Here is a 56277-nt window from a genome sequence, read left to right on the forward strand (position 1 = left end):
ACGGTCTTCAATCAGCGGCACGGTGCGATCCAGGGTGGTGACCACCGAGTAGCGGTGCCCCAGCAGCATGGCCACGCTGGCGGCGGCCTCGGTAATGTCCACCACCGGTACATTGAGCAGCTCTTGCAGGCCTTCACGGCCATGCTCCCCGTAGCCGGCCTGGATCACCGCATCATAAGGCTGGTCATAGCTGAGCACCCGCTCCATGACGGCAATGGCTGCCAGGTAACTCTCGAAATTCCCTTCTACCGACTCGGCGCCAAAGCGTGGGGTCAGGCCGACAATCTCGGTGCCTGGCGAGGCCACGCTGCGTGCCTGGCGGGCAATGGCCTCAGTGATCGACACCGTGGTATTGACGTTGACTACCAGTATTCTCATAAGTCGTTTCCTTGTTCTACACGCTTAATGCTGGGCGCTGTCGACGGCAAAGTGCTCACCGGAACAGTCCATGTAATGTTGTTTGCGATCGGAAATCAGGTAGTACACGCCACCGGCAATTGCCGCACCGAACAGCCAGGAGAACGGCGTCAGATCGCTGAATGCCGGAACCAGGGCCAGCAACACCGCGGCAATCGCCGAGGGCACCAGGGACGCGATAGCCTTGTAGTTGATTCCGCGGGTGTAGTGGTAGGTGCCGGTTACCGCTTCACTGTAGAGATCCGGGACATGCACCTGGGCTTTGCGAATCAGCCAGTAGTCGACCATGATGATCCCGTACAGCGGGCCCAGCAGCGCACCCAGACCGGAAAGGAAGTACACGATCACCAGCGGGCTGTTGTAGAGGTTCCAGGGCAGGATCAGCACCGCCAAGGTGGCACTGATCAGACCGGCGCTGCGAAAGTTCAAACGGCTGGGTGCCAGGCTTGAAAGCACAAAGGCTGGGGCGACAAAGTTGGCCATGATGTTCACCGCCACGGTGACGATGAGAAACGCCAGGCAACCGAGCACCAGGAAAGTCTTGTCGGGAATGGCCGCAATGATCTGCGTGGGGCTGTCGATGACGGTGCCATCGATACTGAACTGCGCCCCGGACAACACGAAGCTGATGACCGCAAACACCAGAATGTTCACCGGCAGGCCCCAGAAGTTGCCCACGCGAATGGTTTTGCGGCATGGCGAGGAGCGTGCAAAGTCGCAGAAGTTGAGAATCAGCGTGCCATAGATGGCCAACCACAAGGCGCCGCCGGCAAAGATCTGCGTCCACATTTTCGCACCAGTCAGCGGCTCGCCCACCGACCAGGCCAAATTGCCATCCACGCGCAGGTACATCCACACTGCCAGCACCAGGACGGTCGAGAGAATTACCGGGCCGGCAAAGGACTCGTATTTGCGCACCATCTCCATGCCGAAGGTGAGGATCACCAACTGCACAAACCAGATCGCGACAAAACTGGCCCAGCCCAGGGTTGAAAGGCCAAGGATGGCGTTGTGATCGAAGCTTGCCAATTGCGGCCAGACCGCCACCAGCAACACCCTCAGAACCACTGAAGCCAGGTATGTCTGAATGCCGAACCAGGCGATGGCAATCACCGCACGGATGATCGCCGGCAATTGTGCGCCGTAAATCCCGAAGCTCATGCGGCTGATGACCGGAAACGGCACGCCGGTCTTCTGCCCCATATAGCCGGACAGGTTCATGAAGAAGTACACCAGCGCCGCACCTACCGCCAAGGCAGCGAGAATCTGCCAACCGGACAGACCGAGCGCGAACAGGCCCATGGCAAAGGAGTAGTTGGCGATGTTGTGCACATCGTTGGTCCACAAGGCGAAAATGCTGTAGCCACCCCAGCGTCGGCCGGCAGCCTTGGTTGGCGCAAGATCGGCGTTGTGCAGTTTCGGGCTCAGACTGCTGTGCCCCGAGACCTGCGCGGTTACAGCAGGGTCAGGTGACAGGTACGCGGTATCCAGAGGTTTGGAAGTATCCAATTGCATGTTCCCCGGGCTCCTGCTGCAGCGCCTATGGTGCTGCAGCAAATTATTGTTGGACTTGAGAGTTGGGACCGCTGTCAGCGCCTGGTCTGCGCTGCATACAAAGATTGCATACAATATTTGTATTACGATTTTCGAGGAACAATTTGTGTGCCAAATGAGTAGCATTCGGTGCTGAAGGTACGCTGCGTTTTTGGTCTAACCTGCTGTTTTATAACTGAGTTAATTTTTGATCGAACACCTCTACAAGATGATTTAGTTGACCGTTTGGTCAGCGTAGATCGTGGTGTTAATGGGGCTTTGGGTAACGGTAGCCGGTAACGTGTATCCAATTAGATGATACTTATGTGCACATTATCGCGTAGCCCGTCCGCTCCTACTGGGGTTGCATGGAGGGCTGGGTCGCGGATGAATTTTTATATCCAAACTTTTGGTCATCGCTCATTTGCGGCATGCTGGGGCCATTAAGGAATTTCGGAGCTGGTAATGACGGAAAAACTCCCCGCATCGACCGTAGAGCGTGTCTACCTGGGGGTCCACGAGGCAATCAGAAAGCGCACGCTGCGCCCTGGTATGAAACTGGGTGAGTCCTCGCTTGCCGAACTGTTCAAGGTCAGTCGCACGTCGGTACGCGCGGCGCTCAAGCAACTGGAAGGCGATGGGCTGGTGTCTACCGAGCTGAACAAGGGCGCCTGGGTGTCGCTGCCCAGCGACGAAGACATCCGCTCGGTGTTCGAAACCCGCCGGCTGATAGAGATCGGCATCGTCACCGAGCTTTGCCGACGTGCCGACAAGACCCTGCTGCAGCCATTACGCGTGCATGTGGCCGCAGAAGAAGCCGCTGCCGATGCTGGCGACCACGCTCGCTATGTCAACCTGCTGGGTGAGTTTCACTTGCGACTTGCCGAGGTGCTGGACAACCCGGTGCTGCTCGACTGGTTCCGCAAGCTGATCGAGCGCGGCTCACTGTATGCCTCCACCCTCGACGACGAGCGTCATGAAGCGTGTCGCGGCAATGAACACCTACGCCTGATCGAGTACCTGGAAGCTGGCGATCAGTCGGCGGCGATTGAACTGGTGTGCACCCACCTGAGTGGTATCGAGGAGGCCATTCTCAAGGCTACCCATAATCTCAAGGCCGACTACCACCCGCTTAAACATTTGATCGGTGGCTGAACAACGCATTCACGAATCCACTGCTATCGATCCCGATATTTAATTGGCCGATACCTCTGGCTTTTTATAGGGTACGCAGCCTCCTTCAAGAGGTCGTGAAATGATTGATCGTGTGTTCGTCAATGCCGTCGCCGCCGATGGCAGCCCCTTGTCCCTGGCTGTTGCCGATGGCCGTATCGCCCGCCTTGGCACCGACGTGGCTGGCATCGCAGGCGTTGAGTGCATCGACCTGGGTGGGCAACTGCTGCTGCCGGGCTTTGTTGACGGCCATATTCATCTGGACAAAAGCTTCGTCGGCGATCGCTGGCATCCGCACCAGGCAGTCGGCAGCCTGCGCGAGCGCCTGGCGGTGGAAAAGCGCGAATTGGCCCTCGCGCCCTCGATCGTGGCGCGAGCAGATGCGTTGATTGCCCAGGCCGTGTCGTTTGGCACCGTGGCGATGCGTAGTCATGTCGATGTCGATGCCACGACCGGTTTGACCAATCTGCATGCAGTGATGCAGGCGCGAGAAAAATGGCGAGGCATTGTCGACATCGAACTGGTGGCCTTTCCACAGGCTGGGGTGATGTCTTGCTCAGGCACCGCCGATGTGCTCGAAGCAGCCATCCGTGACGGTGCCGATGTGATCGGCGGAATCGACCCCACTACCCTGGATGGCGATGCCGAAGGTCAACTGGATGTGGTCTTTGGAATCGCCGAACGCCATGGCGTGAAGATTGATATTCACTTGCACGAGCCCGGCCTGCAAGGCGTCGAACAACTGCAGCGAATTGCCGCGCGCACCTGCGCTGGCGGCTTGCAGGGACGCGTCACTGTCAGCCATGCCTATGCCCTGGGCCAAGTGCCTGATGATGTCCTTGCGCGGATTGCCGCGACCCTGGCCCAGGCTCAGGTATCGATCCTGACCAATGCCCCCGGCGACCACGCCTTTCCACCGATCCTGCGCCTGCGCGCTGCCGGGGTGAACGTGTTTGCCGGTAACGACAACATTCGCGACGCTTGGTGGCCCTACGGCAATGCCGACATGCTCCAGCGCGCCATGCTGATCGGCTACCGCTCGGGCTTTTACAGCGACGAGGACTTGAACGTTGCCTTGGCCATGGCTACCACGGCAGGCGCCGCGGTGATGGAAAAAAGCGGCTATGGATTGGAGGTGGGCAATGAAGCGACCTTCCTCGTGCTCAAGGCCCCCAATGCCGCCGCCGCAGTCGCCGCCGTCCCTGGCGAGCGGCGCATGGTCCGGCGTGGCGAGCTGCAACCCTGAAGCTGCCAGCCCGCACAGTTTCAAGGCTCAGGTCCCGGACTTGAGCCGGCTGAAGGCACGCGTCAACTCTCGGTTGAACGCTTTGCTGTTGTCATTCTTGCTGTACAGCCGCGCCCGCACCGCCGTTGGTGGATAAGTACCGGCATCATTGCGAATTGCCGGGTCCACCAGCGCATCGGCTGCGGTAATGGCATTGGCGTACTGGATGCTGTTGGTGATCGGGGCGATCACTTCCGGGCGCATCAAGTAGTCCATCAACGCCAGCGCCGCCTCTGGATGCGGCGCATCCTTGGGTATTACCAGCGCATCCAGCCAGATCAACGTACCTTCACGCGGAATGCTGAAAGCAATATCGATGGCTTTGCCCGCCTGCTGCGCCTGATTGCGTGCGATGGCCACGTTGCCATTCCAGGACATCGCAAGACACGTCTCGCCATTGGCCAGGTCGTTGATGTTGCGGTCGTTGTCAAAGTAGCGAATGTACGGCCGCACCTTCTGCAACAACGCTTCAGCCTGGTGCAGGTCTTCGGTGCGCTGCTGGTTGATGTCCAGGCCAAGGTAACGCATGGCGGCAGCGAACACTTCGTTGGGATCGTTGAGCAGGCTCACGCCGCAGCTGGCAAACTTCGAAACTACCTCGGGGTCGAACAGCATCGCCCAGCTATCGACCGGCGCTGTGGGCAACCGGGCAGCAATCGCCTGCTGCTGATAACCGACACCCGTGGTACCCCAGGCATAGGTGCCGGCATAGCGATTGTCTGGATCGAATACCGCCATGTGCTGGCGGAATTCAGTGCCTATTCCGGCCAAATGCGGTAGCCGTACCTTGTCCAAAGGTTGCAGCGCGCCACTGCTGATTGCCCGTGACAGGTGCTGGCCGGCTGTAAGTACCAGATCGTAGCCACTGCGACCCGTCAACAACTTGGTCTCCGCGGTTTCCAGCGAGTCGAAATGATCGGCGACAACGCGGATACCGGTGAGCTTCTCAAAGTTGGCCAAGGTGTCTGGGGCCAGGTATTCACCCCAGATATACAGGTTTACCGTCGGCTGCTCAGCGTTGGCGGCCAGCGCCTGCGTCGTAGCGCACGCCAGCGCCAGGGCCAAGCCACAGGCGCGCAGGTTCATGAGATTTTTCCTCCCGCATATTGCGGCATGGTGATGCAGGCGACATTGCCCCCACCCAGCAAAATCTCGCGGGAATTGTCGATTCCGATAATGCGATGACCGGGGAACAGTTCTGCCAGGGTAGCCTGGGCAACGGTGTCGTTGCGATCACCAAACAGCGGCAGGACGATCACTGAGTTGCCCGCATAGTAGTTGATGTACGAGGCGCAGATTTTCGTCCCGGCCTGGCGCAGATGAGTGCCATCGACCTGATCAAGGCCGGCGGCTTCTTCGGCGGTCCACTCCAGCACAGCGGGCTGTGGCAGCTTGTGCACCGTGAGCTCGCGGCCGCGGCTGTCGCGTGTGCTGCGCAGGATGTCATAGGCTTCCTGGTAGATTTCCCATTGTGGGTCATCACGGTTGTCAGTCCATTGCAGCACCACTTCACCAGGGCGTACGAAACAGGCGAGATCATCGACGTGGCCATCGGTCTCGTCGAACTTGCAGCCCCGCGGCAACCAGATCACCTGCTCAGCACCCAGATATTCCTGCAGGCGCCGAGTCACTTCGTCCTTCCCCAAATGCGCGTTGCGGTTGCGATTGAGCAGGCATTGCTCGGTGGTCAGGATGCTGCCCTGGCCATCACTTTGAATACCACCAAGCTCGGCAATCAGCGGCGCACGGTAGCGGTCGAGGTTCTCGATTTCGAGGATCTTCTGCGCAATCTGGTCGTCCTTGTCCCAGGGGTAGTACAGGCCGCCATCGAGGCCACCATAGGCATTGAACTCAAAGTCGACACCGCGCACTTCGCCGCTGGCATCGTTCACCACAAAGCAGGCACCACTGTCCCTAAACCAGGTGTCGTTGCAGGTCATCTCCACCACCCGCACATGGGCGGGCAGCAGGCGGCGTGCGTTGGCGTACTGCGCGGCCGACGCACAAACCGTAACCGGCTCACTCGAGGCAATAGCGGTAACGATCTCGACCCAAACCTTCTGAGCAGGCTTAGCGCCGTTACGCCAGACATCCGGACGTTCCGGCCAGCCCAGCCAGCAACCGGCCTTTTTCTCGAATTCGCCGGGCAGGCGGAAACCATCAGCCTTGGGAGTGGTGGTAAGCGAACGAGCCATGGACAACCTCTGCGTTGGGTGGGGATAGCTGCACGCTACGCCGCCCGGTCCGAGGCTTCCAACGATGAAAACTCAGCGATTGATGAATTGAATTCAGGGTTCACTGATCTGAGTGGTGAACCATTCTATGAAGTCGGCCACCGCACCGCGCTCCAGACGCAAGCGCTCGCACACCAGGGCATATTGACCCATCGCCGCCACACTGGCGCCGAACGGACGTACCAGGCGACCACTGACCAGGTCGGCCTGGCACGTGAGGTTGTCGCCCATGGCCACGCCCTGCCCCAGCGCCGCCGCCTCCAGGGCCAGCGCTGCGTGAGGAAAATACAGTTGGCGGCCAGGTTGCGCGTCTTCGGCATGGGTGGCGAGCCAGGCGGTCCAGGTCTTGCCGTCCTGGTCGTCATGCAACAGGCACTGGCGCACCAGGTCACGCGGACGCTTGAGCCCACCGAGGTTGAATAACCCCGGGCTGCACACCGGAAAGAACTGCAACAGCGGCAAAGGCCGAACAAAGTGGGTGCTGGCATCCATCGGGCTGGTGCCATAGGTGATAGCGATGTCGATGTCGGCCGCCGGCGCGCCAGCATCAATGGGTTGTTCGTGCAGGTGCAGGGTGATGTGCGGATAGCGGCTGCTGAAGTCCGCCAAACGCGCCACCAGCCACTTCTGCGCCAACTCCGCAGTCACGGCCAAGCGCAGCACCGCTTGCGAAGCCGGGTCGCGCAGCTCATCGCAGGCCTTGCCGATCAACTCGAAGGCTTGCTGCAGATGTTGCAATAGCCGTCCCGCTTCACTGGTCAAGCGAACCTGACGGCCTTCGCGCACGAACAACGCGCAGCCCAGTTGCTCTTCCAACTGGCGGATCTGATGGCTCACCGCACTGTCGGTCACGCACAATTCAGCGGCGGCCCGGCCAAAATGGCCGTGGCGGGCAGCGCACTCGAATGTACGCAGGGCGGTCAGCGAAGGCAGTCGACGCATCGGCAACTCGTTGATTGAGGATCGGCAGGCAGCATAGCCCAAGCCGATGCTTGACGGCAGCGGCCTGCTGGCAAAGTACCACCTGCTCCGCTAGCATGCCGCTGAAAACCGGCATTGGCCGGTGGGCCGCAAGGCTGAATACGGAGAAACCAACCGGTGCTGCTGAGCATCCCGACCCTGTTGATGGTGGCCGTGTTTATTTTCGGCTTGATGGGTGTGCTGACCTTGCACGCCTGGTCCCGGGGCACGCGTGAGCAAACACTCGGCTACCTGGGAGGCATGCTGATATGCGCCGCGCTCGGCGCAACGCTGGTCAGCCTGCGCGGCCAGGCGCCCGAATTTGCTTCGCTGGTGCTGGGCAACAACATCCTGCTACTGGGCGCCGCGCTGAACTGGACCGCGATGCGGGTATTTGGCGGTAGACCGCCGCACTTGCCGGGTATTTTTGCCGGCGCCCTACTCTGGTCCTGTTGGGGGCTGATGCCGGACTTCTACCGCGACCTTGGTCTGCGCGTGGGTCTGTACTCGTCGATCACGGCGATCTATGGCGCACTGTCGGCATTCGAGCTGTGGCGCAATCGCAAGCGTCTGGAAGTGGCCTACCTGCCTGCGTTGCTGCTGACCCTGGCACACACAGGCTTCTACGCCTTACGCAGCTTCGCCGACCATGGGATTTCCATTGAGCACGCGCTCGCCAGTACAGGCCGTGGCACGCTCTTTTTCGCCATTCTGCTGTTCGAGTCGATGCTCTACGCCATTGCGATCGCTTATGTAACCTTGGCCATGGTGCGCGAGCGTGCCGAGCTGAAGTTCAAGGCGGCCGCCTACACCGACGCGTTGACCGGTATCGGCAATCGCCGCGCATTCATGTCGCGTGGTGAGCAGTTGCTGGCGGGGTGCGCGCGACGAGGCGAGTCGGTAGCCCTGTTACTGTGCGACCTGGATCACTTCAAACGACTCAACGATGCCTATGGTCATCAGTCCGGCGACCGCGCATTGATCGACTTCAGCCAGGTAGCCAATCAAAATATTCGCCAGGAAGACGTGTTCGCTCGCATCGGCGGAGAGGAATTCGCCTGCCTGCTCGGCAATGCCGACGAGGATCAAGCACTGCAAGTGGCCCAACGCATCTGCAGCAGCTTCCATGCCGTGCCGCTGCCGGCCCCTGGTCTGCTGAGTGTGAGCATCGGCATTGTTACCAGCAAGGCCGGCGAGCATGAGCTTTCACGCCTGCTCTCAATGGCCGACAATGCGCTGTATGCGGCCAAGGATGCAGGCCGTAATCGCGTGCGCGTGTACCGACGCCCTGTCAGTGCTCACGAGCCAGCCAGTCCAGCAACCATAACCCCGCCGGCCCCGGCGGAGTGAGGCGCGACCACGCCGCATCCACAGCGATCGGCCGTGGCCATCCGCCCAACATCAGCTCTACCAACTGGCCATGGCCGTACTGCTGCACCAACCCATGTGGCAGCTCGGCCCAGCCAAACCCCTGTTCGGTCATTTCCAGCAGCAACAGGTAATCCGGCGCCGACCAGACCCGGCCTTGGGGTTTGTTTTCGCTGTCGGTGTAGGTGTTGAGGTACAACTGGCGATGGCTAGCCAAGTGCGCCTGGGTCGGTTGCTGCACGGTCGCCAAGGGGTGTCCGCTGGCAACGAAAATGCCCATTTGTGCTTGTTTGGGCAACCTGCGGGTGCCGATGTCGGGCGGGTAGCTCCCTTGCGCCGCAAGCAAGCCCAAATGAGCCCGGCCACTCTGCAGCAGGCTCAGCACATCGCCTGCCTCGGCAATCATGCATTCAAGCTCGATATCCTGGTAACGCTGCTCGAAGTGATGCATCACCTGATTATCCGGCGTGAGCTGGTACATATCCGACAGAACAATGGTCAGTCGCGGCTCGACGTTGTCGGCCAAGCGAATACTCAGCTCATCGAGCCGTTCACTGGCGGCGAGAATTTCCTGGACATGCCCCAACACCTTGCGACCGGCCTCGGTCAGCACCGGATGACGTGCCTGGCGGTCGAACAGGCTGACGCCCAGGTCGGCCTCCAGATTGGCAATTGCCGCGCTGACGGTCGACTGGCTTTTGCGCAACTTGCGCGCCGCTGCCGAGAAGGAACCCAGCGCCACGGCTTCGACAAAGGCTTGCAATGCTTCGGGAGAGTAGCGCATAGGTGTATCGCTTTTATCGATGGAACCTATTTTTAACATAGGCAAAAAAGCGATGACAATCCTCCCATCGAATCCAATTGTTCAGGTGCTGTCATGCTTGCTTCCAATAAATCCATCGTCGAGCGTATCGTCCACGCCGTGGGCTTCGAGGTCATTGCTGTGCTGATCTGCGCCCCTGTCGGTGCCTGGCTGCTCAATCGTTCGATGCTTGAAGTCGGTACGTTGGCGGTTGTGCTGTCCACCGTCGCAATGCTCTGGAACATGCTCTACAACAGCGTGTTTGACCGCCTCTGGCCTGTCGAGCGGGTTACCCGCAGCATCAAGGTGCGAGCCCTGCACGCCAGCGGCTTCGAAATCGGCTTTGTCGTGATTGGGGTTCCCATCGCCGCGCTGATGCTCAACCTGTCGCTGGTTCAGGCCTTTATGCTGGAGATTGGCTTCTTCGCGTTCATGCTGCCCTACACCATGGCCTACAACTGGGTTTATGACCTGTTGCGCCAGCGCTGGATCAAAGCCAGGAGCGGCCGCCTGCAATTGCAATAGGCCCTGCATTCACCCGCGATAATTCAGCGGGGGCTTGGACTCGTGAAATTTATCTGGTAGTTTTTCATGAAAATATACCAATAAAAATTCACGAGACTCGCCATGTTCAAGCAATCCGCCCAGCATGTCGCCAGCTACTACGCCCAGACCTACCCTGGGGCCATTCCTTTGCGCCCTACCTTGCAAGAGGGACTGGATACCGAGGTACTGATCATTGGAGCAGGTTTCAGTGGCTTGCACACCGCCCTGCGCCTGGCCCTGGCCGGCAAGCGGGTGACGCTGCTGGAAGCTAGCCGGGTTGCCTGGGCCGCCTCTGGACGTAATGGTGGGCAAGCCCTGCTGGGTTGGTCGTGCGACATGCAACCGCTGGAAAAGACCTTGGGTGTAGAACACGCCCGCCGCCTTTGGCAAAGCATGTGCTGGGCGGCTAGCGAAATGCGTGATTTGCCGCAACGCCACGGCTTCGACGTCGATTACCGACCCGGCAGTCTGTGGACGGCCGTACTGCCACGGCGGGTCGAGATGCTCCGTGAAGCTCAACGCGAAGCTGCAGAAAAATGGGGCTACGACAAGCTGCAGGTAATCGAGCGCGAAGCCTTGCCCGAGTGGATCGACAGCCCCCGCTACCAGGCAGCACTCTACGATCCGCAAGGCGCCCACCTCAACCCACTGAAACTGGCCCAAGGCCTGGCTGGCGCTTTTGAAGCAGCAGGCGGACGCCTGTTTGAACAAACCCGCGTGCTTGACTACCGCGAAACTTCCAACGGCTTCGTCGCCCGCACCGAACACGGCGAAGTGCGCAGCGACGTGCTGGTGCTGGCCTGCAACGCCTACATCGACAAACTCGACCGCCAGTTATCACGACGCTTGTTGCCGGTAGGCTCTTATCAGGTGGCCACTGCACCTCTGGATCCTGCCTTGGCGCACTCATTGCTGCCACGCAACAGTTGTGTGATCGACAACCAATTCGTGCCTGATTACTTCCGCCTGACCCCGGATCACCGCCTGCTGTTTGGCGGTGGCTGTACGTACCTGGGCGGCATTCCCAAGGATGTTGCAGCTGCCACCCGACCGGTACTGGAAAGGGCCTTCCCGCAGTTGCGTGAGGTGGCCATCGACTACGCCTGGGGCGGACACCTGGATTGCAGCCTGCGCCGCACTCCGGACATTGGCCGAACCGGCCAACGTTATTGGTTGCAGGGCTTTTCCGGGCATGGCGTGCTGCCCACCCTGGCCGGTGCCCGCGCCGTCAGCGACGCCATTCTCGGCGACAACCAATTGCTTGCGCTGTACCAGGCCATCGACAACGGTCACTTCCCTGGCGGCGATAGGCTCGCCGCCCCGCTGGAAGCCGCGGCGAAGGCCTGGTACCGCCTGCGCGACAACCTTTAAGAGGACAGCTACATGGACATGCAGGACGAAATCGAAGGACTGGCGATCCTGATCCGTGATCTGCGCAAACACCGCAACCTGACCCTGGGCGAACTTGCCCAGCGCATTGATCGTTCGGTGGGTTTCCTGTCCCAGGTCGAGCGGGGCCTCTCGCGCCCCACCGTTGCCGATCTGACCGCTATCAGTGAAACCCTGGATGTGCCCACCACCTACTTCTACAACCTGAGCAAACCACGGGAAGTCGACTGGGTGACGCGTCCGGGAGAGCGGCGCACGCTCTACTACGCCGGCGGCATCACCGACGTGCTGGTCTCGCCCAAACTCACTGGCAGTTTCTCCATGCTCGAAAGCCATCTGGCACCGGGCGCCACCAGCGGTGAAGGCCACTTGAACGACAGTTCCGAACAAGGCGGCTTTGTACTCGAAGGGCAATTGAGCCTGTGGCTCGATGACAGCGAAGACCCCGTGACCCTGGGCCCCAACGACAGTTTTCAGCTACCGCCACACAGCCAGTTTCGCTACGCCAACCTCACCGAGCAGCCAACACGGGTGCTCTGGGTATTCCGTTGAACCACGCTGCAGGACCGCAATCGATGACAACAACAAAAAGCTTTCCCGATCTGCTCACTGAAGTTCGTGAGTTTCGCACTCGATTCCCGCAAGTGCGCTATGTCGATTTGATCAGCCTGGACATTCCCGGGCATTTCTATGGCAAACGCTACCCGATCGACATGCTTGAAAAAGTCGCCGCGGGCAGCCCTTTGAAACTGCCGCAGAACTGCGTGCTGCTGGGGACCCAGGGCGGCCTGTTTCCCATCGGCGATTATTGCTTCAACGATGGCGACCCCGACGCACCTCGGCGCCTGATCCCAGGCACGCTCAAGCCGGTACGCTGGGAGAACCAGCCATTGGGGCAAATGCTCATCAGCTCGGACGGCACCAACGCCCCCATCGAGTTCGAGCCACGGGAAGTGCTTGCCCAGGTATTGCAGCGACTGGAACGTCGCGGCATTCGTCCGGTGGTGGCCTTTGAGCTGGAGTTCTATCTGTTCGATCGCAATCTCAAGGAAGGCTTGCCACAATTTCCCCGCGATCCGTTCAGTGATGACCCGGACGACCAGCCGAACATGCACATCGAGCGTTTGTCACGCTACTCCGACGTATTGCGCGACATGGTTGAAGCGGCCAACGAGCAAGGCGTGGACGCCAACGTGATCACCGCCGAGCTTGGCCCCGGCCAGTTTGAAATCAACTTCGGCCACTGCGATGACGGCCTGCGCGCTGCTGACTGGGCGGCGCTGTTCTGCCGTAGCACGCGTGGGGTGGCGCTCAAGCATGGCATGCGCGCCAGCTTCATGAGCAAGCCTTACCTGGAAGCACCGGGCAGCGGCATGCACGTGCACGTCAGCTTGTATGACCGGGATGGCAACAACCTGCTCGCCGCTGATGAACAACGTCCGTTGCGCCATGCAGTGGCGGGCTGCCTGGAGCTGCTGCCAAACTGCATGCCGATCTTTGCCGCCAACCACAACGCCATGCGCCGCTACGGCGCCATGGTCAACGCTGCCAGCCGTGCTAGTTGGGGTTACGAGGATCGTGATGCGTGCATTCGCATTCCTGAGTCCGACCCGCGCAACTTGCGCATCGAACATCGCCTGGCCGGTGCCGACGCCAACCCTTACCTGGTGCTGGCGGCCATTCTCAGTGGCATGGAACATGGGTTGGATGCAGGCCAAGAGCCTATTGCGCCTCTCAACGACGATCGCGCCAGCGGTATCGAGTTTCCCAAGGACATGCTTACGGCTGTCAGCGCCATGCGCCAGCACCCTGTGGTCAACCAGAGCCTGGGCAGCGAATTTGTGATGGTCTACTGCGAAAACAAGCGCCAGGACCATCTGGCCTTCTTGCATGACATCAGCGCCCGGGAGTACCGCTGGTTCATGTGAGTGTGCACACCGCCTGTGGGACTCGCCCCGCGATCGGCTCGCGTTTTGCAGCAGATCGAGGGGCAAGCCCATGCCTAGCGGCGTTAGATGGCGTCTACTCAGGAGCTACTTGACGCCGAGATCCTGGGCGAAGCGCAGGAGGTAACCGTCGGGGTCAAGGACGAGAAAATTTCGTTGTCCTCGGTGTTGATCGTTCTGACGGTACCAGCGCTCTTCAACCGCTTGGCGCAGTTCATACCCCGCCTCCAGCAAGGCACCCGCCAATGCCGAGGCGTCTGGGCATTCGATAGACAGGTTCATGCCGCGACCAAAAGGCCGCTCCAGTGGTCCAACACGCCACGGCGATTCGCTGTGCCAATCCTGCTCAAGCATGATCTGGCTGGCACCAAAGGACAGGACGGCAAACCTGTCTTCTTCACGCTGGTATTCAATTTTGAAGCCCAGCACCTCGCAGTAAAAGCGTAGGCTGTGTGAGAGTTCGGAAACGATCATCTCCGGCACCAGCGCATTCATCTTGAACATGTGTGCTTTCCTTCCGTTATTTACGCGCCAATCTACCCACAACTTCTTGAGCTAACCAGGAATTTGACCCTATGAGCAAAGCCACCTACACCCCGCCCAAGGTCTGGAAACATGACGCACCGTCGGGAGGTGAGTTCGCCAATATCAACAGGCCAACCGCAGGGCCAACCCACGACAAGGTACTTCCGGTTGGCAAGCACCCCTTACAGTTGTATTCGTTGGCAACGCCTAATGGCATAAAGGTCACGATCCTGCTCGAAGAACTGCTGGCGCTTGGGGAAACCCGCGCCGAATACGACGCCTGGCTCATTCGCATCAACGACGGCGATCAGTTCTCCAGCGGATTTGTCGAGATCAATCCCAACTCGAAAATTCCGGCACTGCTGGATCGTAGCGTGGAGCCTGCCATTCGGGTATTCGAGTCCGGCTCGATCCTGCTGTACCTGGCGGAAAAGTTTGGCCACTTCCTGCCTACCGAACCAGGCGCACGCACAGAAACCTTGAATTGGCTGTTTTGGCAAATGGGTGCCGCGCCCTACCTGGGCGGTGGCTTCGGGCATTTCTATGCCTATGCGCCGGAGAAGTTCGAGTACCCGATCAACCGCTTCACCATGGAAGCAAAACGCCAACTCGACGTGCTTAACCGTCGCCTGGCTGAAAGCCGATATCTGGCGGGTGACAGCTACACCATCGCTGACATCGCGGTCTGGTCGTGGTACGGGCAACTGGCGCTGGGCAACCTGTATTCGGCGGCAGAATTCCTCAATGTCCAGGAATACACCCACGTGCAACGCTGGGCCGAGGACATCGCCGCACGCCCTGCGGTGCAACGTGGCCGACGAGTCAACCGAACTTGGGGCGATGAAGCGAGCCAAGTACCGGAACGCCATCAAGCAGCGGACCTGGACTGACAGGTTTGGCTACCGGGGGAGCTTTTCACTCATAACCAAATATGGGGAACTCCCCCCACTTTCCCCAACGGTTCCTCACTTCAGGCCCGCTCTACCCCCCCCTGCAAGCCTTTGAACCACAGTGCGTTTTTATTTAAACGTCCTCGTATACCCGACTTGGTGCGGTTTTTGCCCCATGCCATCACAAAGTGGCAATTTGATATTTATTTGGGCAACGCCGAAGAAACCGAACGGATAGGCACGAGGCAAACGCTATGTACAACACCACTACGCAGCGCCGATCAACGCTTCACCTTTTCAGATACTCAGGCATTGCGTCCGCGCTGCTGATCGCCATAGCCAATGCCGCGCCGATGGACGATACCAGTCCACCATCGCCTACCGACCCTTCGGCCTACACCTACCACCCCACCGACCCTCAGGCTGCGCTGCAGGCACTGGAAGGGTTGAAGTTGCTGCCAGAGGGCAACCATGGCTCGCTCGCTCTGCCCAATGGCGTCTACGGCGATAGAACGACACCGCGCAGCGAGAACGTGATGCCGCCGTTAAAGCAGACATCGTTCAATTACCCAACCAACGGCTTGGCCAGTCCTTTGTTTGGCGCGCAACCCTTCACCCAGCAGATGCTCTTGTACGAAGAGTTCGGCCCGGAAAAGCTCGACCCCACTGTCGAAGCCGGGAACATTCCCTTCCCCATCCCCACAACCGGGCCAGCGCCCGAGCAAGACCCCAACAGTGTCGCCCGCAGCGGCCCTGCAGGCGCCGCACTCGAAGCGTTTTTGCGTCAACCCGGACTCTCGCCGTTCCCGACCCAGTATTCCAATGTGCTGGACCGCAACCCTTGGAAAGCGCAAATCGAAGCGTTCCTCAACCGCCATCCGGTAGGCTCGCCGGCAGAAGGACGTCCACCAGGAAAAGGCTGGTCGCATCAGCGCTGGAACGAGTTCTACCCCCAGGCCGCGATCAAGACCGCGCAGGCCGGGGCGCGGGTCAACCAGGGCCTGCGCGATAACCGTCAGATGCACGGCTACGCCAAGGGCGAATTCGGTCCCGGTGGCCTTTATCACAATACCGCAGGTGTACCGGCCACCGACGGCACGGCCAAAGGCATCAGCATTCGCTTTCACCCAAACATGCCCATTCAGAACCACAATGCGCTGTGGACGTTCGATGGCACCTTGCCCCCCAAATTACTGATGGCCCGGTACGGGCAGCCGATTCTGATGCGTCATTACAACGCCTTGCCGATCGACCCGGCAGCCAATGGCGGCTTTGGCCTGCATACCCTCAGCACCCATGAACACAACGGCCATAACCCCGCTGAAAGCGACGGTTACACCAATGCGTTCTTCTTCCCAGGCCAGTACTACGACTACCGCTGGCCGGTGCAACTGGCAGGCTACGACACCATCAACACGACCGCCCAGGACCCCAGGGCCGCCTTCCCATGCGACCAGGGTGAAACGCTGTGGGTCAACGACCGCAACCCCGGCATCAAGACCTGTGAGAACGGCAGCATCAAGGTGCGCGGGGACTGGCGCGAGACCATGAGTACCCACTGGTTCCACGACCACATGCTCGATTTCACCGCCCACAACGTCTACAAAGGCAATGCGGCGATGATGAACTACTACAGCGCCCTCGACCGCGGCAACGAAGCCCTGGAGGATGGGGTCAACTTGCGCCTGCCCAGCGGCTCGGCGCTGGCTTGGGGTAACCGCGACTACGACGTCAACCTGACCTTCGCCGACAAGGCCTGGGATCAGAGCGGCCAGCTGTGGTTCAACCCGTTCAACATCGACGGGTTCATCGGCGACCAAATGATGGTCAACTGGCTGTACAAGCCCTACTTCGACGTACGTGCCCGCAGCTATCGCCTGCGCATCCTCAACGGCTCGGTGTCGCGCTACATGAAGATTGCCGTGGTGCGTGAGGTCCGTGGCAATGGCGGCGAGTTCCGTGGCCCGCAAGGCTCCGGGGTTTCCTACAACCGCGTGCCGTTCCACATGATCGCCAACGACGGCAACATCATGGAACACGCCATACCGTTCGACGGCAGCCTGGACCTGAACGGCAATGGCGACCTCAAGGACGACAACGGCATCATGCCAACCATGGCCATTGCCGAGCGCTACGACATCATCATTAACTTCGCCAAACATGGCATTCAACCTGGCGACAAGATTTTCTTCGTCAACCTCATGGAACATGACACCGGCAAAGGCCCAAGCAAGGATGCCGTGTCCCTGGCTGATGTGCTCTCGGAGAAATACAAGGCGGTCATCGATCAAACCAGCAAGGGTCCCAGGTGGCGCGACGGCGACCCTGTCGTCGGCAAATTCCTGCAGTTCAACGTAAAACCCTACAGCGGCGTAGACCAGAGCCTCGACCCGGTTGCCTACGAACCGGCCAAGCCTGGCAAGGCTGCGGGCAAGAAAATGATTCCGCTGACCATCGACCGCAACGATCAGAACATGCAAGCCAAGCTCAAGCAGGCACGCCATCGCAGCTTTGAATTTGGACGCTCCGACGGTACCGACACCGCCCCCTGGACGATCAAGACCGATGGCGGCTTTGGTTACTCCATGGACCCGCGGCGAATTACCGCCGCGCCTCAGTTGGCCAACGGGCCGACAGACGCAGGCTACGCAGGAGATGGCACCCTGGAAGTCTGGAAAATCAAGAATGGCGGCAATGGCTGGAGCCACCCGGTGCATGTGCACTTCGAGGAAGGTGTCATTCTCAATCGCGACGGCAAGGCTCCGCCTGAATGGGAAAAATGGGCCCGTAAGGACGTGTATCGGGTAGGTCCGGAGGTGGACAGCTCCGGCGAGCTGGAAATGGCGATTCGCTTCCGCGAGTTTGCTGGCACATTCATGGAGCATTGCCACAACACCCAGCACGAAGACAACTCCATGTTGCTGCGCTTCGACCTCGAGAACCCTGGTCAGCTCGAACTGATGCCCTCGCCCATGCCCACCTGGGACGGTGTGACCTACATCAGTTCTGCAGCCTTGCCCTCCTTCCGTGACGAGGAAGAACAGGGACCCGGTGGCGGCGATGACGAAGACAATCAACTACCGATCGCCCGGGATGACAGCGGCGCGACCAAAGCGGGAGTCGCGGTCACGCTCAATGTACTGAGCAACGACAGCGACCCAGATGGGGATATGCCGCTCACAGTGGTCAGCCTGGGGCAACCCGACTCCGGCCTGGGCATTGTCAGTACCGACGGCACACGGGTGACCTTCACGCCGCCTGAAACGGTAAGTGAAGCCTACACCGCGCTCTTCGAATACAAGATCAAGGATGCCCGCGGCGCGGTCTCGGAGTTGGCCGCCAACGTAAGGGTTTCGGTGACCCCGGCGGTTGTCGAAGTCGATCAGAACGTGAAGGTCACCAACGCCACTGTCACCGTGCGCAGCAACAACCGCTACGCCTGGGAACTGGCGGGAACCAGTGCGCTGAAAGTTGGCGATACCCTGGCAGTTACAGCATCGACCACCAGCGGCACGTTGAACCTAGGAACTGCCACGGTGCTGTCCGGTGGTATGTGGCGGCTGTCGGCGAACACCGTCGGCACGGTGCCTTCGCAGCCGCCAACGGTAACAATCAAGCCCGCCAATGGCAAAGCGGTTACCGCACCGTTGAGCATACGGTGACCCCTCCGGCCTCCCGTTCAGCGCAGTCTGATCGGGAGGCCGGCGTATACACGGCTATAGGCACAGACTTATCGGGAGGCAACAGTCATGGGCTGGAAAACCTGGTTAACCCTCGGCCATCTGCTGCTGTCAGCGTGCGCCGTGGCGCAAGCGGCCGTCAGCGAGAACACCTCCAGTCAGCAATGGGGGCAGGCCTATTTCCCCAACACCGCCCTGGTTACTCAGGATGGCCAGCCAGTGCGCTTTTTTGATGACCTGATCAAAGACAAGGTTGTAGCGATCAACTTCATTTTCACCACTTGCACCGACTCGTGCCCGTTGGAAACCGCACGCTTGCGCCAGGTGCAAAAGCTGCTGGGTGACCGGGTCGGCCGCGATGTGTTTTTTTATTCGATCAGTATCGATCCAGAAACCGATACCCCGGAAGTACTCAAACAGTACAGGGAGAAATTCAAGATCGGCCCCGGCTGGCAGTTTCTCACCGGCAACAAAGAAGAAATCACCTTGCTACGACAGAAGCTCGGCCTGTTCATCAAGGGTGTCGATGACGGCCAAACCAAAGATCACAACCTCAGCCTGATTATTGGCAATCAAAGTACCGGGCGCTGGATGAAGGCCTCGCCGATGGAGAACCCCTACGTACTCGCCGACCGTCTGGGAAAAAGCCTGCACAACTGGAAGCTGGCCAGTACGGATACCAACGAAGCTGCTGACGCACCCAGCGTGCGCCCGCCAAGCATTGGCGAACAGATCTACCGCACGCGCTGCTCTTCGTGCCACACCCTCGGCGACACCGAACACGCTGGTATGCGCAGCATCGGCCCGGATCTTCTCGGCGTAACCCAGCAACGTGACCCGGCCTGGCTCACTCGCTGGCTGAAAGAGCCAAATCTGATGTTGGCAGAAAAGGACCCGCTGGCGATGCAACTGTTCGAGCAGTACAACCGCCTGGCGATGCCAAACCTGCGTCTGGGCGATGTCGAAATCACCGCGGTGCTGACGTACCTGGATGAAGAGACCAAGCGTATGCAAGCGCGGACGCTCGTCAAAACTTCGCAAACAGCCAACTAAGCAAGGAGTTCTGCCATGGTCCCTCGTCTCTTGGTTTGTGCTGCCCTGCTTGCTTGCAGCACCTTGAGTGTCGCGCATGATTATCAGGTCGGCGAACTGCTGATCAAAAGCCCTTGGTCACGGGAATTACCGGTGAACCTGCCGGGCGGTTCGGCGTATTTCAGCATCGACAATCTGGGTGGTGAATCCGACCGCCTGATCAGCGTCAGCAGCCCACGCGCACAAAAGACCAGCTTACACGCACAAGCGGCCAGCGATGGCATGATGAACATGCAGCACATGACCGCCATGGAGATTCCCGCCCACTCAGAGACCACCTTCAAGCCCGGCGCCAACCACGTGATGTTGTCCGGGATGGAGCAGCCACTAAAAGCCGGTGAACAGTTCCCACTGACGCTGGAGTTCGAAAAGGCAGGCAAGGTGGAAGTACAAGTCGATGTCCGGCCGGCGGATGAACAAACCGGCCATGTTCACTGAGTGCCCTGAGCTCGCCTGCCTAGCCCTGGTATTCCCGGGCCTTGGCGAGCGCAGCCTGGATAGCGGCACGTGCCTGCGGGCTGTTCTTCCAGCATGTAGAACCGACAAGCGCCGAGGCCTGGGTAACGATAGTCAAGGCATCCGCCTGGGCCAGTTCCGATAACGTCTTGAACCCCAGTTGCTCAAGGCGTTTGACCACGGTCGGGCCTACGCCCTTGACACTCAACAACAGTTGCGTTTCTTGCGCTGAAAAAGCCATCTCAACTCCCTTTGATTGCCGCAAACATGCGGTTTAAAGCGATGGCGAAAAATGCTCGCCCGGTTTCTCGACAACACTGGCGTAATGCGCTGTCGCCTCGAGAATCAATGCGTTTCTTTCTTCAGCACTTATTACACCCTGGCGCTGAAGTTTGTCCGCCATCTTCATCAATTCTTCGTACTGTTCAACGCAATTCATGTCGATCCCCGGCACTTCAAGCAGGCGATACCACGAGGCCAGGTTACTGTGGCTGTTACTGTCCATCACGCGTTCCTCCACCGATCATACTGGTGTAGAGGTAACGAGCGAGGCAGAGGTTCATAGATTTACATAGCGACCACGACACTAGCGCAACGGTAAGGTAACGCGAAAGCGTGTGCCCTGCCCAAGCGTTGACTCGACCTCAATATTTCCGCCGTGGCTTTTGACAATCTCGGCGGCAATGAACAGGCCCAGACCCAGGCCTGCAGATGCGCCCTCTTCACTGGCCGCAAACCGTGAAAAACGCCCCTGCGGGTTGAAAAGAAACGGGAGCGCACTCAGCGGGATAGGCTCACCGAAATTCAGCACACTAAGGCAGGCATGCTCGGCATTTTTCCCCAATGTGACCAGAATTTCTCGTCCACTCTCTCCATGCTGCACAGCGTTGTTGACCAGGTTAGTGATAACTTGCCCCATGCGCAGCGGATCGAACGCTCCAGGAACCGAGCCTGAATCAGCGAATACAATCTTTGCCTGCGGATGACCGGCAGTGACTTCCTCCACCACCGACTTGCAGACAGCTTTCAAGTCAGTATTTTGAGGTTTGATCGGGATTCCCGAGCCCAGGTTGCAACGCGCCAGGTCGAGCAAGTCGTTAACGATCTGATTGGCACGGCGAACGCTGGCTGCAATCTGTACAGCGAGCTTTTGCGGACGACCGCTCAGGTCCTGATCCTGGCGCAACAAATCGGCGCCCATCATTACAGCGGCCAGGGGCGTTCGCAGGTCGTGCCCGAGGACGCCAAGGAACATCTTGCGAGTTGTATCTACTGCGTGTCCAAACGCTGCAATCGACTCACCGAGTGCCTGATCGATCGATTCATTGAAACGAATGATATCGCGCACGTGATGCTCGTCCCCTGCAAACTCTTTCGCCAGCCATAGTCTGAGTACGCTGGATCTCAACGCACGATACTCAGAGACCATCTGATCCAGCGAATAACCGTCAACCAAGCGCAACACTGCGTGGGTTTGGGCCGCCGTTTCCGCGTTGCTGACAGGTCCAAGGCCTTGGGACTTGTCGATGCCCTCCTGCTCGGACTGCGGCGTATTCATGTCTCTGGCCACAGCCCTGAGCACATACTCCGCATGATTTCTCAAACCCAGAGAGTCAAGAGCTTGCGCAGGTGCGTCGACGGTCCTGGCAAAGTTTTCCCACTCCTGCAGGATCGGCTCGAGATTGTTCAAAATAAAATGTGAAAGCCGCATAGCTAACCTCTGGTTCTCGACGCATCGAAAATATCGAGTGAGATCGGCACAGCCGAACCTGAACCCTAAATAAAAAGCACAAGGATGCCGCACATTGGCAGCATCGAATGCGCCAAGCGGTAGCTTTGGCGGCCATCTTAAAAGGATGGCAGATAATCAGTCTAGGCTAAGCCAACTGCTTGCGCAGGTCCCGCGAAAACCTGACTGGAAATTGTTTCAGGGAAACGACAACAGCGTCTAGCAGCATGGCAAATTGAGACTATAGTAATCGGCGAGCCATCGGGTCAGGGACGTCGTTATGCCTTCGATTGATTTGTCGACACCGTTGAGCCTACGCAAGCGGGCCATATGGGCAAGCGTATTGAATGTCGGGGCGATGTTTGCGTCCCAGGTCATACGTTTGGGCGGCAACCTGGTTATCACCCGCCTGCTGGTGCCCGAAATGTTCGGCATCATGGCTATCGCAACCACCGTGACTGTCATCTTGCAATTGCTCTCTGACGCGGGCCTGCGGCAGAACATTATCCAGAGTCAACGCGGCGATGATCCGGTGTTTCTCAACACCGTATGGACAGTGCAGATCATCCGCGGTTTCGTGTTGTTCCTGATGATGCTTTTGCTGGCCTTTGGCGCGTATTACGCGCAGCAAGTCCAACTGTGGCCGGCACACTCTACCTACGCATCACCGGAGCTGCCGCTGGTTCTGGCCTTGAGTGGACTTTCCGCGGTTTTTTACGGCTTTCAGTCGACCAAGGTCGACGTCGCCATCCGCACGTTCCAGCAGAAGAAAGTGGTACTCGCCGAGCTGATCTCGCAAATCGTCAGCCTGGCCGTGATGTTGGTGGCAGGCTATCTAACCCGTTCCATCTGGTCGCTAGTGGCAGCTGGCTTGGTAGGCACGCTGGTGTTTACTGTGCTCAGCCACGTGATTTTCCAGGGCCCACGCAACCGTCCGCAGTGGGACCGCACTGCCCTGCGCGAAATGCTCGACTACGGCCGCTGGATTCTGTTGTCGTCGGCGGTGGGCGTTCTGGCCATGCAAGGCGACCGGATCTGGTTCGGCGGCAGCATGACAGTCAACGAGCTAGGCATTTACTCCATTGCCGTAACGCTTCTAGGGGCCATTCAACTGGTTCTGCAGCGCCTTGCCGGAGCGGTTGCGCTACCGGCCTTCAGTGAGGCGGCCAGGACCGGCGACAAAGAGCGGGTGCGCAATATTTATTATCGCTCAAAGCTGCTCTTCGACCTGGTCACCTTGTTCACGTGCGGCGCCTTGCTGACGGCCAGCCCGCTGCTCATTAGTTGGCTGTATGACGATCGCTATGCCGGCGCCGGGCAGATGATGGCCATTCTCTCGCTATCGTTCTTTACCCTGCGCTTCGCCCTGGCGCAGCAAGTTTGGATGGCCCTGGGGCTGACCAAATACATGGCGATAGACAACGTTATCCGGGTGGTATCGCTGTTCATCCTACTGCCTGTGCTTCTTTCCATCGGCGGGGTGCACTATGCGATCTGGGGTGTAGCGCTACATACCTATACAACGCTGTTCCTTATTTACTATGTGAACCGCCAGCTTGGCCTTTGGGATACCAAGCGCGAGCTGATCGTACTCCCTGCCATGGTGCTCGGTGCCCTGTGTGGAGAACTCGCCACGTGGCTGTTTGCCTAAGCCCGGCGATGGCGAACAACCAGCACCGCAATCGAGTACAGGTGGAGACAGCATGATCTACAGATCGGTAGCGAAAAGCGTCTGGGTGCTGCATCCCGGCTATTCCTTGCGGGCGATGCGCAACAAGTTGCGCCTGGCACTGCTGATTGCCCGCGGCTGGCCCGGCCTCAATGGGTATCTGCAGCGTTTGACCGACACCGTGGGCCGCGAAGGACTCCAGCGCATGGGAGTGGACTGCATCGGTGTCATCCAATGGCCTTACATCAGTAAATCGTGGAGCCCGACCACACGCTTCGACGTGCTTGCCTCGCACTACGAGGTAGTCAGCCAACGTTGCCAGCCCCTGATGCTGTTGGGGCGCGACGACTCGCTGCTGTTAGCCGACCTGGAGCAATACTCCCGCGGCTGTTCCCTGGTGCTTGACCGGGCATTCTGGTTCATGCGCGAAGGAGAGCTGGTGCTGAATTTGTTCCAGGACGAGCTGCGAGTGGCCTCGCTGGCCTTTACCCTGTCCCGCACCGACAACGGCACCTGCATGTTCATCGGCGCTGTACAGGGCATTCATAAGGGCGTGGACAGCGAACGGTCATTGGCCATTTACCGGGATCTGACCAAGGACTTTGAAGGGCTGCGCCCCAGAAGTCTATTGATCGAGGTGCTCAAACAGGTTGCTCGTGGCCTTGGCGTTACGCACATCTATGCCGTAGCTGACGGTTATCGCCACCATCGCCACGCGTACTTCGGGGTCGAAAAATCCCAGGAGCTACTCGCCAACTACGACGTCATATGGCAAGAGCACGGAGCAATACCGTGTGAGCGTGAAGACTTTTTCAGCATGCCCACTGAACCGTCAAGAACACCCCTAGAGGACATCCCGGCCAAGAAGCGCGCCATGTACCGCCGCCGCTACGAACTGTTGGACGCACTTTTTGCCAGGGTCGATAGCGTCTTGCATGACCGGGCATCGAGCACCAACGAACAAAGCGAGAATCAGCCCAGCCAGCCTGTTCTTGCCCCGCAGCAACCTTAAGCTGCTATCCCTCGAGGCGCTAACGCGATAGTCACGACTGCTTCAGTGCAGCGAATATTTGACGTCATTAAATAGGTCTAATTCTGCCTCTCGACTGTCCTTGACAATCGTTGGGAACGGACCTTTACTAACCATAAATATTCAATAACATTTAGTTACAAGTATTACCGCCACAACTAAAACTATATAAGAATCTAATTGAAATTTTTTGATTTTTTAGAAGTAACTACTGGAAACTTCAAAGGATATCAAAGAGAAATGAGAGAACAGCTGGCAGTCGTGTTGCGCAAGCTCGTAACTCCATCGGTGCGTTTCAAAATAAGAACCAATATGGCCTGGGCGCGAGATATTCTTGGACGTGCATGCCTGTGGAGTTGGGAGGTGGCCAGGTTTCGCCTGCCGACCAGTAGCGACTATGAGATTCTTTATGTGGGCAGGAAAACCCGCAGGGACATGGCCAAGCTGCTCATCGGCGGCAAGCCTCAGTTGGCAGCCGGCGCAGACGCCGGTGCCGAGCAACCCAGTGCCACGCCCCATGTCGTGGTCGTCAGCGAAATGCCCAGCGCGGGCGCGCTGTATGTGCCCCACTACCTGAGCGCCGTGATTCCCCTGGGCCGCCCCTTGGAAGATATCATCGCCAGATACGACGGCGAACTGCGGCGCAACATCCGCAAGTGCCGGCCACTGTACCGCATGCAGCAAGTGTCTACCGACGAAGAGATCGCCAAAGCCGATCGCGAGATGCTCCAGCCCTATGCCCAGGCGCGCCACGGCGAGCACGCCAAGCAGTTCGACTCAAACGATCTGGCCCGCATCGCCAAGACTGTCGGCCGCCTCGACCTGATCCTCAAAGGTGATGAGGTGGTCGCCTGCCACTTTGGCTGCGTGATAACCAGGGACGGCAAGCGCTACTGGAGCACCCTGCGCTTTGGCTACCCCGAGTCGGTTTTCAACGACCCCAAGCAACTGCGCGAGGTCAATTCCATTACCACGTTCATGGCCCTGGAGTGGGCCATTGAACAGGGCTTTGACTATTACGATATAGGCCAGTGCCTGGCGCGCCCGGATGACGGCCTGTTGAAATGGAAACGCCGCCGCGGTGGTGATGTAGATACATTGGGCAATCAGGCTTATATGTTCGTCCGTTTACCAAAGACCGGCATCGCCAAGTTCCTTTGGGAGTTTCCGCTATTTGCCGTCGAAGACAATAAACTCACACTTCATTTGGGTCTGCCTAATGGGCCGAGTGACGAGGAAGTTGTCAATCGCTATCGCGAAATGGTGTTTGGCGGTTTATTCAAGATATACCTCTACTGCGCAAAAAACCCTGGCGAAGTGTTGCTGGAAAACCTACGTGACCGTTACGCCCACTTCCAGTCTCCGCCTATTGTCGAAAAAATCCCGTCTAACTGAACGTAGAAGATAGACCTCCATTGCAGGCAGGCTGTTCATGGAAAGCGATCTCTCGGATGTACAAACGGCAGGGTCGGACCACAAGATCTGGAGCCTTGCCGCCTATCGGCAGCTGGTCAGGGAGCGACTGTGGCACAAGCCGTCGCAAAGCCTGAAACAGCTTGCGGTCAAGACCTGGGAGATAGCACCTGCCGAGGTTACCCCTGCACCTGCGGCCTTTTTCCTGCCCAACCAGTTGCAACGGGTAAGCGGATGGGAAGCAGCGCGCTTTTTTCCCTATGAACACCCACGCCGGACCATGGAGGGACTGGGCAGCGTGGAGCAACCGCCTACCCGCGGCTATCTGATCAAGGACGTGCTGCTGGTCGACGGCACGCTCTACAAGGGCAATGCCAGCCACCGACTGTCCGACCACTCCAGCCGGCTGCCAGGGGTCGTGGTGGAAAAAGAGATCGAGCGCGCCGCAGCCTATTGCTCGCCCTATGGCAACCGCTGGTTTGGCACCTGGCTGGCCGAGGACTGCCTCACCTACGCACTGGCCTGCAACGAAGGAACACCAATCACCACCGCGCCTTCTGCGCGCTTTCCGCTGTTCCTCCAGGCCCCACCTTATGAGGACCTGCTAGGCATGCGCCCGCTTCGCCTGCACAACGCGTTCATCCGCGAACTGGTGCTATTTGACGATGCGAGCCACAACAGCAATCAGTACCTGCGTCACCGAGCGCTTGGGGAAAAACTCCTGGCTCGGGTGGACTACAAACCACACCCGGGGATTTTCATCCTCCGTGGCGAAGCCGGTGATTTGCGCCTGTTGCGCAACGAGCTTGAGGTAGCCGAACACCTTAGGGTGAATCGGGGCTTTCGCATCATCGACCCGTTGAAAAACGACGTTTCGACAATAATCGCAGCCTGTGCCGGAGCACGGGTTATCGCTGGCGTCGAGGGCAGCCAATTGGTCCATGCCGTTCACATAATGGAGCCTGGGGCGACTATGCTGACGCTACAGCCGCCTGATCGTTTTGTCTGCTTCTACAAATACCTGACCGACCGCGACAAACAACATTTTGCCTTCGTGGTGGGCACACCTGATGGCAATGGCTTCAAAATCGACTTGAATGAACTTGAGCAAACCCTGGACCTGTTGCCGCCCCCCTAGTGCGCGGTGAACTGAATTCCACTGAGGACCTGATGGATGAACGTGATTGACTACTTTGATCAGACCAGAATCATCAATATTCCATCCAGACAGGACCGCCGCGTAGAAACGGTGGAAGAGTTCAGCCGTAACGGTTTTCACATCGATCACAACAAAGCCGGTTTTTTTGAGGCGGTGAAGCCCAACGAAGAAGATGGCTTCCCCAGCATTGGCGCCAGAGGCTGCTTTATGAGCCACCTGGGAATCATCGAAGATGCAATTCGCCTGAACCTGAACAACATCCTCATCCTCGAAGACGACATACAGTTCTCCAAGCATATTGGCCAATACGGGAAACAGGCCATCGCGTTACTGGAGGGCATGGAATGGGACATCGCCTACTTTGGCCACCCGTTTGAAGGAAACGCCAACCTGCCAGCCTGGAGCGTAGTCGACCGGCCGATCCACTTGTCGCACTTCTATGCGGTAAACGGGGCCTTCCTGCCACAGCTGCGCGACTTTCTCCTGCAGATTCTTGAGCGCCCACCCGGCCACCCAGACGGCGGCCCCATGCACTACGACGCGGCGCTCAACACCTTGATCCACCAGCGCAAGGATGTCCGGGCCTACTATTTCACCTGGAACCTGGGCTATCAAAGGCCCTCGCGTACCGACCTGCATGAACTGTCGGTGCTTGACCGCACGCAACTGCTGCGACCGATAATGTTCATGCTGCGCAAGCTGAAGTCGTCGATGCTGCGTTTTACGCGATAGTTCATCAAAAAACAGATGCTACTCACCTTGAACGAGATAATGGCACTTTGATATCTTTGGATTCTTTCAAGTTTTGGCTGGTACAAATTGAACTCGAGAGAACCCGGCGCAACCGAACACGCAAGCGCTGCAAATGACAATGACGTCACTGATTGCGATACGCACACTCGACGCAAACTGCCCAAAATCAAGCTGATCGACGAAGTCCGTGCGCCGATTAACCATAGGTCCCGTAACGCGTCCGAAAAGTCTGCCCATGCTGGTGACAAATACCGACCCGATGTAGCCGTCGGCACCGCGTTCGGAACAAACGAAACCAGTAATCTGTACTCCGACCAAGTTCGATTCAACGCCAGTGGCGGTCACGGCTTTGCCGCAGAACAAGGCAACCACCTCATCGATCGGATTAACCTGAAAAAAGCCAGAATCATCGGCGATGACAACGCTTTGAATGGTGCTGACCGAATCATTGACGGGGTAAAGATTCAATCCAAATACTGTGCGACCGGTGGGCGGTGTATCTCCAGTTGCTATGACAAATCTGGAAACTTTCGCTACATCCACGACGGCAAGGCTATGCAGATCGAAGTGCCGTCGGACAAATACGAGGATGCACTCAAATCTGTCAGGGCCCGGATCGAAGCAGGAAAAATTCCGGGATACACCGATCCGAATGACGCAGAAAAAGTTGTTCGCAAAGGAAATCTTACCTACAAGCAAGCCGTTAACATCGCCAAGTTTGGAACCGTCGAAAGCGTCACTTTTGATGCGCTCAATGGCGTCAAAGTCGGCGTTGCAGCTGGCTCACTTTCTGCCGCAGTGGCGTTCGCCCAAGGCATCTGGTCGGGACAACCTCCTGCTGTCGCCTTGAAAAACGCCGCTTGGGCAGGCCTGAAAGTAGGTGGCAACACATTGGCTATCAGCGTGATTTCCAGCCAATTGGGGCGAACGGCCTTCGAACAAGCGTTTCGCGAAGTGAGCAAGGCATTCGTTGAGAAGCTGAGCCCCAAATTGGTATCCGCTCTGGTCAAGTCCATGACGGGGAAAGTGCTAACCGGCGCCGCCGCGACTAACACGCTAGCCAAACTGCTGCGCGGCAACCTGGTCAGTTTGGTGGTATCGACTGTCGTGCTCTCGACCGGCGATATCATTCGAACGTGTCGAGGACGTATTTCCACGCTGCAGTTTGCCAAGAACCTTACCAGCACCGCCAGTAGCGTTGGAGGCGGATATGCAGGTTTCACCAGCGGCGCACTGGCCGGAACTGCATGCTTTCCGGGTCCAGGCACGCTGATTGGCGGTATCCTCGGGGCCATCGGTGGCAGCCTGGCCGCAGGCTACTTAACCAGTTCGGTGATGGACAACCTAATCATCGACGACGCAGTGGCCCTTCAAGCCTTGTTTGAAATGCAGTTAGTGAAAGTTGCCAAAGACTACCTGCTGCTAAGTGATGAAATCGAAGACATCGTCAGCCTGCTGGACGAAGATGGGTTGCCAGACTTCTTCATGCAGGCGCACGCCATGGGAGATGCAGGTCGAGTCGAGTTCATGAGCCAGCGGCTTGAAGGTTATGCTCAAGTAGCTTTGAAATTGCGCGCGGCGATTGGAGCGCCCCCAGAAGATGAGCTGATACAGCAGCAAGCCCGCATCATCGGTGAACTAAGCGCCGCAGAATACAACGGCGAATTGCCAATAAACCCGGACACCGCTGAATTGACGGCCACCTTCGCAGAGGCCTTAACAGACTTTTTGAAGGTAGAAGGCGTCAAGTCCGAGTCTGTGATCTGGGGCGAAGAACTCGTCAGCACGAAAGGCCTGAAAAAATTGGGCAATGCACTGAATTCGTTTGGTCGAATCGAAGATGGCGCACCGATAGATGCCGTCATCGCCGTTATTGATACCACTAAACTGGGCACCGCAACCGATGGAATTATTCTGACCAACGCGTCTATGTGGATCAAACCCCTATTCAGCGACGCCTATAAAATCGACTATCACGCATTACCGTCGAACACACGGGTTGGTGATGAAAACCTGGAGATCAATGACTGTGCACCCATTGGTTTGTCATCCAAAGAGCTTCGGATTGATATGCGCAGGATTTTGCGCCTGATCAAAGGACACTTCCGGCTCTAGTACAGGGACGAAGTCGGGTATGAGTTCGATAAGGCCCAGCACCAAGGTGGCATGAATACGCATCAATCTATTGTAACTGCCATCGAAGGCTTACCCTTGATCGCCTGGACAAACAGCGCCAACAACTCGGACTGACTGCCGATTCCCAACTTCTCATACAGGTTCTTTCGATGAACCTTGACCGTCGCCGGGCTGATCCGCAGCTTTTGCGCGATGGACTGGCTGGAATGCCCCTGCAACAGCAGCCTGACCACTTCGCACTCGCGCTCGGTGAGCAAGCCAAGGCCAAAGTTGGCAAAGGCTTCCTGGACCAGGTGGTCGTGATCATCCAAGGGCCTGACTGCAACTTGCCTGCTTGCCTCCCACGCGGCCCGCACCGCGGCACTAACAACCGGAACGGCGCTTTCCAGTTGACGGATCTCATCATCATAAAATCGGGTGCGCCCGCGTCGGCGCATCAGCGACAGTACGGCATGGGTGTCGGGCCCGAGGTTGATGAAGAAACCGACCTCCTCACACAACCCGAGGTGATGGTAATAGGTACGAAAGTACTCGCTGTTGTAGAACTGATCCGGTGCCAACTGACGCATGCTGTACACGCCTTCAGGCTGGGACGGTTGCGAGGCCAGGTAGAAAGGATCCAGTAGGTAGGGTCCCGTCTGGTACTCATCAATGAAGATGCACCGCTGCTCGTCGGTGAACGTGTCGAACAACGACAGCGGCCGATAACTTCCCTCATAGATGAACAGCACGAAATGATCCGCAATGCTCAATCGCCTCAACCAGGCTGCAACAGCCTGTAATTGCCGGCCACCGGCAGGTTGGCTCATTACCTCGACGACACTGCGCGTCCAATCAGTCAGGTGCATTTGCATGGTGTGATGCCTTTATGAGGTTCGGCCAACAAGACAGCAGGTGGCGCCCTGATGTTATCTTCAAAACCGCCACCGTTGCAGCGGGCATGCTCCCTACTTGAGGTACCAGCCCCACTTCTGTTCACTGTCGTAGCGAGTGATCTGTTTAACTTCCAGGTAGTTGTTCAAGCCCCATTCCCCCAGCTCGCGGCCGATACCACTCTGTTTGTAGCCACCCCACGGCGCTTCGGTGAAAGTTGGCTGTGAGCAGTTGATCCAGACAATACCGGCACGCAGCTTGCGGGCTACGCGCTCGGCACGCTCCAGGTCTGCAGACATCACTGCGGCGGCCAGGCCAAAGCGCGAATTGTTAGCGCACTGCAGCGCTTCGTTTTCATCATCGAATGCACGGATACATACCACCGGGCCGAAGATCTCTTCCTGCCAGATCCAACTGTCTTGCGCGACATCGGCGAAGATAGTCGGTTGCAAATAGAAGCCCTTGTCGAATCCGGCCGGTCGGCCGCCACCGTACACCCGTCGAGCGCCTTCCTCCTGACCCCGGGCGATCGCCGCCAGCACTTTGTCGTACTGACCTTTGCTCACTAGCGGCCCGAGCAGGACGCCCTCTTCCAGACCATTGCCGATACTGACTTTCTCCGCTTCCTGCTTTAGCCGCTCAAGCAACGGCGCATACAGATTGCGCTGGACAAGCACGCGGGACGTCGCGGAGCACACCTGGCCCTGGTTCCAGAAAATACCGAACATGATCCATTCGACCGCGGCTTCCAGATCACTGTCATCGAAGATGATGAAGGGTGACTTTCCGCCCAACTCCAAGCTGATGTTCTTGATGTCGCGTGCGGCCGCCTGCATGATCCGGCTGCCCGTGGGCACACTGCCAGTAAAGGCCAGTTTGTCGATGCCAGGATGCTGGGCTAGCGCCGCGCCGGCGTCCTGGCCCAGGCCTGGAAGCACGTTCAACACCCCTGCCGGCAGCCCGGCATTGTGGGCGATACGCGCCAGCTTCAGCGCGGTGAGCGGGGTCAGTTCGGACGGTTTGAGGACCATGCAGCATCCCGCTGCCAGGGCCGGCGCAACTTTCCAGGCGGCCATGAGCATGGGGAAGTTCCACGGGATAATCGCCCCCGCGACGCCGACCGGCTCCTTGCGCGCCAGCGAACTGAAGCGCTCGTCGGCCAGGGCGACCGTCTGTTCTCGCTCGCTGTCCAGACCTTCGGCAAGGTCCGCGTAATAATCGAAGCAGCCTGCGGTATCACCGATATCCCACAGCGCCTCGGGCAACGGCTTACCGTTATCCAGCACTTCCAGCACTGCCAGTTCCTGCTGTCGATCACGGATGCCCTGAGCAATGCGCCGCAGCACCTCGGCCCGTGCCGAACCGCTCATCTGCGGCCACGGCCCCTCGTCGAAGGCGTGACGGGCAGCCCGCACTGCCAGATCAACGTCAGCGGCGGTGGCCGCAGCAACACTGGCAATCAGCGTTTCACTACTGGGATCGATCGTATCGAACGCCCCACCCTCAACCGGGTCCACCCATTGGCCATTGATATACAGCTGAGTATCGGCATTCATGTTTGCGCTCCAAGCAAGCAACACAGTTGGCGCTCGCACGCCAACCGCATCAGGATCAGGATCAGGATCAGGATCAGGATCAGGATCAGGAAATTTTCAGCACCTTGCGACCGACTACCGTGCCTTTACGAATCTGGTCGAAAATCTCGCTGATCTCATCCAGGGTGGTCAAGCTGGCCTGGACTGCAACCAAGCCATTGGCTGCAAACTCGACAGCCTCGTGCAGGTCTTGCCGGGTACCGACGTTGGAGCCACGAATGGACAGTTCCCAGTTGACGATACGGTCGATGGAGCTGCGCACCTCGTCGGCGGCGCCACCCGGCTGGCCGATATAGATTGCTGTGCCGCCAGGGCGCAACAGCTTCACTGCAAGCTCGAATGCCTTGTTGGAGGTTGCCGTCACCAGCACACCGTGCACACCGCCCAGCTCTGCGTGAATGGCACTTTCCGGGTCGTTCATCACGTTGTAAACCCGCTCGGCACCCAAGCGATGGGCCAGCTCCAGCTTTTCATCACTGACGTCGACCGCAACCACCCTCAGGCCCATGGCCTTGGCATATTGCACCGCCACATGACCCAACCCACCAATGCCGATGACCGCCATCCATTGCCCCGGCCGTGCCCCCGATCGTTTCAGGCCGCGGTAGGTGGTAACCCCTGCGCAAAGGATGGGCGCCAGGCCATACAGATCAGCGCCAGCCGGTACTTTTGCGACAAATGCCGCCGGCGCGATCATGTACTCGGCGTAGCCGCCGGGCTTGCTGTAGCCGGTGGCCTCGCCTTGCTTGCAGATGGTCTCCATGCCGGCGCGGCAGTACTCGCAGGCGCCACAGGCGCTGTACATCCAAGGTACGCCAACGGTGTCGCCGAGCGCATAGCCGGTCACGCCTTCGCCCAGTTCGGCAATATGCCCGGTGACTTCGTGACCGGGAATCAGCGGCAGATTCGGCGGGCTTGGCCAGTCGCCGTCGCAGGCATGCACATCGCTGTGGCAGACACCGCAGGCCACCACCTTGATAAGAATTTCGCCAATGCCCGGCTTCGGAATCGGTACCTGTTCAAGTTTCAGTGGCCCGCCAAGCTCGCGGAGAACAGCGGCGGTCATGGTTTTATTGTTCGAGTCCAACATGGCTACATCCTCATGAAATAACGGTTTTTGGCTGGCACTTGCCCACGCGTCCCGGTTGTTATCGAGGTGCGAGTGAGTGATCCATCTCGACCATCAGCTGGCGAGTGCAACCGCACCCTTGGCTTGAAGAATCACTGAGATTTGCTGAATGAGCAGCACCGTGCTGTCCACTTCCGCAGCGGTGGGTTGGCGTGCGTACTTCACCGGTGGAATGAGCATCCAGACGAAGTCTCCATAGTTGGGTGTCAGCACCACTTCACAGGCCTTGTCCGCTGGGTGGTAATGAATACTCAAGCCGCCCAGCTCCATCGCAGCACACAAGGGAAGCACCACGTCACTGGCATTGAGCGGGTCCCGTAAGGCAGCGCTGATTGCGGGCCCAACAAACTTCGCGGTTCGGCTTGAAGGCTTCCAGCCTCGATAATCAAGACGGATAGTCATCGCCGTGGGCCCGAGGTCCGCAGCGACTTTCCAGCGCCAGCGGCAGGTGTAGATTCTGCCAATCACCTTGCTCGACAAGCGATGCTCAAGCACCAGGTCGTCCGCTGCCAGGCGATGATCGATTCCCGACACTGTCCGCGCCCCTATGGCGACGTCGTGCCCCATGTATTGGTCAAAACGAGACACCGTATCGCGCAGCGTTTGCTCGGCGCGCCGGTCGATGACTGAATAAAGACCCATGCTCACTCCGACCTACAGTTATTGACGTTTCAACTGGGCAAGCAATACCGCTTCGCTGCCAGTGCTGGGCTCATCGATAGATTCGGAACGATGGACAATGCGTCGCAACACGTCATCCAATGGCACGGGCTTGAACAGGTCCTGACCGGTCTTCTTCAGGTAGATAACGCCAAATGCCAGGATCAATGCCGAGCACACCACCGCGATACCCAGTACTTGGGCGTCTGCAACCAATGTGCCGATCATGTACAGGCATGCAGCGATACCAATCAATTGCGGCAATGGATAAAGCGGCGTCCGGAACGGACGGTTGGCGTTGGGATACTTGAAGCGCAGAATCACTACGTTCACCTGGGCAATCAGGTACGACATCAACCAGGTGGTGCAGGCCACGCTGATCATCATGGTGATCAGGGCAATATCGGCATGATTGGCCATGGCGTAGACCAGCACGATAAGGATCAACGCCACCACGAAGAAGATACTGAACCATGGCGTTCTGGCGGTGGGGTGCAGCCAGGAGAAAATCTTCGGCAGCATGCCTTCACGCGACAAGCCATAAAGCATGCGCGGCACCGCGATCAGGTAAGTGTCACAGGTGGTGACCGCAGCCAGAATCGAGATGCTGCCCATCAGAATCAGGCCCGGTTGCCCGAGCATGGCTGCGGCGCCATCGACATGTGGAATGGTCGAAGCGGCCAGTTCTTCCAGCGACAAGTAGCGCGTGATGCTCAAGCCGAAAAGCAGATCGACAAGCCAGATACTTGCGCAGCCAAAGATCATCGCCAGCGGAATGGTTTTACCCGGATTTTTGACCTCCTCGGCCAAGGGCGCAACGAACTCCATGCCGATGAACAGCCAGATCGCCAAACTCAGGTGGCTGAATTGATCCTGCCAGGAAATTACCGAAAACGGCGGCTGCTCAGCCAATTGCGGCGCGGTTTCGAAACCGGACAACCCCCAGACACCCACCAGCCCAAGCATCAGCATCATGGCAATCGCCAGGGTGGTTTGCACCCGCCCGAACAGATCGACGCCTTTGAGGTTGATACCCACCAGCACAGCCAGGATCCCGAGTGAGAACAGATACCAGGGAAAACCGGTCAAGCGCTCAAGCGACTGGCCGCCGATGATCATGTTGGTACCACCATCGGTGCCCACCAGCACGATGTAACCTGCCAGAACGGCGAACAGCGCAGGAAGTTTTCCCAGGGCGGGCAGCGTGTACTCCCCCACCATACCCGCCCCCGGCAGCATTGCTGCCAGCTCCGAGTAAGACATCGCAACGCACAGAATTACCAGCAGCGCCAACAGCGCAACGACACTGAAGGCCGGTCCGGAAACGCCGTAACCATTACCCAGCGCCACCATCGCGGTGCCCGAAACCACCAGCCCCACCGATGTGGAGTAGGCCGCCCAGAACCCCAGGCTTCGGCTCAACTTCAAACTACTCATAACGCACCTCTCCACTATTGTTGTTTTAATGAAAAGCGGTGTGACGTAAACAGAAAGTGGGAGCAACGCTATCAATGCGGTTGACGGGGTGTACATACACCGCGGGGGGTAGATGGATCGGGGGATAGTCAGGGGCTCGACATTGCGTGGCTCGGCAGGTCCTTACTCGCGAATGCTCGCCACACTCCTTTGGGTCTCAGCAGTCCTGGAGGCGAAAAAGGCACCGGGCCGAGAACCCGGGGGGCGATCCAAAAACCAGCCCCGAGCATGATGAATACTTCGGTCATATCAGGCAGTCTGCCCATCGGCTTATCCCATTCCCGCACCACGAAAAAGCCGCATGAGTGTTTTGTGCCGCGGGCAGTGCTAGGCTCCGGTCGAATTCACCATCCAGGGAAATGGACATGAGCTTTGACTGGCACGCAGGACCAATCACCCGGTCCACTCCCCTCGACAAGAACTACCGCAACACTCAGAAGGTCCGGCAGTTTCTGGTGAACGAGTGTGGCAAAGCCTTCAAGTTTGATCGAGCCCTCATGGCGTGGATCAAAAGCGGCGCCCCGTCCAACATGGGCGACGTCGCAGACGAATGGATGCGAACGCGTCGGTGATCAAGACGTTCTCCCTTCGCCCCTGCACCACCCCGCAGGTGCATAGCCGGTTGCCACAATCTTGCAGCCAGTACCCACCGCAGTACGCGCCGGCGATAGCTGAAACAACGGGTGAGCCGTAAGGCGCGTATCAGCGCATCCCTTATAAAAAAACAGAAGCGGATAAAGAGTACTGCCTCCTTAAATTTACCGAGAAAGTTTGGAAGTTTCCCTCAGCGTGCCAGCCATAAAAATAAAAAGTGAAACTTTCCCACATCACCAAATAAGAAATAAATTGTAACAAAGACCCCTTGAAATATTCTAAACATCAGAAAACCAATAGTTACCGAGCAAAAACGAGAAATCCAACTTTTTATAGCTGGATGGAAACCCAGTTCATTAAAACCGTACCCAGTGGTAACGTATGCTTTCGCAATGCTCAGCACTAGAAAAAACATGAGCAAACTTGTTGGTTGAATAAAGGATTAACAAATGACTATCGAGCGAGAGATTTTCTCGGCCCTTATCGCGCAAAATGCATTTCAAGGTGAAAAACCGAGCGTACAAAGCTACGCCCAGCTCGCCGTCGACAAGGGGTTTAGAGCGCTTTCCTCAAAGCAACAGGCAGTGGTAAGCCCGTTCCTGCAAAAAAAATGCGAGGGCGTGAAAAATCCAAATGAAAAACATAACAACTGCCAAAATACTATAGGCGGTCGTGATTTGGTTACAGCGCTTGAGAAAGCCGAAAATTATAAAGAGTGGCGCTGCGAAAGCTGCCGCAATGAAGCTGTACATCAATAAAACGACCGAGCTAGAGCAATAGTCTAAAACCCTATAGAAACAGCCAAAAAAAATAGTATTGCGCTCGCCACAATTTATCGTTATTGCAGCAGGCCACCCCAGGCCTGCTCGCAGCGTTTTCTTTTCTTTATGCCTGATGAGTTTAAAACTGAAGTGCCAAAAGATGAGCTGGATTGATTGCCGGCACCACACTACCCTGCCAGCGGCCTAGCTTGGCATTCTTTCCAGTTTACTTGTTGGCACCCAACCAGCCTCAGAACTTCCCTGCTTACGGCACCATGTCCACTCGTTCAGGTGGTTCTGGCCGAACAAGATATCTCCAGGATCTACGCTTAACTCGACAGAGGAGTAGTCTGCAACCGCTCTTGCGCTGCTTTCACCGATGCGTTCGAACACCTGCGCTGGAACCCATCCACTCTGCTGAGCTTCGGTGGAGCAAAAATACCAACCCGGCCAACCCTCTGGCCCACTGTACTCGTCACCGACAACCAGAAATGCTCCCTTCCTAAAGGAAATCGGCTCTGGGAGTTCAGGACTATGACATTCAATAACGAGAAGCTTCAACGGTCTGATCCTTCAGTGGGTAGTGGCTTATAGATAATATCAGCGCCGCCATGGCTCCAAAAATCATCCAAAGTGAGGAGTGTTCGAAGGCCTCAACGCTTCTGAACCGATGAGACGATGCAAGAGTCCTTGCCAAATCGGCTGCTTTAGAGGATGGCAGATAGTCTGCTCACAACCCGATCGCTCAGCTCAAAGCCCGTGTTATCCGCCCGAAGGTAGCTTCCGCAATCAAGGGCATCAAGGGCGCCAGTCTGCTCTTGGGTCACATCACAGGCGACATTGCAGGGCGTGTCCATCTGAGAGTGGGAGCCATCGCCAAGCCTTCGAAATAGGGAAAGGTTTGGAAGCGATTACAGAACAACTTGGAAGCGATGGGCTTCTGACGTGCCTCACCGTGTCCTAAAGGCCATATTTTTCGCCCCCCAAAAACGCAAAAAGCCCTGAATAATCAGGGCTTTGAATATGGCGGAAGCGTAGAGATTCGAACTCTAGGATAGTTGCCCATCGACGGTTTTCAAGACCGTGTCATAAACCCCCAATCCATGCTGCGTTGGCGACAAGATCGCTGACAATAAAACGACGAAACAGCACGGCTACAGGCCGCATCCTGCCTGGATCGCCACTTCAGTTTTGACAGCGGTTTTCACCCCCGCCTACGGCGTTCTGCCGACCGTGCCCCCCCCTACTCCCGCAGTTCCCGCACGTACGCCTGACAGGCCTTGAGGGCAATCAATCCCTCGTCACCGTCTCCGGCGATGGCGACAATTCGTTGAGCAGCCGCTGGGTCAAGTTCGCCTCGCGCGGCTCCATGAACCAAGCCGCTGGTGCGGGAGGCGGCTGGCATCCCACTGCAACCACCTGGGGCGGCGAGTAGGACTGACAGCCGGAGATCAGAAGTAGCGAGGCGATCGCGCAAGCGAGCCTGAGCTTGTTGGGCATCGTGCAGTTCCTTGAAGTGGGTTTTGTCTTTGGCCTGTAGCCGTTCCTCCAGCGCGCGACGGCGAACCTGCTCGGCAGACTGCCAATCGATTACTGCTACGGCGGCAGCCTCTCGCTCACGCTGAAATGCGTTAGCCTGCTCCGCGCTCTTAGCTCGCCACTCCGCATCCTTAGTCGAGCGACCATGCTGGTAGGTGCCCCAGAAGGCAGCGAGCACCAGTGCCAAGGCTGCCGCGGCGCCAATGGTTCGGGCGCTGATCACCCCGCCTCCAGAAACAGCACGCGCTCAGCTTCCCGGCGCCGGACGAGCCCTGGCAGCACCTTTCCACCCGCCTTGTTCCAGCGCGGAAACTGCTCGGCAGCTCCCTCATAGTCACCGGCGTTGAGCTTGCGCAGCAGCGTCGACGATTCGAGGTTGGCCGCGCCGAGGTTGTAGGTGAAGCTGACCAGGGCATCCCACTGATTCTTGTTGAGCGGCACCTTCACCAGTCGCTCGACTTCCGGTTCGAAGCGCTGCACGTCGTTGAGCAGCATCCGCTCGGCCTGCTCTTTGGTGATCGACATGCCAGCCTTCACTCCTCGAGTGGCGCCATAGCCGATGGTCCAAACGCCGACGGCATCCCGATACGCGAGCAGCCTCAGGCCTTCGAAGGATTTGATGAGGCTCAGGCCTCGTTGCGATGTACGCATTTACTTTTCTCCAGGCAAAAATAAACCCGCTCGATGGCGGGTGCTTTGGGCGCGGTATGGGTCAGGCGGGAGGCGCTGGCCAGTCGATGGTATCGGGATAGCCTGGCTGGTCCGGCACGCGAATCAACGCGATGCGGTATTTCTTCCAGGCCTTGAGCTCAGCTGCTTCAGCCTCGGTCGCTTCTTCGAGATCGACAGCATCCTGCAGGGGGCCAATGGCCCTATCAGCAATGGCGCGATTCCTGGCAGCCTCAGCGACAGCATCAGTACGCAATTGCTCAAGCTGGGCGGTCGCTTTCTGTTCGGCAGTGACCACCTGCGACCAGTCAATGACGCCAGCAGCCGACGGCTGCTGCTCCCCGATCTCAAGACCTGGCAACTGGATAGCGCCATCAGCAGGATCAACAATGTCAGCCGGGAAGCGCGCATGGTGAGGAGCATCTGCCGAGTGCGGGAGTCGCAGCGTTACAATCAGTTTGCCATCAACACGCTCTATTGTACCCAACACATGCGGGCTGCCCACTGCGCTTGCCGGTAACGTTGCGCCGTCAGGCAACTTGCTGAAATCCATGGCCACGTTGTTGATCGTGAGCATATCGACGAGTCGCGAAACAGTAAGCTGTGCATCGGATCTAACGGGTGAGAGTTTGATAATCATTAGTACCACCTTCCTATGGCGACCACGTCAAGGACACCGGCTGATGCGTCGGAGGAAACAAATTGCCCAACAGAAGCTATTGAGCAAAGCGCCGAAGTATTAGTGCGTGTATACGCATAACACCCAGTTGCCTGTTTCGTGAACGGAATTGAGCTACCGGACTGATTCACCAGAACCATTGGCGTAGCTGCAAAAGCAACCGGATACGTCCATCCGGTAAAAAGGTTGGATGGGTTGAAAAACTCGAGCGCTCTTCCCAAAGATGTGCAAATCATCGTCCCGTCAGCGAACTTCACATACTCTCCGTTCGCACTGTTTCCACGCTCAACAATGGCCCCTGTCGGCACACCACCACTCTGGCTGACAGCACCGACGATATCCGCTATCGCTGCAGACTTCAGGCCGAGCCCGCTGCGAGCCAATGCCGGATTCGTACCGCCGGTGCCACCCTTGGCCACCGGAACTACGTTTTCGGTCGAGACAGAGCCCAGGCCAGCTAAGGTGCTACCCCACTGATCTACAAGCTGACGCAGTCGGTCAGCCGATTCCTTTACGTACCCCTGCATCGGTGCCAAGCCATACGAGCCGCTGGCCACCGTTGCGCCCTGATAGGCAGGGAGAATACTGAGCGCCGTAGCGCTCGCAATATTGGTCACCTCGTACCAGCGACCATCAGGCCCTTGAAGCGCATCGCCCACCCGGGCATTTGCCGAAAAGGCGGTGCCGGTACCGGTCACCGTATTTTGGCCAGCCGCTATCGCTACTTGGCCAACTCTGTACCAAGGCATAAATGTCTCCGTAGTTGATTAAAGTGGACGCATCGGGCGACCAGCGAACACTGTCCGGCCGTTTACGCCGCTTGGCTGTGTCTGGTTGTCTGCGCCGGAATAGGCCTGCAGCACATCGCGCCTGCCGGGCAAGAAGCCTGCGGGAGATTGGTAGTAAGGCGTCGCCCCGTTCGGGTAATAAGCGTCGTTCATCAGTGAATTGGCCAGCACATAGTCAGCGCTGCTGCCGGTCCAGTTCATTTGAAAGCTGCCGTAATACTCTGTTGTCGTTGTGATGGGATTGCCCCTGACCGTAAATCCGTTCGAAGTCGGCGGCCCGTTCAGTAGGATGATGTTCTCGGTGGTGCTGAAGATGACCCGCCCTTGTTCGTCCTTGACCCTGGCACCATATCCCGTCGCGCTGATCAGGCGACTGAAGTCACCACACATCCACTTCACCGTGAATGCAGCGTTGGCGTTGTAACCCGCCCAGAAGTCGAGGTGAAACCCCGTCCAGTTGCCTGGGCTGCCCAGCACGTAGAAGCCAGACACCATCATGAAGTCAGCGGCGTTCAGGAAGATGAGCGGCTTTTCTTGTGACGTGACCTTGGCCGGGAAAGTGATGTTCTGACTCATCACATAGTCGCCCGGGCCGCGGCGACCGAGAAAGAATGAGCCACTGCTGGAAACCGTCAGCACCCTGTTCTCGTTATCGATCTGCGTCACCAGGTCGTTGTTCCGCGTCCTGATGCCATAGCGCACGCCAGCCGGGTGGCTGCCGCCGTAGGACATGATCAGCACCTGCCATGTGCCGGTACCAGCCCGCCGCAGATGCAGCTGACCAGGCGTCCACCAGGCATCCGGAGTGTTCGCATACTGCCCCGTCGCGGACGTAGCCATGACAACAAACGAACCTGCCGTTATCTCCGGAATGCTGAAGTACTGATCCCAGGCGCCGTTGCCCGTTACCGTGACCATCTTGATTGAGCGAATCGAGACAGTAGTCGTATCAAGTGTGACGACCCCGGACGCGTCCTTGGTCCTGAGTCCATGTTGCGCGGCCATCAGGTCAACCTCCCCAGTGCGCCCCGCTCTACGCTGCTCGCGTCGTATACGTAAACGCCGCGGTTGTTGAGCAGCGTCGAGCCGTCGGCATCCTGGCCACGTACAGTGAACGATCCGGAGACCATGTTGAGCTCAATGAGCGGCCTCCCCGCTGAATCGACCGCCTGCGAACGTAGAGTCATGCCCAGGATGATCTGCTGGATGAACGCGGTATTGATAAACGCCTGGTTGATAAAGACCTGGCCGCCCTGAACCACAAACGGTGAAGACAGCGTACCGTTGACCCCGTTGACCACCGCGAACCGATCTGCGCTGACCAGGAACTGGCTCTGCAATCCAGCCGGGCCGTTCTCGATGCCCAGGCCGATTCCGGCAGCAACGTACTGCCCCTGGGAGTTGACCTGCATCTTCACCGACCACATGGTGCTGGCTTTGCCGTCCAGCGCGGCCAGCGCCTGGCTGGTGGTCTGAACCGATGCGTTGGTCTTCTGAATTTCGCCGTTGGTCTTGTCCAGAGAGCTGTTGAATGAAGCCTCGAGCGTCTCGGACTTGCGCGCCTGAGCCTCAATAGCAGTTGCCCGCACCTTCGACTCTTCAGCGATCTTGGCTGTGCTCTCCCAGGACTTCAGGGCACCGGCCAGATCGCCCTCGCCGTTATCGTCCCGCTCTCCCTGCGGCGAGACGAGGGACGCCTCCATGTAGCCAATGCGCTCACCCAGGGCTTCATCTCCATCCGCCCGGGTGCGCGCCTCGTCGCTGATCGCGGTCTCGGCATCGTCAACACGGGAGTTGACCTCCTGCAGTCGTGAAGCCGTCGAAGACTCGTTATCCGTAACGGCCTGATCGAGCTGCGAGATATTGGCCGAGTTCTCGCCCACCTTGGTGGCCACATCGGCAAACCGGCTGGCTGTAGCGCTTTCGTTGGTGGCTACAGTCTTTTCCAGGCTACTGATGCCGGCGGCGTTCTTGCCGACAGTCGCCTCGACCTCAGTGACGCGAGTGGCCATCGCCTCGTTCTGGGTAGCCCGGGTGCGACTTTCTTCTGCCACTTTGGCCGTGGTGTCCCAGCCGCGCAGAGCGTCAGCAAGGTCACCCTCGCCGTTGTCGTCGCGGTAGGAAGACTGGACTGCCTGCAGCGCTGAAGCCTGAGCCGTGACCTGGCCTTCGATTTCCGTGATGTCGCTGGTGTTCTTCGCCACGGTACTGGCCAGGGCGTTAGAAGCCTCGGCAATGCTGCCGATATCCACCCAGTACGTCGGGTTCGGCGGCGCATTGCTACCGTCGGCGGCGGCCGGAACTGGCGCGATAGCCATGTACAGACGCTGCCCGTGACGAACGGCATCATTCTTCAGATAGGCATTGGTCGGCACATACTCCAGCGGGTCAGTCAGCTCAGTGATCAGTCCCTCCAGTTCCTGCTTGGCCGAGTCGATCCGATCATTCACCGAGCCAGGGAAGTCGCCTGAGATCTTTTCGATTTCCTTCAGCAGCTCTTGGCCAAGTTCGCTCTCAGTGATCTGGCCGCTGATGAGATCAAGGATCGGACCAGCGTCGGCGCCGGACTGGCCGAACACCCACGTGGTCCATGGCCCAGTATTCCCGGTGCGATCCGCCAACCGCGCCCGGAAGAACCGGGTGACACCCGCAGCCATGCCGCTCTTCAGATAAGTCCTTGCCGGGTAAGCCACCATCGACAGCTGCGCCGGATCATCGCCGGTTGCTACCAAGGACTCCTGGATCTCGGTATAGAACGTGTCAGCAGAGCCTTGAGGGAATGCCCAATTCAAGCGGATGCCGAACAGCTCAGTGGCAGCGCTGAAACTGGCCAGGGCTGGCGGCTCCCCTGTCTTGCCGTAGAGTTGCGTCGGCTCCGAGTAAGCCCATAGCGAGCTGCTGTCTGCTACCCCAACAGCAGAAACGCGCGCGGTGTAGACGCCTGAGTAGATGCCTTTCACCTCAACTGATGCGGTGTACGTGACACCTGCGTATACCCAATCGCCATCGTCGCGCTTCCACCACGCGTTATAGCGCTGGGCCCTCCGCGGGGCATCCCAGGTTATGCGCATCGTGGCAATGTTCATGCCCTGGCTGACGGTGTCGAAGGTGCTCAACACCACATTGGTAGGCGGGGCCTGGACAGCGCCAGGGAGCACACTGGTCGGGGGGGTAACGATTTGCGCGCCATTGTCGATCGCCTCAAACTTACTCGCATTGCGCTCAACAGCGACGATGTCGTACTGCAGCTTGTCGTCGCCGAAATTCTCATTAACGGTCAGTACCCGGTAGGTCTCAGCTACAAGTTCAGCAGTCTCAATTGTGTAGATCGATTCCTTGACCGGCACCTTGGAGAACGACTGAGTTACGGTGACCAGCCGCCCAACAATGGAGCGGATGATCCGCGTCTCCGCCACGCCCTTTGGCAGGATGACCACCAGGGTATCGCCAGCAGAGGCCGTTACATCGTTGTCGAGCGTAACGGTAGTAGTGGTTGCGGCCTTGAGGCGCCCCCCAATAGGTAATCCGGCGAAGTTTTCGTCAGCTACGCGGATGATGTCGCCTGGCCGGCAGATGGTGCCATCCAGGCCCACGCTGAAGTTGATAGTGCCGGTTTCCAACCTGTTGGTCAGAAGGATGTACTTGCCGGCGCGTTGCGCTTGGCCTTGGGATACACAGCCGAAAGCAGTGATCTCTGTTTCGCGAATGCCGTACCGACCGATCGCGGTCTGGTCCTGCACATATTCGACGCGCTGGTTGCCGAAGTTTTCCCGATCGCTCCAAGCGACCTTCGCCACGCTAAAGCGAGTAGAACCGCTCGAACCAGGGCGATTGAACTTGCCATCGATCACGTTGGCATTGGTGTAGGTGTAGACCGGGTCACCAGGCATATCTGCCGCACACGCAACCTCGCTGCCTGCGTAGTAGCTCATGCCACGGAAGACGCTGCCCAAGTCCTGAAGGACATTCAATGCGTCGGCCCGCGACTGAAGGTAGACGTTGCAGGTGAAGCGCGGCTCTTGACCGCCTTTCCCATTGGGCACTAGAAGATCGCAGTACTGCGCAATCTGGTACAGGCCCCACTTGTCCACCTGGCTCGCGTCTATGAATCGACCCAGGCCGTAACGATCGTTCAGAACGATATCGCGCCAGATCCACGGCGGGCAGTCGGTCCAAGCAAGTTTGAAGGTTCCATCCCACGACCCGGTGTAGGTGCGGGTGGCCGCGTCGTAGTTGCTCGGCACCTGGATGATGCGACCACGAATTCGGTACGCACGTTCGGGTACTGCCGAAAACTGGCTCGCATCGATCTTCAGACCGCACAGTGCGGTGTAGGGATACTGCAACTTGGCGTCGATGACTTCCGTGTAGGTGCCGATCGATGTGGTGGCTTGGATGCGCGAATCTTCGGAATCTGCGGTAGTCCGACGAACCCGGATACGCCAGCCAGCGGTTGCCTTGGGGAAATCGATCCGGTGCGAACGCTGATATCCGGTGGTCGTTTTTCCGCTGAACGCCGCCTTGAGAACCGTTTTATAGTCGCCGTCATCCGTAGACAGATCGATCTCGTAGTTAACGGTATAGCCAACCATATTGCCGTCGCTCTCGGTTCTAACCAGGGATCCTACGGCAAGCTGGATCCGTACAGCAGAAAGCTCGATATTGCTGAACGACTGCACCCATGGATCGCTGGCCTTCAATTCAACACCAACCGAAGTTTGCGACTCCACTGCTGGAAAGCCTGCAATGTGATCCTGGTCGTGTTCGCCCGTGCGCTGCTCCCAGCTCACGCCAGTGAAGTTCATGCTGCCGTCGCTGTTGGCCAGCGGCGTTTTATCCAGGTAAATAGACTGCGCCCCATTGACCAGTCCGACGATGGGCCCCTCGCTCAGCCCGTCGAGAATGTTCGCGTAGCTGGTGTTGATCAGACTGTCTGGGCTTTCTACAGGCGCGTGCGGCTTGGACCCACCTTTGGAGCCCAAGATAGACATGTCAGTCATGGAGTGCCTCTATTGCTGGTCTTCGGCGCGAATGCCAAGAGAAAGCTGAGCAGACCCTGTCGTCATCTCGCCGTAGCAGAGAGGGACCGGGTTGCCCTGAGTGATGGTGTTTTTGATACCGGAGAAGTTGTAGCTAGGGCGGTTGTCGGCAGCTTCGCTGCTGTCGATCTTGGCCTGGCTGCCTGTGACCATTTGCGCGACACCACCAACGGCGAGTGATATGCCAATCATCCCCGCCGTCGCCCAGCCCGCCGAGGCGGTGCCGAACAGCGCAGACGCACCCGCCGGAGCAAGCAAGCCGCCACTGAAAAAGCTAGCCGCAGCGATGAGTGCTACACCCAAGATCACCTGCAGTCCTCCCCCACTTTTCCGCCCCTGAACGACAGGAGCAATGCGGATATCACCCGCACCAGACGGATGGCCAAGCTCATCCTTGCCTATGTTCCGCTTGCCGTAGAACACAGCGAAGCCGAGGCCTCGGTCTTTCGACTCGGATAGATACTGGCTGAAGCCCGGGAGCAGAACGCCCAGGGCCTTCACCGCCTCAGCTGAGGACTGCACCGCCAAGTGATGCGCGCGACCAAACAGGCGACCCAGTTCGCCGTAAAGGCGGATCACACGAATGCGCTCAGCCATAGGGGGACTCCTTGTGCCGCATGTAGAACCGCGCCGCCTCGCGCCAGAAACCGCCAAAGACGTCGCGCTTCGAATCACGCCCGTAGAGGTGGTGGAGAATGCCGCCCGGAACCGGGTAGTGGCTGGGCTCAGTTTTGAGGCAACCATCGGCAAGGTAGATGCCGGCATGGTTCGCCTTCTCGGACCGCACCTGCATGACGATTAGGTCACCTTGGTGAAGGTCGGCGGGGTCAACTGGATAAAAGCCTGCCCCTTCGAAGTTATCGACGTAGAGGTCTTGGCCTTTCTCCCACCAGCCGTCCGCGCGCTCGAAGTTAGGTAACGTGATGCCTAACTCGCGCTGGTAGTAGTCCCGAACCAGCGTGTAGCAATCCAAAACCCCATGGTGGAACGGTCGGCCCACGAGTGGCGCCTGGTAGCCCGTAGGCTCATGCACCAGATGGGTCACTGGCTGCCCGTCGCGAACCTCGATAATTACCCATGGGAGCGCAGTCGCTTCCATAGCGGTGCGGTCTGCCGCGCTGAGGCGCGCTGACTGCCCGGGGTGACTGTGTACCACCGCAATCACTGCACCTTGGTCTTCCGCGCCTGCCCAGTCTTCAGCAGCAATACGAAACCCCTCCTGCGGGCTCGCTGCGGCGTTGGGAACTGGAAGGTAGAGCAACTTTCGGCCAACCCTGATCAGCAAGCCGCAGCACTCCTCAGGGGCTTTTTCGCGGGCATGTGCGTACATGGCGTCGATGACGCCCTGCGAAACCTTCATTGAGAAACCTCAGTTGCCTGCGGAGGGGAAGCTGCCGTAGCGCAGCGGATTGTTTGCGCCGAAGCGCAGCTTGCAGCCGGTAAGCGTGCCAGAGCACATGTCGCGATCTGGATCGTCGGTCGGAGCATCCTTGTCGGTGGCGTAGTTTGAGCCGGTGTACCCGCAGTAGACGCCGCGGTACCCGCCAATCGTCAGCCACTGGCAGCAGTTGGCGACGATCTGCCGGCCAGGGAGCTTCCGATCTGATGCGATCAGGGGAGACTTCAGCACGAAGACGACCAGTTCATCGTCTGCCGACTGCTTCTGGTCGATGGTGTAGGTATCGTCTGCAAAGTGCTCTTGTGGGTCGGCCTCTGGGTTGCCGCCTGGGAAGTTCGCCGCGTCGAGGAAGCGCCCCAGCGTCCGGTGACGAACGACTTTGCCGTCTACCAAGTCGTCGTAGATCCGGCAGAGCGCGGTGAGCAGGCCTGACACGTTGCCAACTGACAGCGTCGGACTGTTCTGCTGACCCTCGCCTGTCATGCCCATCCCCTCCACCTTGATCGGCCAGGGAGAGTACTCCTTACCCTGCCACAAGACAGGCCCAACCTGGGTATAGCCGTGGAAGTAATAGACATCGCCGCCCAAGGCGCTGAGGTCCAACTCGAACAACTCGACGTACTGACCCGGTGCGAGCTTCTGGATATCCTCGTAAATGCTCTCGGCCATCAGGCTGCCCCAAAATATTGTTCGAATGTCGCGGTCAGGGTGAATATCCCGGCGCCGTGCGGGGTGACGCCCCAGGTTGCGCAGGTGAACAGCGATGCCGAGCCAAGCGGCGGGGTCCAGACAAAGGGGATGAATCCCTTGCGGCCCCGGAGAAAGCTCAGGATCTGCTGAACATAGGCCTCTCGCCCGCGGAAGGTGAGCGGCCAACTCTGCACTTCATTATTGATGCCGTCCCCAGCGACCTGTCGGTAGCCGTTGCCGAACTGCGCGCTGCGAACGCGGAAGGTCCCAGTGCCCGTCGGCTCGATGTACGGGCACCAGTGAAAAGTGTCTGCCATGATTTCGCTCTGTCATTGTTTCAGCGGACGGGTCGATTGATGGCACTCCAGATCATGCCGCCACGTTGAAGTTGCTTGGCGATCTCCTGCTGCGCACCGTCCTTCGCTGCTTTCGCATAGGCCTGAGCTACTGCACTCATATCGCTAGAGGCGGAGCCACCTTGCCCGCCCGACCCGTCAACCGATATATCCTGCTGGATAGTCACCGACGAGCCGCCCCGAACTTGCCCTACCGCTTGCATTGCAGCGCTCGGATAAGACTTGCCAGCGGGGAGTACAAAGCCTCCATCCGCGTAACCTTTTGCGTTCAGACCCTCTAGGAATGCGCGCATACCAGGCTGGCCCACCACTTCCTTGCGCAGCACGAACTCCCCGGCGTGGACGATCCCAGCTGGGTCAAATTTTCCGCCCGGGCCGGTGTACCCGCCATCCGAGAACCCGGAAGGGTTGTAAGTCATGCCTGATGAAGCGCCACCCAACCCGTAGTCGAAACCGCCAGGGCCAGCTGAGGATGCATACGATCCGGCAGCAGCAGTGGCAAGGCTTGGGAAAATACTGGAGAACACGTTGGAAGCCGCCGCCTGCATTGCCATCTTTGCCACCATTTTCCCGAAGCTAACGGCCACGTCGCTGAATTTCTGATCGGCGCCAAATGCCCAATCAACAGCCGCATCGGTCAATCCGTCGAATAGCGAGGTAAACGCGCTGCTCATTTGGCCGGTGATCTCTTTCGCATGATCCATGTAGTTGTGCAGCGCATCGCTTGCGCCTGCTAGCCAATCCAATTGCGCTTCATCCAACTGGGAATAATAGTTTTGCTGGTCGGAGAGTCGCTCGGCCAGCGACGCTTTGAGCAAGGCTGTCTCTTTGCGAAACAGCGATTCGCTTATATCGCCAGCGTTTCTCTGCGCCTGGAGATCGGCGAGCTTGTCGTTGTACTCCTGCTCAATTTGCAGGCTCTGGCGGAGGCGTTCCCTGGTTTTCTCACCTAACCCAGCGCCAGCAAGATCAATAGAAAAAGCGGAGCGGGCGGAGGCATTAGATGCAGCCAATGTCGCGGCGTAAGATGCAACCTTGGAATTTTCCTCATTCGCCTGTTTTAGCTGTTGAAGACCGTCCAGTTCGGCGGCAAGACTTTTGAGCCGCTCCTGCTGCTTCGCGTTGATTCCCACTAGCTTGCCGGACTCAATGTCGAACTGGAGCTTGGCGACCTCCGTCGCTTTCTTCCGGGCATCTGCACTGGTATTGATCAGCGCGATCTGCCGCCGATAATCGGTAACGGCATCCTCTCCCCGCTTGCGAGTTGCGGCTTCAGCGCTCGCCGCAGCTTTCTCAGCGCTTTTCGCAGCCTCCCCCCGCTTCTTCTCTGCATCAGCAGCAGCCTCGCTCGCGTCGAGGGTTTTGGCCTTGGCGATGAGTAAATCGCCCTCGCCCTCTTTAAGGCCGGTTACCAGGCCTGCGCCAATGCGCGCGGCCAGCTTGTCGGCATTTGTCTTCTTGTCGGCCAGGAGGATCTGCTCGTCGAGCGTCTTCGCCAGGTCCCGGTAGGCCTTGGACTGCTCCACGACTGGAGCAGCGGAGAGGATGCCGTTCAGGATGTTGATCTGGTCGCCAAAGGCTTCAACCTTTTGGCGGGCCGTATCGAGTTCACCCTGGGCGGCAATCAGCGATTCATTCCACTCGCGTTGCCGTGCGTCGGTTGGGTGCTCGCGGAGCAGCCGCTGGTACTGATTGACCGCGCTTTCGGCATCGATTGCCCGCAACTGGGCGTCAAGCAGGTCCTTGTTTATGTCTTGAAGCGCGGCAGCGGCCTGGTTGCGTGTAAAGCCGTCAAAGGACTGGCTGAGCAAATCAACCTTGTTGCTCAGGGTCGCGGCCGACTCCTCCGCATCATCGCCGCTGAGGGCAAAATAAGCGAGCGCGCTCGCTGCGAGTAACGCCACCCCGGCAGGTCCGCCCAGCAATGCCATGGCGGCCGATGCGCCACGGGCGGCAACGCCGACACTGACAATACCCGCGGCTGCGCCAGGCGCGATGCCTGCCATGCGCGCCAGCGCCAGCTGGTACCGAACGACCTCTATCTGCCCAGCCACGAACGCCGCAGACGTGCCCAGCACGCTAGCGGCAAGCCTGGTGGCCAGGACTACTGCCAGCGCGGCAGCCGCTTGAGCAGTAAGATTGAGCGCCGCTTTTGCCTTCGGATCGGACAAAACTGCATTCAATCCTTCGATTGCAGCTTTGGCTGAATCGAGGCTGCCTTCGCCAGTCAGCAGTCCCGAGACGGTATTGCGCAGGCCATCGAGCGCCCCTCCAAAGGTATCGCGCGCAGCTGCGGCAGCGCCGCTGTACGACTCTTCCAAGGCATTGAGGATAATTCCTTGAGCGCCTGCCACGTCTCCGGTGGACTCAAACGCCAGAGCAAGTTTCTTCTGTTCCTCGGTGAATCGAAAGCCCTGCTTGGTTAGTGAGCTCAGGCCTTGAGAGGGCACGTCCAAAGCCCGCCCGATTGTCTCGGAGGCCTGCTGAACAGTCATTCCGGTTCGCGCAGCCATGTCAGCTGATGCTTGCAAAGCGCGCGTGAACTGGTTGCCAACCACGCCGGTGAATGCAAGCAGCGCTGTCTGGGCCTGGTTGATGTCCCCGCCGGAGAAGGTGGTCGCCTTCTCCATGGCATCGGCCATGTCGTTCAGCTGGTCGCGACTGAAGCCTGCGGCCTCGCCAGTCGAGCGCAGCACGGCCGCCAACTGGGCCTGCTCCTTCTCTGCCGCTTGGGTCTCGGCAATGAATACGGTGAAGATTGCACCCACAGAAAGCCCGGCCAAGGCCCCCGCTGCCACTTCGCCCAGCGCCTCCCAAGCAAGTGCCGCCACGTCAGCCGACTCGGCGATAGCTTTGCCGGACTTGCGGGCCGCTGCCTCGGCCTTGTCCATCGGGCCAGTGAATCCGCCAATCCTGGCGATGAGGTCGAGCGTGAGCGTTCCGAGTGTTGAAGCCATGGGCTACCCCAGCATTACTATGTTGATGGACGGCCTCAAGCCCAGCTTGCCATCGCTTCTTCAAGAGTCATTTCAGGCTCAGACTCGTGCGGCATGAAATCGAAGATCTTGTACTTGACCTTGTCTGTGTGGGTGTTGGCATAGAGCGTTGCCAGCAGTGCACACCCGCGCTCGATGCGCAGCCCCCAATTGAGCGAGCCGCGCTTACGCCGGTACTCCACCCAGCGGCGGAACTCAGGAAGACTCAAGCGCTCTTGGGCTTCCGCGATCGTGCAGGAGAGCGTGATGGCGATTTCGTGCCAGACTTCGTCGAAGTCGCTGAGCTCTGGGTCTTTCCCAGATTGTTCACCTCACCGATGGCGGTGAGCAGCGCCGTGGTCAGGTTACGGTCCAGGGAGCCGCGCTCCGGATCGGCATCGCCAGTGATGTCGGCCACGGTGAAGACCGGCTCGCCTGCCTCGTTGCAGATGCTGGCCGCGATCCGCCCGGCAATGCCGTCCTGCATTCCCGCCGACGCGATCAAGTCGCTGACAGCGGCGCGGTAGCCCAGCGGGCGAACAAACACCTCGCCCTGAAGCTCCTCGCCTCCCTGCTGCCACTTGACGGTCTTTTTGACCGGGGCGCCGGTGAAGGCGCCCATTTCTTTGAGACTCTGGATGCTGAGGTTCATGGCCTGTCCTTACGCAGTCTTGCGGATCCAGGCGGAGCCGCCCGAACGCTGGATGGTCGCGGCGGTGGTCACCACGGTGTTAGCGGCGAAGTCGAACGGGAAGTCCGATACATAGCCATCGAAGACGAACCAGGTGCGAGTGGGCGGCAACACGAAATCGTCACCATCACCGAGCACAGCGGTGGCAGAGGCATCAGCACCGCCACCGCCAGTCAGGGCAATGTTCGGCGCCGTGGTGTAGCCGGAGCCTGGGTTGGTGATGTTGAAACCGGTCACCTCGCCCCCGGAGACGATTGCAGTAGCAGCGGCCCCGGAACCGCCACCGCCCGTGATAGCGACTGCCGGCGCACTGGTGTAGCCGCTGCCGCCGTCGGCGAGGCTGATCGCCGCGAGCGAGCCCGAGGTGCCCACGGTGGGGGCAATGCCCTTGCCGTCTGACCAACCGACAACCCAGCGAATGCTTTCGATCGAATCGTCTTCGGAGAGCTGGTGCAGGCGAACGTGCGAAGCGTTGCGCGGGTCAGCGTTCAGGCTGAGGGTTGCCTGGCCAGGGGTTCTCAGGCCTCGCATGTAGCTGCGAACTGTCTCGCTGAGGCAGGTGGTCTCGATCTGGTCGGCGGGGTTGCCGCCAGGACTGAATGCAGTTGCGCACTCGATCTCCATAACTTCAAAGATCGACGGGTTACCAGAGGCAGGCACCAGAGCGTAGATCTGGGTCCCTTGGGACAGAATCGACATGGCGTTCTCCAAATGTCGGGCAAAAGAAAACCCGCACTGGGCGGGCCTTGGTCGGGGTGGTGTCAGCGCTGGACTATCCAGTCGGCATCAAAGCCGGCTCGATAGTTCTTGGTAGTAGGGTCACGGCCTTCGACACCCCAGCGGGTGATGTAGGCGTGAAGCTCGATCGCATCACGCAAAGCATCGCGAACACGCCGGGCGGTGGTGCCCGTTGTTGCGTAAACGTCGACCTGCAGGGTGAAGCCGTCGACATCAGGGCGCCCAGCAAGGTAGTTCTCTGGGCTGCCAGCGATGACTTGCCAGACCGCGTAGGGCTTAACCACGCCATCAGGCGCTTCCCCGAAGGAATAGAGCCTGGTATCTACCCCGGTTCCTAGCAGAGCACCGACGCCTGCGTCCTTCGAGCAGATTTCGAAAATGGGAGCGCTCATCAGGCAGTTTCCCCTTTCTTCAGAGCTCGCTTGATGGCGCGATCAATAGCCTTTTCGTACTCGGTGATAAACGTGCCGGTTACCTCGCTGATGTTGTCAGCCAGTGCCGGACGCATGAAGGGAGCCGCGGGCATTTTCTCGGTACCGAACTCAAGCAACCGCCAGTGCGGGGTAGGCGCGTTCGGGCTCAGGTCACCGCCGTCGGCAAGTACCGCGCCATGCAGAACGCCAACCCGAAACCCAAGGTCTCCGCTGCGCTTGAATAGACGGCCATTCCAACGTACTGCAATGTTGTCGGATATCGCCCTGCCCGTCTCTTTGTTGTCGAGACGCTCAGCCCCTTGCTTGGCTTTTTCGGCGACTACGTTAGCAGCGCGCCGAAGTGCAGCCCGACCGCCTTTGCGCTTTGTTTCGTACTTCACAGCCTGGATCTTGCCGAGCAGGCTATCCAGCCCCAATAGGCTGAACTCGACTGTTTCAGCCATCCTTCACCCCCATCGAGACAAGGATGGTCAAGTAGTCGCGCCCGGACTTGGGGTCCTCCAATGGTGGGCCTTCGATGCTGTACAGCTCGCCGCGGTGGACGATACGCATCGTCGGCAGCACGCCGGACCGGTAACGGATGACGACACGAGCCGTCGCCTCTGATTGCGCCGCCTGGGCAGCAATAAGGTCACGCGCCGAGAGCGGCTCAACGGCAGCCCAGGTGCTAGCGAATGGCTGCCAGGATGGCTCGCCGAATTCGCCCGACCCTGGGTCGCGGATGGCGACTTTGTGCTGGATTTCAATCGGGTGACGCAGATCGCCCGCCCTCATACATTCACCCAACGATATGGCGACCACAGGGCATTGGTTGCCATGGGAAGCTCGGCAGTGATTGTTCCGATCACCACAGACTCGCGACTTGCGTACCAGTGGCCAATCAGCAAAAGAGCGCCCTGTCGGATGGGCTTGGTGATGACCATGGCCTTGCCGATTGGATCTGGCAGCACACTGCCCTCCTCGATAAGCTCACGGTTAGTCCAGAGCTCGAAGGTGCTCAGAGCTGCATCCGTGTAGCCCTGAATCAGATCGTCCTCGGCATCGTGAGTAACGCGCAGGTGCGCCTTCACGGTAGCGAGGTCAATCATTGCTCGGCACCAAGGCCTGCAAGGCGGGCTTTAGCGCAGACGGATCGAAGTCGATACCCTTGGCGGTGAGCCACTCCTTCAGCTTGGGCACCGTCATCTTGAGCGGATCAGTTTCTTCCTCGGCGTCCTTGTGTGCCTTGATCGCCGCGTCGATCTCTTCCTGCGAGCTGCGTGATGCAAATCCTTCAGGCGGGTAATTCGACGCTAGATAGCCGGTCTCAACAAACTCGGCAATGGTCGGGCCATCCAGGCGCAGCCCAGACACCTTATCGGGATCGAGGTAGGTCGCCACGCCCAAGTGCTCGACCGCCACCAGTGCACAGCGGTCAGAAACATCCTGCTCTCCTGCCTGGATCTCAACCACCTGGTTTCCATCCACCGCGAACGGAAAAGGCTTCTTCACAAAAATACTCGGCATAAATCCTCCTGCGAGAGAGCGCCCGAAGGCGCCCACCCGATTAGGCAGCGCTCAGAGCCAGGACCTTGATTGCCTGGGAGTCAACGAGCATGCCGCCGACGCGCTTGGTGGTGTAGAAACCTACGAAAGGCTTGTTGGTGTAGGGGTCGCGCAGAACGCGGGTGCCGATGCGGTCGACGATGGTGTAGCCGCGTTTGAAGTCGCCGAACGAGATCGCGTTGGCATCAGCAGCGACATCTGGCATGTCTTCGTTCTCGGTGATGCCGTAGCTCAGCAGCGTCGATGGTTGGCCCAGCTCCAGGCCTGGGCGCCACAGGTAGTTGCCTTCGCTGTCCTTCAGTTTGCGCACATAGGCCAGGGTCAGGTTGGTCATCATGAAACGACCATTGGCGCGATAGCCCGCTTTCAGGGAGTGGATCAGGTCGATCAGGTTGTCACCGGTGAAGCCACCGGCGGTACCAGAAATCAGCTTCTGCAGCTTACCGAACGCGCGGGTTTTGTCGCTGTCAGTGACCAGTTCGTAGGCCAGGTAACCCTTCGGCTTGTTCACGCCGTTGCCGCTGGTGAACGCGCTCCCCTCCTTCTCGGAGAACTCACGCGAGACTTCGCTGTTCAGCCAGCCCTCGGCATCGAAGAAGATGTCGTCAAGGCTGGTCTGAGTGGCCTGCGGGTTGGCGTAGATCTCACCCATGAACGCCGAGATCTGACCGAGAGTCGGGTTGCCAGTCGCCGGGCGAGCATCGGTTTCACCTACCCAACCGGAGCCAGCGCCGCCCAGGCTCACCAGACGCTTGTAGTCCGGCGAGCCGACGGTAATCTGGTTGCACACCTGGCGCATCGGCGAAGTGTCTTTCAGCAGCTCAATAATGCTGCGGTCCAGTTCTTCCGGCACCGCGTAGCCGCCATCGGCATCGTTACCGATCTGCAAGGCTTTCGCCTGGAGGTCGCCCAGGCCGGTATCGATGCCCTTACGGACGAACTGCATGAACGCCGTCTTGTGCTCGCTGGCTGCCTTGGTTCCGGTGCCGTCGGGACGCTTCAGGTCGGCCAGTTCCTTTTCCAGCGCCGACTTCAACTCGTCGAGCTCGGTCAACTTCTCGTTCAGGGTGTCGACCTGGCCCGACAGCTTGCCTTTCTCGGCCTCCAGGCCGTCGATGCGCTTGTCGTTTTTTTCCTTGAACTCGTCGAACTTCTTGCCCAGGGCTTCAGCGACGTCTTCGATGTCTTTCTTTTCAACAGCCATGAGAGGCTCCTTAAATTCGGTCCAAAAGGGATTTCAGTGATTGAAGTGCTTCGTCGGCATCCGCCTCTCGCGGTGACACTGCACCGTAGCCCTTAGCCATAAAGGCCTTGGCCTGGGAGCCGGAAAACCCTACCTCTCGTAGGGCCCGCTCCACTTTGCTGGGCGGCGGGGTTTCACCACGCGCCAGCAGAGATTTCACGTCGGTGATTCGGGCTTCGTCGTTGGCCGGGAAGGTGACCAGGGAGAGCTCCCAGAGGT

Annotated in this window: 55 protein-coding genes and 2 pseudogenes (2 of these 57 cut by a window edge); 19 read left to right on the forward strand and 38 right to left on the reverse strand. The window is 58.7% G+C overall.

Features of this window, described 5'->3' with window-relative positions; genetic code table 11:
• Positions 1 to 378, reverse strand: the 5' portion of a protein-coding gene (locus H8F21_RS16535) for an aspartate/glutamate racemase family protein (protein WP_203481158.1). It extends 351 nt beyond the left edge of the window; only the first 378 of its 729 coding nucleotides appear in the window; its start codon is at positions 376 to 378; the stop codon falls past the left edge of the window.
• Positions 379 to 402: 24 nt separating this feature from the next.
• Positions 403 to 1932, reverse strand: coding sequence for an NCS1 family nucleobase:cation symporter-1 (locus H8F21_RS16540; RefSeq protein WP_203585045.1), 1530 nt, complete (start codon positions 1930 to 1932; stop codon positions 403 to 405).
• Between the two features lie 483 nt (positions 1933 to 2415).
• On the opposite strand from H8F21_RS16540, the gene H8F21_RS16545 reads away from it, so the two are divergent.
• Positions 2416 to 3105, forward strand: a complete 690-nt coding sequence (locus H8F21_RS16545; protein ID WP_203481154.1) for a GntR family transcriptional regulator — start codon at positions 2416 to 2418, stop codon at positions 3103 to 3105.
• Positions 3106 to 3205: 100 nt separating this feature from the next.
• A complete protein-coding gene (locus H8F21_RS16550) occupies positions 3206 to 4369 on the forward strand; it encodes an amidohydrolase family protein (RefSeq protein WP_203481152.1) in 1164 nt (387 codons plus the stop codon).
• A 27-nt stretch (positions 4370 to 4396) separates the two neighbouring features.
• Here the strand turns inward: H8F21_RS16550 and H8F21_RS16555 are convergent, their stop codons facing one another.
• The 3 genes from H8F21_RS16555 to H8F21_RS16565 all read right to left on the reverse strand — a co-directional run bounded on the left by H8F21_RS16555 (position 4397) and on the right by H8F21_RS16565 (position 7584).
• Positions 4397 to 5494: an extracellular solute-binding protein gene (locus H8F21_RS16555; protein ID WP_203481150.1), complete on the reverse strand. Its 1098-nt coding sequence runs from the start codon at positions 5492 to 5494 to the stop codon at positions 4397 to 4399.
• Entirely contained in the window at positions 5491 to 6603 is a 1113-nt protein-coding gene (gene aguA / locus H8F21_RS16560; RefSeq protein ID WP_203585046.1) for an agmatine deiminase, read from the reverse strand. Before aguA ends, H8F21_RS16555 begins: the two co-directional genes overlap by 4 nt.
• Positions 6604 to 6696: 93 nt before the next feature.
• Entirely contained in the window at positions 6697 to 7584 is an 888-nt protein-coding gene (locus tag H8F21_RS16565) for a LysR substrate-binding domain-containing protein (protein ID WP_203481146.1), read from the reverse strand.
• Between the two features lie 156 nt (positions 7585 to 7740).
• On the opposite strand from H8F21_RS16565, the gene H8F21_RS16570 reads away from it, so the two are divergent.
• Positions 7741 to 8952, forward strand: coding sequence for a GGDEF domain-containing protein (locus H8F21_RS16570; protein WP_203481144.1), 1212 nt, complete (start codon positions 7741 to 7743; stop codon positions 8950 to 8952).
• On the opposite strand, the gene H8F21_RS16575 is transcribed toward H8F21_RS16570, so the two are convergent.
• Positions 8894 to 9754 (reverse strand): LysR family transcriptional regulator, encoded by an 861-nt coding sequence (locus H8F21_RS16575; RefSeq protein WP_203481142.1) that lies wholly within the window; start codon positions 9752 to 9754, stop codon positions 8894 to 8896. The genes H8F21_RS16570 and H8F21_RS16575 overlap by 59 nt on opposite strands.
• A gap of 93 nt (positions 9755 to 9847) precedes the next feature.
• Here H8F21_RS16575 and H8F21_RS16580 point away from each other — a divergent pair, with 93 nt between their 5' ends.
• From H8F21_RS16580 to H8F21_RS16595, 4 genes are all read left to right on the forward strand, one after another.
• Positions 9848 to 10297, forward strand: a complete 450-nt coding sequence (locus H8F21_RS16580) for a multidrug/biocide efflux PACE transporter (RefSeq protein ID WP_203481141.1) — start codon at positions 9848 to 9850, stop codon at positions 10295 to 10297.
• A 102-nt stretch (positions 10298 to 10399) separates the two neighbouring features.
• Positions 10400 to 11689 (forward strand): NAD(P)/FAD-dependent oxidoreductase, encoded by a 1290-nt coding sequence (locus H8F21_RS16585; protein WP_203481139.1) that lies wholly within the window; start codon positions 10400 to 10402, stop codon positions 11687 to 11689.
• Between the two features lie 12 nt (positions 11690 to 11701).
• On the forward strand, positions 11702 to 12259 hold the full coding sequence (locus tag H8F21_RS16590; RefSeq protein ID WP_136477097.1) for a helix-turn-helix domain-containing protein: 558 nt from the start codon (positions 11702 to 11704) through the stop codon (positions 12257 to 12259).
• 23 nt (positions 12260 to 12282) lie between these two features.
• Complete coding sequence (locus H8F21_RS16595) at positions 12283 to 13635, forward strand: glutamine synthetase family protein (RefSeq protein ID WP_203481137.1); 1353 nt, start codon at positions 12283 to 12285, stop codon at positions 13633 to 13635.
• A gap of 105 nt (positions 13636 to 13740) precedes the next feature.
• On the opposite strand, the gene H8F21_RS16600 is transcribed toward H8F21_RS16595, so the two are convergent.
• Positions 13741 to 14157, reverse strand: coding sequence for a bleomycin resistance protein (locus tag H8F21_RS16600; protein WP_203481135.1), 417 nt, complete (start codon positions 14155 to 14157; stop codon positions 13741 to 13743).
• A 71-nt stretch (positions 14158 to 14228) separates the two neighbouring features.
• Here H8F21_RS16600 and yghU point away from each other — a divergent pair, with 71 nt between their 5' ends.
• The 4 genes from yghU to H8F21_RS16620 all read left to right on the forward strand — a co-directional run bounded on the left by yghU (position 14229) and on the right by H8F21_RS16620 (position 20278).
• Positions 14229 to 15068, forward strand: a complete 840-nt coding sequence (gene yghU, locus H8F21_RS16605; protein ID WP_203481134.1) for a glutathione-dependent disulfide-bond oxidoreductase — start codon at positions 14229 to 14231, stop codon at positions 15066 to 15068.
• Positions 15069 to 15322: 254 nt separating this feature from the next.
• On the forward strand, positions 15323 to 18730 hold the full coding sequence (locus tag H8F21_RS16610; protein WP_203481133.1) for an Ig-like domain-containing protein: 3408 nt from the start codon (positions 15323 to 15325) through the stop codon (positions 18728 to 18730).
• 87 nt (positions 18731 to 18817) lie between these two features.
• On the forward strand, positions 18818 to 19801 hold the full coding sequence (locus tag H8F21_RS16615) for an SCO family protein (RefSeq protein ID WP_203481127.1): 984 nt from the start codon (positions 18818 to 18820) through the stop codon (positions 19799 to 19801).
• A 15-nt stretch (positions 19802 to 19816) separates the two neighbouring features.
• The gene (locus H8F21_RS16620; protein ID WP_203481125.1) at positions 19817 to 20278 is read left to right on the forward strand and encodes a copper chaperone PCu(A)C; all 462 of its coding nucleotides are present in this window, start codon (positions 19817 to 19819) and stop codon (positions 20276 to 20278) included.
• Between the two features lie 19 nt (positions 20279 to 20297).
• Here H8F21_RS16620 and H8F21_RS16625 read toward each other — a convergent pair whose 3' ends face one another.
• From H8F21_RS16625 to H8F21_RS16635, 3 genes are all read right to left on the reverse strand, one after another.
• A complete protein-coding gene (locus H8F21_RS16625) occupies positions 20298 to 20537 on the reverse strand; it encodes a helix-hairpin-helix domain-containing protein (protein WP_203481123.1) in 240 nt (79 codons plus the stop codon).
• A gap of 33 nt (positions 20538 to 20570) precedes the next feature.
• Positions 20571 to 20801, reverse strand: a complete 231-nt coding sequence (locus H8F21_RS16630; RefSeq protein WP_203481122.1) for a hypothetical protein — start codon at positions 20799 to 20801, stop codon at positions 20571 to 20573.
• Between the two features lie 81 nt (positions 20802 to 20882).
• Positions 20883 to 22007: a sensor histidine kinase gene (locus H8F21_RS16635; protein WP_203585112.1), complete on the reverse strand. Its 1125-nt coding sequence runs from the start codon at positions 22005 to 22007 to the stop codon at positions 20883 to 20885.
• 298 nt (positions 22008 to 22305) lie between these two features.
• Between H8F21_RS16635 and H8F21_RS16640 the strand changes: the two genes are divergently transcribed.
• The 6 genes from H8F21_RS16640 to H8F21_RS16665 all read left to right on the forward strand — a co-directional run bounded on the left by H8F21_RS16640 (position 22306) and on the right by H8F21_RS16665 (position 30164).
• Positions 22306 to 23676: an oligosaccharide flippase family protein gene (locus H8F21_RS16640; RefSeq protein ID WP_203482838.1), complete on the forward strand. Its 1371-nt coding sequence runs from the start codon at positions 22306 to 22308 to the stop codon at positions 23674 to 23676.
• Positions 23677 to 23728: 52 nt separating this feature from the next.
• The gene (locus H8F21_RS16645) at positions 23729 to 24706 is read left to right on the forward strand and encodes a VirK/YbjX family protein (RefSeq protein WP_203482839.1); all 978 of its coding nucleotides are present in this window, start codon (positions 23729 to 23731) and stop codon (positions 24704 to 24706) included.
• Between the two features lie 258 nt (positions 24707 to 24964).
• Complete coding sequence (locus tag H8F21_RS16650; RefSeq protein WP_203482843.1) at positions 24965 to 26119, forward strand: GNAT family N-acetyltransferase; 1155 nt, start codon at positions 24965 to 24967, stop codon at positions 26117 to 26119.
• Between the two features lie 37 nt (positions 26120 to 26156).
• A complete protein-coding gene (locus H8F21_RS16655; protein ID WP_203482840.1) occupies positions 26157 to 27275 on the forward strand; it encodes a glycosyltransferase family 61 protein in 1119 nt (372 codons plus the stop codon).
• A gap of 36 nt (positions 27276 to 27311) precedes the next feature.
• Complete coding sequence (locus H8F21_RS16660) at positions 27312 to 28028, forward strand: glycosyltransferase family 25 protein (RefSeq protein ID WP_203482841.1); 717 nt, start codon at positions 27312 to 27314, stop codon at positions 28026 to 28028.
• 87 nt (positions 28029 to 28115) lie between these two features.
• Complete coding sequence (locus H8F21_RS16665) at positions 28116 to 30164, forward strand: hypothetical protein (RefSeq protein WP_203585047.1); 2049 nt, start codon at positions 28116 to 28118, stop codon at positions 30162 to 30164.
• A gap of 62 nt (positions 30165 to 30226) precedes the next feature.
• On the opposite strand, the gene H8F21_RS16670 is transcribed toward H8F21_RS16665, so the two are convergent.
• The 5 genes from H8F21_RS16670 to H8F21_RS16690 form a co-directional block, all read right to left on the reverse strand.
• Positions 30227 to 31039: a helix-turn-helix transcriptional regulator gene (locus H8F21_RS16670; RefSeq protein WP_203585048.1), complete on the reverse strand. Its 813-nt coding sequence runs from the start codon at positions 31037 to 31039 to the stop codon at positions 30227 to 30229.
• Between the two features lie 93 nt (positions 31040 to 31132).
• A complete protein-coding gene (locus H8F21_RS16675) occupies positions 31133 to 32614 on the reverse strand; it encodes an aldehyde dehydrogenase family protein (protein ID WP_203585049.1) in 1482 nt (493 codons plus the stop codon).
• An 85-nt stretch (positions 32615 to 32699) separates the two neighbouring features.
• Entirely contained in the window at positions 32700 to 33743 is a 1044-nt protein-coding gene (locus tag H8F21_RS16680; RefSeq protein ID WP_203585050.1) for an alcohol dehydrogenase catalytic domain-containing protein, read from the reverse strand.
• 93 nt (positions 33744 to 33836) lie between these two features.
• Positions 33837 to 34424, reverse strand: a complete 588-nt coding sequence (locus H8F21_RS16685) for a hypothetical protein (RefSeq protein WP_203585051.1) — start codon at positions 34422 to 34424, stop codon at positions 33837 to 33839.
• 18 nt (positions 34425 to 34442) lie between these two features.
• On the reverse strand, positions 34443 to 35879 hold the full coding sequence (locus tag H8F21_RS16690; RefSeq protein WP_203585052.1) for an APC family permease: 1437 nt from the start codon (positions 35877 to 35879) through the stop codon (positions 34443 to 34445).
• Between the two features lie 404 nt (positions 35880 to 36283).
• Here H8F21_RS16690 and H8F21_RS16695 point away from each other — a divergent pair, with 404 nt between their 5' ends.
• A complete protein-coding gene (locus H8F21_RS16695) occupies positions 36284 to 36490 on the forward strand; it encodes a DUF6434 domain-containing protein (protein WP_203542610.1) in 207 nt (68 codons plus the stop codon).
• 471 nt (positions 36491 to 36961) lie between these two features.
• On the forward strand, positions 36962 to 37270 hold the full coding sequence (locus tag H8F21_RS16700; RefSeq protein WP_203542609.1) for a hypothetical protein: 309 nt from the start codon (positions 36962 to 36964) through the stop codon (positions 37268 to 37270).
• 207 nt (positions 37271 to 37477) lie between these two features.
• Here H8F21_RS16700 and H8F21_RS16705 read toward each other — a convergent pair whose 3' ends face one another.
• The 23 genes and pseudogenes from H8F21_RS16705 to H8F21_RS16810 all read right to left on the reverse strand — a co-directional run.
• Positions 37478 to 37834, reverse strand: a complete 357-nt coding sequence (locus tag H8F21_RS16705; RefSeq protein WP_203585053.1) for an SH3 domain-containing protein — start codon at positions 37832 to 37834, stop codon at positions 37478 to 37480.
• 682 nt (positions 37835 to 38516) lie between these two features.
• Positions 38517 to 39035, reverse strand: a complete 519-nt coding sequence (locus tag H8F21_RS16710) for a lysis system i-spanin subunit Rz (protein ID WP_328824500.1) — start codon at positions 39033 to 39035, stop codon at positions 38517 to 38519.
• Positions 39032 to 39463 carry a lysozyme gene (locus tag H8F21_RS16715; RefSeq protein WP_203585054.1) on the reverse strand — a complete coding sequence of 144 codons (432 nt, stop codon included), beginning with the start codon at positions 39461 to 39463 and terminating at the stop codon, positions 39032 to 39034. The genes H8F21_RS16710 and H8F21_RS16715 overlap by 4 nt, the downstream gene beginning before the upstream one ends.
• Before the next feature lie 61 nt (positions 39464 to 39524).
• Positions 39525 to 40121 (reverse strand): tail fiber assembly protein, encoded by a 597-nt coding sequence (locus tag H8F21_RS29790; RefSeq protein WP_328824501.1) that lies wholly within the window; start codon positions 40119 to 40121, stop codon positions 39525 to 39527.
• Positions 40121 to 40909 carry a phage tail protein gene (locus H8F21_RS16725; RefSeq protein ID WP_203585055.1) on the reverse strand — a complete coding sequence of 263 codons (789 nt, stop codon included), beginning with the start codon at positions 40907 to 40909 and terminating at the stop codon, positions 40121 to 40123. Before H8F21_RS16725 ends, H8F21_RS29790 begins: the two co-directional genes overlap by 1 nt.
• Positions 40910 to 40927: 18 nt before the next feature.
• Complete coding sequence (locus H8F21_RS16730; protein WP_203585056.1) at positions 40928 to 41953, reverse strand: hypothetical protein; 1026 nt, start codon at positions 41951 to 41953, stop codon at positions 40928 to 40930.
• Positions 41953 to 45948, reverse strand: coding sequence for a TipJ family phage tail tip protein (locus H8F21_RS16735; RefSeq protein WP_203585057.1), 3996 nt, complete (start codon positions 45946 to 45948; stop codon positions 41953 to 41955). The genes H8F21_RS16730 and H8F21_RS16735 overlap by 1 nt, the downstream gene beginning before the upstream one ends.
• A 9-nt stretch (positions 45949 to 45957) precedes the next feature.
• Positions 45958 to 46584, reverse strand: coding sequence for a tail assembly protein (locus tag H8F21_RS16740; RefSeq protein ID WP_203585058.1), 627 nt, complete (start codon positions 46582 to 46584; stop codon positions 45958 to 45960).
• Positions 46577 to 47347, reverse strand: a complete 771-nt coding sequence (locus H8F21_RS16745) for a C40 family peptidase (RefSeq protein ID WP_203585059.1) — start codon at positions 47345 to 47347, stop codon at positions 46577 to 46579. Before H8F21_RS16745 ends, H8F21_RS16740 begins: the two co-directional genes overlap by 8 nt.
• 9 nt (positions 47348 to 47356) lie before the next feature.
• On the reverse strand, positions 47357 to 48055 hold the full coding sequence (locus H8F21_RS16750; RefSeq protein WP_203585060.1) for a phage minor tail protein L: 699 nt from the start codon (positions 48053 to 48055) through the stop codon (positions 47357 to 47359).
• Complete coding sequence (locus H8F21_RS16755; RefSeq protein WP_194936581.1) at positions 48055 to 48393, reverse strand: phage tail protein; 339 nt, start codon at positions 48391 to 48393, stop codon at positions 48055 to 48057. The genes H8F21_RS16750 and H8F21_RS16755 overlap by 1 nt, the downstream gene beginning before the upstream one ends.
• A gap of 20 nt (positions 48394 to 48413) precedes the next feature.
• Positions 48414 to 51389, reverse strand: coding sequence for a phage tail tape measure protein (locus H8F21_RS16760; protein ID WP_203585061.1), 2976 nt, complete (start codon positions 51387 to 51389; stop codon positions 48414 to 48416).
• 35 nt (positions 51390 to 51424) lie between these two features.
• Positions 51425 to 51637: a phage tail assembly protein T gene (locus H8F21_RS16765; RefSeq protein ID WP_203585062.1), complete on the reverse strand. Its 213-nt coding sequence runs from the start codon at positions 51635 to 51637 to the stop codon at positions 51425 to 51427.
• A complete protein-coding gene (locus H8F21_RS16770; protein ID WP_203585063.1) occupies positions 51634 to 52059 on the reverse strand; it encodes a phage tail assembly chaperone family protein, TAC in 426 nt (141 codons plus the stop codon). Before H8F21_RS16770 ends, H8F21_RS16765 begins: the two co-directional genes overlap by 4 nt.
• A 9-nt stretch (positions 52060 to 52068) precedes the next feature.
• Positions 52069 to 52296 (reverse strand): annotated as a pseudogene (locus tag H8F21_RS30045) (phage tail tube protein); the annotation flags it as partial.
• 159 nt (positions 52297 to 52455) lie between these two features.
• Positions 52456 to 52797, reverse strand: a pseudogene (locus H8F21_RS29660) (phage tail tube protein); the annotation flags it as partial.
• Between the two features lie 62 nt (positions 52798 to 52859).
• Entirely contained in the window at positions 52860 to 53228 is a 369-nt protein-coding gene (locus H8F21_RS16780) for a DUF3168 domain-containing protein (RefSeq protein ID WP_203585065.1), read from the reverse strand.
• Positions 53228 to 53713: an HK97-gp10 family putative phage morphogenesis protein gene (locus H8F21_RS16785; RefSeq protein WP_203585066.1), complete on the reverse strand. Its 486-nt coding sequence runs from the start codon at positions 53711 to 53713 to the stop codon at positions 53228 to 53230. Before H8F21_RS16785 ends, H8F21_RS16780 begins: the two co-directional genes overlap by 1 nt.
• The gene (locus H8F21_RS16790; protein WP_203585115.1) at positions 53706 to 54044 is read right to left on the reverse strand and encodes a phage head closure protein; all 339 of its coding nucleotides are present in this window, start codon (positions 54042 to 54044) and stop codon (positions 53706 to 53708) included. Before H8F21_RS16790 ends, H8F21_RS16785 begins: the two co-directional genes overlap by 8 nt.
• On the reverse strand, positions 54041 to 54358 hold the full coding sequence (locus H8F21_RS16795; RefSeq protein ID WP_203585067.1) for a head-tail connector protein: 318 nt from the start codon (positions 54356 to 54358) through the stop codon (positions 54041 to 54043). Before H8F21_RS16795 ends, H8F21_RS16790 begins: the two co-directional genes overlap by 4 nt.
• Positions 54351 to 54776 (reverse strand): HeH/LEM domain-containing protein, encoded by a 426-nt coding sequence (locus H8F21_RS16800; RefSeq protein WP_203585068.1) that lies wholly within the window; start codon positions 54774 to 54776, stop codon positions 54351 to 54353. The genes H8F21_RS16795 and H8F21_RS16800 overlap by 8 nt, the downstream gene beginning before the upstream one ends.
• 40 nt (positions 54777 to 54816) lie before the next feature.
• Positions 54817 to 56019 (reverse strand): phage major capsid protein, encoded by a 1203-nt coding sequence (locus tag H8F21_RS16805; protein ID WP_203585069.1) that lies wholly within the window; start codon positions 56017 to 56019, stop codon positions 54817 to 54819.
• 10 nt (positions 56020 to 56029) lie between these two features.
• Positions 56030 to 56277: the end of an HK97 family phage prohead protease gene (locus H8F21_RS16810; RefSeq protein ID WP_194936569.1), read on the reverse strand. The gene runs 406 nt beyond the window's last position; only the last 248 of its 654 coding nucleotides appear in the window; its start codon lies beyond the right edge, outside the window — the gene reads right to left on this strand; it ends in the stop codon at positions 56030 to 56032.

The organism is Pseudomonas arcuscaelestis, assembly GCF_016881005.1.
GTDB lineage: Bacteria > Pseudomonadota > Gammaproteobacteria > Pseudomonadales > Pseudomonadaceae > Aquipseudomonas > Aquipseudomonas arcuscaelestis.

Bases quoted from the DNA above. Each gene is read 5' to 3' on its own strand.
- H8F21_RS16540 (WP_203585045.1), bottom strand. From the start codon at position 1,932: ATGCAATTGGATACTTCCAAACCTCTGGATACCGCGTACCTGTCACCT.
- H8F21_RS16545 (WP_203481154.1), top strand. From the start codon at position 2,416: ATGACGGAAAAACTCCCCGCATCGACCGTAGAGCGTGTCTACCTGGGG.
- H8F21_RS16550 (WP_203481152.1), top strand. From the start codon at position 3,206: ATGATTGATCGTGTGTTCGTCAATGCCGTCGCCGCCGATGGCAGCCCC.
- H8F21_RS16555 (WP_203481150.1), bottom strand. From the start codon at position 5,494: ATGAACCTGCGCGCCTGTGGCTTGGCCCTGGCGCTGGCGTGCGCTACG.
- aguA (WP_203585046.1), bottom strand. From the start codon at position 6,603: ATGGCTCGTTCGCTTACCACCACTCCCAAGGCTGATGGTTTCCGCCTG.
- H8F21_RS16565 (WP_203481146.1), bottom strand. From the start codon at position 7,584: ATGCGTCGACTGCCTTCGCTGACCGCCCTGCGTACATTCGAGTGCGCT.
- H8F21_RS16575 (WP_203481142.1), bottom strand. From the start codon at position 9,754: ATGCGCTACTCTCCCGAAGCATTGCAAGCCTTTGTCGAAGCCGTGGCG.
- H8F21_RS16580 (WP_203481141.1), top strand. From the start codon at position 9,848: ATGCTTGCTTCCAATAAATCCATCGTCGAGCGTATCGTCCACGCCGTG.
- H8F21_RS16585 (WP_203481139.1), top strand. From the start codon at position 10,400: ATGTTCAAGCAATCCGCCCAGCATGTCGCCAGCTACTACGCCCAGACC.
- H8F21_RS16590 (WP_136477097.1), top strand. From the start codon at position 11,702: ATGGACATGCAGGACGAAATCGAAGGACTGGCGATCCTGATCCGTGAT.
- H8F21_RS16595 (WP_203481137.1), top strand. From the start codon at position 12,283: ATGACAACAACAAAAAGCTTTCCCGATCTGCTCACTGAAGTTCGTGAG.
- H8F21_RS16600 (WP_203481135.1), bottom strand. From the start codon at position 14,157: ATGTTCAAGATGAATGCGCTGGTGCCGGAGATGATCGTTTCCGAACTC.
- yghU (WP_203481134.1), top strand. From the start codon at position 14,229: ATGAGCAAAGCCACCTACACCCCGCCCAAGGTCTGGAAACATGACGCA.
- H8F21_RS16610 (WP_203481133.1), top strand. From the start codon at position 15,323: ATGTACAACACCACTACGCAGCGCCGATCAACGCTTCACCTTTTCAGA.
- H8F21_RS16615 (WP_203481127.1), top strand. From the start codon at position 18,818: ATGGGCTGGAAAACCTGGTTAACCCTCGGCCATCTGCTGCTGTCAGCG.
- H8F21_RS16620 (WP_203481125.1), top strand. From the start codon at position 19,817: ATGGTCCCTCGTCTCTTGGTTTGTGCTGCCCTGCTTGCTTGCAGCACC.
- H8F21_RS16625 (WP_203481123.1), bottom strand. From the start codon at position 20,537: ATGGCTTTTTCAGCGCAAGAAACGCAACTGTTGTTGAGTGTCAAGGGC.
- H8F21_RS16630 (WP_203481122.1), bottom strand. From the start codon at position 20,801: ATGGACAGTAACAGCCACAGTAACCTGGCCTCGTGGTATCGCCTGCTT.
- H8F21_RS16635 (WP_203585112.1), bottom strand. From the start codon at position 22,007: ATGCGGCTTTCACATTTTATTTTGAACAATCTCGAGCCGATCCTGCAG.
- H8F21_RS16640 (WP_203482838.1), top strand. From the start codon at position 22,306: ATGCCTTCGATTGATTTGTCGACACCGTTGAGCCTACGCAAGCGGGCC.
- H8F21_RS16645 (WP_203482839.1), top strand. From the start codon at position 23,729: ATGATCTACAGATCGGTAGCGAAAAGCGTCTGGGTGCTGCATCCCGGC.
- H8F21_RS16650 (WP_203482843.1), top strand. From the start codon at position 24,965: ATGAGAGAACAGCTGGCAGTCGTGTTGCGCAAGCTCGTAACTCCATCG.
- H8F21_RS16655 (WP_203482840.1), top strand. From the start codon at position 26,157: ATGGAAAGCGATCTCTCGGATGTACAAACGGCAGGGTCGGACCACAAG.
- H8F21_RS16660 (WP_203482841.1), top strand. From the start codon at position 27,312: ATGAACGTGATTGACTACTTTGATCAGACCAGAATCATCAATATTCCA.
- H8F21_RS16670 (WP_203585048.1), bottom strand. From the start codon at position 31,039: ATGCAAATGCACCTGACTGATTGGACGCGCAGTGTCGTCGAGGTAATG.
- H8F21_RS16675 (WP_203585049.1), bottom strand. From the start codon at position 32,614: ATGAATGCCGATACTCAGCTGTATATCAATGGCCAATGGGTGGACCCG.
- H8F21_RS16680 (WP_203585050.1), bottom strand. From the start codon at position 33,743: ATGTTGGACTCGAACAATAAAACCATGACCGCCGCTGTTCTCCGCGAG.
- H8F21_RS16685 (WP_203585051.1), bottom strand. From the start codon at position 34,424: ATGGGTCTTTATTCAGTCATCGACCGGCGCGCCGAGCAAACGCTGCGC.
- H8F21_RS16690 (WP_203585052.1), bottom strand. From the start codon at position 35,879: ATGAGTAGTTTGAAGTTGAGCCGAAGCCTGGGGTTCTGGGCGGCCTAC.
- H8F21_RS16695 (WP_203542610.1), top strand. From the start codon at position 36,284: ATGAGCTTTGACTGGCACGCAGGACCAATCACCCGGTCCACTCCCCTC.
- H8F21_RS16700 (WP_203542609.1), top strand. From the start codon at position 36,962: ATGACTATCGAGCGAGAGATTTTCTCGGCCCTTATCGCGCAAAATGCA.
- H8F21_RS16715 (WP_203585054.1), bottom strand. From the start codon at position 39,463: ATGCGTACATCGCAACGAGGCCTGAGCCTCATCAAATCCTTCGAAGGC.
- H8F21_RS29790 (WP_328824501.1), bottom strand. From the start codon at position 40,121: ATGATTATCAAACTCTCACCCGTTAGATCCGATGCACAGCTTACTGTT.
- H8F21_RS16725 (WP_203585055.1), bottom strand. From the start codon at position 40,909: ATGCCTTGGTACAGAGTTGGCCAAGTAGCGATAGCGGCTGGCCAAAAT.
- H8F21_RS16730 (WP_203585056.1), bottom strand. From the start codon at position 41,953: ATGGCCGCGCAACATGGACTCAGGACCAAGGACGCGTCCGGGGTCGTC.
- H8F21_RS16735 (WP_203585057.1), bottom strand. From the start codon at position 45,948: ATGACTGACATGTCTATCTTGGGCTCCAAAGGTGGGTCCAAGCCGCAC.
- H8F21_RS16740 (WP_203585058.1), bottom strand. From the start codon at position 46,584: ATGGCTGAGCGCATTCGTGTGATCCGCCTTTACGGCGAACTGGGTCGC.
- H8F21_RS16745 (WP_203585059.1), bottom strand. From the start codon at position 47,347: ATGAAGGTTTCGCAGGGCGTCATCGACGCCATGTACGCACATGCCCGC.
- H8F21_RS16750 (WP_203585060.1), bottom strand. From the start codon at position 48,055: ATGGCCGAGAGCATTTACGAGGATATCCAGAAGCTCGCACCGGGTCAG.
- H8F21_RS16755 (WP_194936581.1), bottom strand. From the start codon at position 48,393: ATGGCAGACACTTTTCACTGGTGCCCGTACATCGAGCCGACGGGCACT.
- H8F21_RS16760 (WP_203585061.1), bottom strand. From the start codon at position 51,389: ATGGCTTCAACACTCGGAACGCTCACGCTCGACCTCATCGCCAGGATT.
- H8F21_RS16770 (WP_203585063.1), bottom strand. From the start codon at position 52,059: ATGAACCTCAGCATCCAGAGTCTCAAAGAAATGGGCGCCTTCACCGGC.
- H8F21_RS16780 (WP_203585065.1), bottom strand. From the start codon at position 53,228: ATGAGCGCTCCCATTTTCGAAATCTGCTCGAAGGACGCAGGCGTCGGT.
- H8F21_RS16785 (WP_203585066.1), bottom strand. From the start codon at position 53,713: ATGGCTGAAACAGTCGAGTTCAGCCTATTGGGGCTGGATAGCCTGCTC.
- H8F21_RS16790 (WP_203585115.1), bottom strand. From the start codon at position 54,044: ATGAGGGCGGGCGATCTGCGTCACCCGATTGAAATCCAGCACAAAGTC.
- H8F21_RS16795 (WP_203585067.1), bottom strand. From the start codon at position 54,358: ATGATTGACCTCGCTACCGTGAAGGCGCACCTGCGCGTTACTCACGAT.
- H8F21_RS16800 (WP_203585068.1), bottom strand. From the start codon at position 54,776: ATGCCGAGTATTTTTGTGAAGAAGCCTTTTCCGTTCGCGGTGGATGGA.
- H8F21_RS16805 (WP_203585069.1), bottom strand. From the start codon at position 56,019: ATGGCTGTTGAAAAGAAAGACATCGAAGACGTCGCTGAAGCCCTGGGC.